Consider the following 57671-nt stretch of genomic DNA (forward strand, 5'->3'; position numbering starts at 1 on the left):
TAGTGCTGCTCGTTGGCCTTGTCGGGCAGCGGTGCCAGCTCGGCCTTGCGCATGGCATCCACGAAGGCCTGCGTCTGCTCTGCCGTGGCTGCGGCATCGCCGCTGCGCATTTCCTGAAGGCGTTCTTTCAGAAGCCGGCGAATGCCGTACCGCACCATCTGGTCGGGCACGATGCCTTGCTCGGCCCATCGAATGGCATTGGCGGTGCTTTTCGGCATGTGCGGCTCCTGGAATGCCGCGTCGGAATGTGCGGCCTGCTTCCTGTACGCAGGCCTGTGGCCGTTGGATTGCTGGCGTCGCGAAATTTCACTGCATCGCGCGCCCGGGTGCATGCGGTCAGGTCCGGGTGCCGGTGGCGCCGTCCAGCACCATGCGCACGCTGCGTGCCAGGTCCGCCAACCGATAGGGTTTTTTCAGGATCTCGAACTCCGTCGGCGCCACGTTGGCCAGGCTGCCCATGTCGCGGTCGAACCCCGTGGTGAGCAGGATGTGGATGCCCGCCACGGTCTTGCGCATCTCCCGCGCGAGTTCGTAGCCGTTCAATCCCCCGGGCATCACCACGTCGGTGAAGAGCAGATCCGGCAGCGCGTCCTGCGGCAACGCCCGCACCAGTTTCAGCGCGGCGTGGGCGCTGTGCGCCACGTGCACGGTGTAGCCCAGCCCCTCCAGCATGGCCTGGGCCAGTTCGGCCACCTCGACCCGGTCGTCCACCACGAGGATGGTTTCACTGCCTCCCCGGTTTTTCGGGGTCAGCGATTCGGCCAAGTCGGGATGGGGGCGGCCGTGCACGGCAGGGAAATACATGCGCACCGTGGTGCCCAGGCCCACTTCCGAATAGATGGTGACGGCGCCGCCCGACTGCTTGGCAAAGCCATACACCATCGACAGGCCCAGGCCCGTGCCCTTGCCTTCTTCCTTGGTGGTGAAGAAGGGGTCCATCACGCGCGATACCACTTCGGGCGGGATGCCGGCGCCGGTGTCCGTCACGGAGATGGTGGCGTAGTGACCGGACTGCAGTCCGGAGAAGGTGTCGCCATCCTGCGCATCCAGGTGGATGCCCTGGGTCTCCACGCGGATGCGGCCTCCGTTGGGCATGGCATCACGGGAGTTCAGCAACAGATTGAGCACAGCCACTTCGAGCTGCGTCGTGTCCAGCTCGCAGTTCGGCAGGTCTTCGCCGAGCACGTATTCCATCTCGATGGCTTCGCCCAGCGTGCGTTCGGCCAGCGTGGCCATGCCCCGGACGAGGCTGTTGAGATTGACCACCCGACCTTTGAGCTTTTGCTTGCGCGAGAAGGCCAGCAGCTGCTGGGTCAGCGTGGATGCCTTGGATACCGCACTGCGAATGCTGTCGATGGAGCGGTCGATGTCCTGCGGCCCCAGGCGGTTGTTGCGATTCTTGACCCGCATGACGTCCAGGTGCCCGGACATCACCTGGAGCAGGTTGTTGAAGTCGTGGGAGATGCCGCCGGTGAGCTGGCCCAGGGCCTCCATCTTCTGCGCCTGCGAGAGGGCTTCCTCCGCATCGCGCCGCCGGCTCACGTCCAGTTGCGAGGCGAAGAAATAGACCAGCTCGCGCCGGCTGTTGTAGACCGGTGAGATGAAGAGGGCATTCCAGAACGAGGAGCCGTCCTTGCGGTAGTTGAGCAGCTCCAGCGAAATTTCGCGCCGTTGCTCGATGGCTTCGCGGATGGCGGCAATGGTGTTGCGGTCGGTCGCCGGGCCCTGCAGGAATCGGCAGTTGTGCCCCATGATCTCCTGGACGGAGTAGCCCGTCATCGCCACGAAAGCCCGATTGCAGAACACGATGGGGTTGTCGGGCTGGCGGGGGTCGGTCACCAGCATGGGCATGCGGGTGGTTTCGATGGCCGCAAAGAAAATGTCGTCCTTGTGGTCGGACACTTCGCCGGGGGCGCCTTCGGCCACGTAGGCTTGCCACGGGCCGGGTACGGGGGGCTTTTCGCTGCTGCTCATGTTGCGGGAATGCTAATGCAATCGTCTTCGCAACGGCCGGCCAAATCTGCCCGGCCGGTGTAGGTGCACACGCCGCCATGGCCCTGATTGCCATGGCATGGCGTGCCCGGGCAGCGATCTCAAAGCCCGTACGTCAGCGCTTTCGCCTTGCCCCAGAACACCCGGTACATGAAGATGGTGTAGGCGACGATGGCCGGCAGGGTGATGCCCACGCCCACCGCCACCACCGCGAGCGATTCGGTCGCGCTCGCCGCCTGCCACACCGTGATGCGGTCGATGACGATGTAGGGATAGAGGCTGTACGCCAGCCCGAAGAACGCGAGGAGGAACACCGCGACGGTGGCGACGAACACGATCCAGCCGTAGCCCGCGTTCACGATGCGCGGGGTGTGCAGCACGTGGTGGATCGCGAACAGCGCCGCGGCGCAGGCCAGGGGAATGGGCAGCAGCACGAAGAGCTGAGGCAGCGCGAACCATTTCTCGAACACCGTGTGGCTGACCAAAGGCGTCGCCAGCGAAATGGCGCCCAAGGCCAGGGCCATGGGCCACAGCACCGCGCGGCCCCACGCCAGCGCCTTGCGCTGCAGGTCGCCCTCGGTCTTCATGAGCAGCCAGCCGGCACCCAGCATGCAGTAGGCCGCGGGCAGCGTGGCGGCAATGCCGGCGGCGAACAGCGTGGGCCACAGGCCGCCGGCGAAGCCGGTCACGTAGGCGCCCAGCATCCAGCCCTGCGCGAGCGTGGTTACCAGCGAGCCGGCGGCGAAGGTGCGGTTCCAGGCGGTCTTGTGGGCATCGCGCGCCTTCACCCGGAAGTCGAACGCCACGCCGCGCAGGATGAGGCCCAGCAGCATCACGGTGGCCGGCGCATAGAGCGCTGAAAGCACCACGCCGTGGGCCATCGGAAAGCACACCAGCAGCACGCCCACGCCCAGCACCAGCCAGGTTTCGTTGGCATCCCAGAAAGGTCCGATGCTGGAGACCATGGTGTCTTTTTCGGCATCGGTGGCGAAGGGCAGCAGCATGCCCACCCCCAGGTCGTAGCCGTCCAGCACCACGTACGCCAGCAGGGCCAGGCCCATGACCGCCATGAAGGCGAGGGGCAGAACATTGGCAAGGGTCATTTCCATGGCGGGCACCTCAAACGGCTTGCGGCGCCGGCGGGCGGACCGCCGGCGTGGGCATGGCCGCGTTTTCGGCCATGTACTTGATGACGGCGACATAGCTCACCAGCAGCGTGACATACACCGCCAGATAGGCGGCGAGCGACATCGCCACGGTGGAGGGTGGGTGCTGCGCCACCGTGTCGGCGGCACGCAGCAGGCCGTACACCAAGTAGGGCTGGCGTCCGATCTCGGTCACATACCAGCCGGCCAGCGTGGCCACCCAGCCCGAGAAGGTCATGGCCACCAGCGTGAACAGCAGGGCGCGCGGGAGCGACGCCACGGGCGAGGCCTCCTTGCGGCGGCGCCACAGCGCGAAGGCGCCCCACCATGCCACCGCCAGCATGAGCATGCCCATGCCGACCATCACCCGAAAGCTCCAGAACACGGGCGCGACGGGCGGATGCGCGCCTTGGAATTTGTCGAGGCCCTTGAGCTCGGCCTCGCTGTCATGCGCCAGGATCAGGCTGGCGGCCTTGGGGATCTGCACGGCGTAGTCGGTGCGGCCCTCTTTCTCGTTGGGCCAGCCGAACAGCGTGAGCGGCGCGCCCTTCTCGGTGTGCCAGATGCCTTCGATCGCGGCGATCTTGGCAGGCTGGTGCTGCAAGGTGTTGAGGCCATGCATGTCGCCCATCAGGATCTGCGCGGGAATGGCCACGGCCACCGCGACGAGGGCGGCGCGCAGCGCCAAGGGCGTGCCGAGCGTGGCTGTGCCGCGGATCAGCTGCCAGGCGCTCACGCCGGCCAGCAGGAAACCGGCGGTCAGCGTGGACGCCAGCAGCTTGTGGCCCAGGCGGTAGGGGAAAGAGGGGTTGAAGACGATGGCCAGCCAGTCCACCGCGTGGAACTTGCCGTCGATGATCTCGAAGCCCGCAGGGGTCTGCATCCAGGAGTTGAGGCTCAGGATCCAGAAGGCCGACAAGGTGGTGCCCCCGGCCACGAGCAGGGTGGCGATCAGGTGCACGCGGTCGCTCACGTGCTGGCGGCCGAACAGCATGATGCCCAGGAAAGTCGCCTCCAGGAAGAACGCGGTGAACACCTCGTAGCCCAGCAGTGGGCCTGCGATGTTGCCGGCCCGCTCCATGAAGCCGGGCCAGTTGGTGCCGAACTGAAAGCTCATGGTCACCCCCGACACCACGCCGAGGGCGAAGGTCAGCGCGAAGACCTTGGTCCAGAAGTAGTAGGCCTGCTCCCAGCCCTGCGCGGCCGGTGTGCCGGCGGCGGCCCGGTGGCGCAGCCGGAAGTACGCCAGGAACCAGCACAGCGCGATGTTGATGGTGGGAAACAGGATGTGAAAGCTGATGTTGGCCGCGAACTGGATCCGCGAGAGCATGAAGGTGTCCATGGCGATTTACCGGTCCTTTCCGCCCTGCTTGCCAGTGCCGCCCTTGCCGGTGAGCCGGTCCTTGAACTCCAGCACCCGCGTGACGGCGGTGCCCATGCCCATGAGCTGCATCGCGGTCTCCGGGGCGAGGCGCTGCACGTCATCGAACCAGGTCATCAGGCGGTCGATGAGGTCGTGCATGTCCTGCATGCGCTGCTGCGCATGGCGTTCGTCCTCGGACGTGGGCTCTTCCAGCAGGGCCATGCGCAGCATGGACAGCGTGGGCTCAATCTCGCGGCGCCGGCGCTCTTCAGCCAGGGTGCGGAAGATCTGCCACACGTCCTGTGGTGCTTCGAAGTACTCGCGCCGGTCCCCCGGCTGGTGGCGCAACTGGACGAGCCGCCAGGCCTGCAGTTCCTTCAGGCCCATGCTCACGTTCGAGCGAGAAAACTCCAGCGTCTCGGCGATTTCATCCGCATTGACGGGGCGGGGCGACAGGTAGAGCAGGGCGTAGATCTGCCCGACGGTGCGGTTGATGCCCCAGCGGCTGCCCATTTCGCCGAAGTGGGCCACGAATTGTCGATTCAGGGAGGGGAGCGGCTTGATCTGTGTCATGCCGCGATTGTGCCTCGGGTTTATTGAATTTTCAGGATTTACTGAAAATTCAATAAGTACATCAGGGCCGAATCATAGGCAGACAGCGCTGCAAAGCCGGGATGGGCCGTTCATCCCAGGGCGGTATCGAGCAGCATCATCACCACGAAACCCAGCATCAGTCCTCCCGTGGCGAAGGCCTCGTGCCCCTTGCGGTGGGATTCCGGAATGATCTCGTGGCTGATGACGTACAGCATGGCGCCTGCGGCCGCAGCAAGCCCCCAGGGAAGCAGGCTGGCCGACAGGCCGATCAGTGCCACGCCCATGACGGCCGCCACCGGCTCGATCAGGCCGGACACCACGCCCAGGCCTGCGGACATCCAGCGGCCGTAGCCCACGCCGCGCAGGGCCAGCGCCACCACCATGCCCTCGGGTACGTCCTGGATGGAGATGCCCGCGGCCAGCGCCTTGGCACCCACGCCGTCCGGGCCCGCGAAAGCGACCCCGATGGCCAGGCCCTCGGGCAGGTTGTGCAGGGTGATGGCGAGCACGAAGAGCCAGGCGCGCTTGATGGCGCGGGCCTGCGGGCCTTCCAGCCCTTTCACGAAATGCTCGTGCGGCACGGCGCGATCGATCAGCAGCAACAACAGGGCCCCGCCCAGTATGCCCGCGCCCACGATGCCGCCCGCTCCCCACGGCCCGGCGCCCTGGGACTTCGCCGCGGCCAAGGCGGGAATGACGAGGGAGAAAGCGCTGGCCGCGAGCATGACCCCGGCGCCGAAGCCGAGCATGGTGTCGTGCGTGCGTTGCGAGAACTTCTGCGACAGCAGCACGGGCAGCGTGCCCAGCGCCGTCGCTGCCGCGGCCATGAGCCCGCCCAGCAGGGCGCCGCGCATCTGGTCGTCCCCGCTGACCAGGCCACCCATGGCCTGTGCCGAGAGGATGGCCAGGCCCGTGGCCACGATGCCCAGCCCCAGCCATTGGCGCCAGGACAGGGTGTGATGCACGGGCACTTCGGCATGGCTTGCCGGATCATGGGAATGCAATGGCATGGCAAGGACTCCTGCAAGGATGGGCGGGGGTGCGTGGAGACCACGGCGGCATGACGCCGCGGCGGTGCCTTCGGGCGGCTACATGTACACGCTGCTCAGCCGCAGGCTGCCATTCACGCCGGCTGGGAAGAACCCGCCCTGGCTGGCCGCGTTGGGCGTGAGATAGACGATGTTGAGCACGTCGTCCGGAGAGCGGCTGTAGGCGATGCCGTTGGCGTCCAGCGGAACGATGTTCGATGCTCCGCTGGCGTCGGGCGCGATGCCCTGGTCCAGGTCCTTGGAGTTGTCCAGGGTGTCGCGCGCGTCGGAAATCTTGCCCGCCGCCGCCTGGGCATCGATGCCCTTCGAATACAGCACCGTGCGCACCAGTCCCGCGTGGTAGGCCTCTGCGGCCAGGATGCCGGCAGCGGCCTCCAGGTAGGTCTTGTTCTGGATCAGCGGCGCGGCGCCCTTGTAGGCCGTGACGCCCACGTCTTCGAAGATGAACGCGCCCAGCAGAAAGCTCAGATCGTCCTTGTAGGGATTGAAGGCTGTCCCGGCCGGGATCAGCCCCGAGGCCTGCGCTGCCTTGGAGAAGGCACCGTTCGGGTCGGTGCCGCCCACGTCGATCGACGGCATGGCGACGGCGGACGATCCCAGGGCGGCCCGCAGGAAGTTCACATGGGCCAGCTCGTCGGCGGCGATCTCCTTGGCGTAGGCCGCCACCACCGGGTCGGAGAAGGGCACCTTGGTGCCGCCGATCACGGTGCCGCGCGTGCCCGTGCCGGTGGTCTGCGCATCGGGCAGGCCGGCGCCGGTCGTGGCGTAGAGGTAGAACTGCGCCTCCAGGTACTCCAGGTTCAGCGCGAAATTGAGAATCTCCGGGTCGGTGGGCGCGTCGGCGCCGACGGCCGGGCCCGATCCGCCGCCGCACGCGGTGAGGATGGCGCCTCCCGCCATGCCGGCGGCAAAGCCCCCGGTCTTGCGAAAGAACATGCGACGCTCTTTGAGCTTGTCGGAGCGGCGTTGCAGGATTTCAAGGGGCGATGCAGGGATGTCGATCATGGTGGTTCCTGGTGGTGTGCGAAGCACGAAGGTCACATGTCGGTCCAGCGGCAGGGAGCCGTTGCCGGAGAGGCAGGAAAGCGGGGCCGGCCGATGCCCGGCACTGCATGCCATGGATCGCCTCCGCCGTGTTCCTGTGGTGGGGTACGGGGCTGGTGCTGCAACGGATTCAAGTTTCTTTGCCATGGCGGCCATGCGGTGGCACGGCATGGCGGGCGGCCCACTGGGGCTACCATCGCCCATGCGAAAAAACTTCACCCTCATTTCCCCCAACAAGCAGCGCGAGCGTGTTCTGGATGGCGTCAAGCATGAAATCCGCCAATACCTGCGCCGCGAACGCAAGCGTGAACTGCCCGCCGGATCGAACTACTGGGACTTCGATTGCCGCTTCGGCCTGACGAAGGAGTCTGCGGAAACCGTGCCGCTGGCCGACTTGATCGATCGCGTGGGCGCTGCGGCGGCGGACGGGGCGGATGCCTTCTATGTGGAGGTGCTGGCACACCCGGCCGTGAAGGCCGTGCACGAGCGGCGTGTCGCCCCGGACGACGAAGGGGGCGGCGAGGGCGCGCAGGGGTAGGCCGAAGCGGCGGAGAAGGTCCGCTGGCTGCCATTGGCAGTCATGGCAGTCAAAAGCCGCTCATGCCGGCGGATTGTTTGCCATTGTTGCTATAAATTAAGTAGCAAATATCTGAAATGAGCGCTCCCGGCCCTGGCTCTGCGGAAGGCGTCGCCCGCCTTCCGAAGGCCCGGGATCGGAGGCGATCCTCGCGCCGATGTGGCGGTTCGCAGCATTTTCTGACCGAGGCCATGCAGCAGGGCGCGTGCGTTGGCACCTTCCCCCTGTCTTCATCTTCCGCGCTCGCACGTCTTCATGGATAAGGTCAGTCACCGCGGATTCGCGGTTTCTTTCTGTCACCAATTAATAATAATTCTCATTAACATTTCATGGATGATCGATGAAATAGTTCATGAAATAACCGCTTGCTCTTTTGGCGCAGGATGGCAACGGGGCGGTAGGCGGGCGACCCGCCGGGCCAGGGGCAAGGCAGTCAGCCGCCCCGGACCATGGCGATTTATTCAGTTCACTGGGAGGTGCTGTACATGTCTTTGCATTCGTCCGGGCCATCGCTCGGAGAGGTGTTCGTGGCCAACCGGGCGCAGCTTTTGCGCGTGGCGCACAAAATCGTTCGCACGATGGATCTGGCGGACGACATCGTGCAGGACGCCTATCTGCGCATCGTCGGCGGTGCGAGCGAACGCAAGATCGACCAACCCATCGGCTACTGCTGCCAGGTGGTGCGCAATCTGGCGCTCGACCATTGCCGGCGGCAGGCCGTGGAGCGCAACTGCGTTGCCTCCGGCATGGATGTCGAAGCCCTGGAGGTGGCCGGGCCCGGGTCGCCCGACCGCCTGATGCGCGATCGGCAGCTCGTGGGCCTGATCGAAAAGGCGCTGGCGGACCTGCCCACGAGAACCCGCGTGGCATTCCAGCTGTACCGGCTCGACGGCATGACGCAGCGCGACATCGCCATCTCGTTGGGCTGCGCCCTGGGGCTGGTCAACCGGCTGATCGCCGAAGCCACCCAGGCCATTGCCGCCTTGCACCACCTGCTCACGGACGATTGAGCCGTTCGCCACGGCGCCATCGAACTCCGCACTTTCCGAAAAAGCGCTTTGCCCCGCGAGGCCTACTTGCGGTAAGGTGGCCGTCAGCCAGGGCCGGTGCATCCGCATCCGGTCGGTTGGTCCACCGATGCGCCGCGGCGCGAGCGAGTTTGAGGCATGACACAAGCCGACCCCCATTGGGCCGTGGCGTGGGATTGGGTGCAGCGCGAGTACGACCGCGAGAATTTCGACCCGGCAGCCCGCGAGGCGATGATGCACTGGCTGGCGGCCGACGAGGCGCACCGCAAGGCGTACGACAAGGCGGCGCGGCTCTGGCTGCTGGCCGGCCTGACGGCACCCATGGGCGACCTGGAGGAGAGCACCTCGGTGCAAGCCCTGCCCAAGGCGCAGGACTGATCCGCCTGCCTGGCTGCCGCCGTTGTGCGGCCATCGCCTCTCCACCGGCCAAGGACGTATCCATGCCAACCAGCGGCCTCGACCGCGACGACGGGACTTTCCCCGATGCGTGAACCGAATCGGTTCGTGGGCAAGCGCAACGATGCCGCGCTGATCGCCGGCTTGCGGGAGCCAGCCGGTACACCGGAGGGGGCCTGGAAAAGCGCCGGGCTGTTGCGCCCCACGCTGGATGCGCTCGCGGTGGCTTACCGGGTGGGTCAGAGCTTTCGCCACACCGATCCGGCGAGCATGCAGGCTGGGTCGGCAGAGTCGAGCGCGGCGTGCACACGCGGCGGGTTCGACGGCGGACACATCTTTCCGCGACCAAAGGAAAGCCCTTTTCTGGCGTCGTTCGTGTGCTGCCTGGCGCAGACCACCGCAGGAGGTGCGCATGCCGCTGCAGCGCTTGCCTGAGCCGTTGCCGGCGGGCATCCAGGGCTACCGCCTCGACTTCGATCTGGAAAGCGGGGGCGCCTTGCCCCTGGACGTTCTGAGCCCGGCAGAGCGGGTGCGCGCCGGCCGGTTCCTGCGGGCGGCGGATCGCCTGCGTTTCGCGGAAACCCGCGCGGCCACCCGGCGCTTGCTGGCCGACCGCCTGGGCTGCGGGCCCGCCGAGGTGCCGCTGGCGCAGGATGCCCATGGCAAGCCGTTCGTCGACCGGGGTGGCGAAGTGCCGATGTTCAACGTGTCGCATTCGGGGGGGCATGCCCTGATCGCCGTGGCGGACCCGGGCGCCGTCAGCGCCGTGGGCATCGACATCGAGCGATGCCGCGCAGGCCTGGACATCGATTCCCTGGCGCAGACCGTTCTGACCGATCGGGAGCGCGTCGCGGTGGCCCGGGCGACCGATCCGCAGCGCGCCCTGTACCAGTGCTGGGTGGGCAAGGAAGCGGTGCTCAAGGCCATCGGCGTGGGCATTGCCGAACACCTGCGTTGCGTGGGCATTCATCCCGACCGGGACGGCCGGTGGTCGGTTGAAAGCACCGTGCCGCAATGGTCCGGGCTGGAGGCCATGGCGCTCGCGGCACCGCCGGGCTATGTGGCGGCGCTGGCATGGCGCAGCAAGCTGCCGGCTCCCGTTTAGAAGGCCCAGGCCGGCCGTATCCGCCCGCCGGTCGCTGCCTTCAGGGCATGAACGGGCCGGTGCCCCATGGGAAGGGAATGGACGGGCAGCGCAGGCGGCCGGCACTGGTGCCTGTCTCGCCGTGGAGGGGCCCCGGTGCTGATGCCCGACGGATGGACGGGCACCTGCTGAGCGTCATCTCCCGCGGCAGCCGCGACGTCCACCGGGGCCGCCGCGTGGTGGCCAGACAGGCAGGTGGTGTGGCGTGCCCCAGGCGGGGCGGGGTGGGGTGGAGGGGCGGCGGGTCCGGCGAATCGATGGAGGTTTGCTCCTGATTTTGTAGCAACATGCCCTAGTGATATATGCGGCGGAGGCCGATTTGGTTTAAACCCTTCGCAGGCCACCCCCGCCCGCATACACTGATCCCCTCCGGTCTCCGGGACCCTTCAGGGAATCGCCATGCGCCCTTCCACGCTCCGTGTTCTGTCTTCCCTGTCGGCGGTGCTGGGGCTGGCGGTTCCGACGTTCGCGCGTGCGCAACCGCCCGCCGCCACGGTCTGGACCAATTCGATCGGCATGCCCTTCGTGCGCATTCCGGCTGGCCGCTTTCGCATGGGCAGCGACGAATCCCCCGAGGCGCTGGCAGCGTCCTACCCGCTCATGGAGCGTCAGCGCTTCACCCTGCTGGCGGACGAGGCGCCCGTGCACACCGTGCGCATCCGCCGCGCGTTCTACCTGGGCCAGACCGAGGTGACCGTGGGCCAGTTCCGCCGCTTCATCGAGGCATCGGGCTACCGCGCCGAATCCGAGGCCGACGGCACGGGCGGCTATGGCTACAACCCCGGCTACGACCCGGCCAGCACCGTGCGCGGCGACGCCTTCGAGGGGCGCGACCGGCGCTACTCCTGGCGCAACCCGGGCTTTGCGCAGGGCGATGACCATCCCGTGGTCAACATCACCTGGCACGACGCGCACGCGCTGGCGGCATGGCTCAGCAGCACCGAAGGCCACCGCTACCGCCTGCCGACCGAAGCCGAGTGGGAATACGCCTGCCGCGCCGGCACGCGCACCCGCTATCCGCACGGCGACGATCCTGAAGGCCTGGTGCGCCACGCCAACACGTTCGACCAGGACGCCGTGCCCTACTGGCCCCGCTGGCAGGCCCAGGCGCTCCAAGGCCACGACGGCCATGCCTTCACCGCGCCGGTGGCCAGCTACCCCGCCAACGCCTTCGGCCTGCACGACATGGTGGGCAATGCGTGGGAATGGGTTTCAGACTGGCACGGCGACACTGCCTATGCCGAGTCGGCGCGCGACGATCCGCAGGGCCCTGCGCAGGGCGACGTGCGCGTGCGCCGCGGCGGCTCCTGGCACACCTGGCCGCTGTATGCGCGCTGTTCGTACCGCAACTGGAACAGCCCGGACACGCGCTACACGCTGGTGGGTGTGCGGCTGCTGCGGGAGATCGACAGTGCGGCGGCGTTGCGAAAAAAGGCCGAGCCGCCCACTGCGCGCTGAGGGCCATGGCGGCCCCCCGGCCGTGCGCCGCTTGAATGGCGGTTCATCCGCAGCACGGCGACTGTCGGGCAGCGTGGCTTCACGCTGCCATGCCTTCAGTCCGCGGGTGCGGGCTCCTGCACGGATTGAAGAATCGCCAGCAGCGGATCGTTCGGATCGGGCCGATGGGTTTCCGGCCGCGCCGGGTCCCAATCCGGGTTGTTGCGGTTGAGCCATGCGCCGACCACGATGTCGCGCGCCAGCGCCCTGCGCTCCTCGGCCAAGGCTTCCAGGGCCTCCTGCGTGGGAGGAGACTCCGACGACGCATCGGGAGCGGGCTCGGATTCATACAGCTGCTGTTCCACGTTGGCCACGGCTTGCTCGAAATCGCGCAGCACATAGTGCGCCAACAGGGCCCGTTCGTCGAACGGGGGCGGTGGTGTGTCGCCAGCGGTTTCAAGGGGCGATGCGTCAGAGGTCACAGGGGTTTCAGCGAGGTATTCGGTGGTCATGGCAGGTCTTGCGAGATGAGGTGGCCGAGGCGGCGATCAGGTTCGTTGTGAGCAATCGACCGGCATCACCAGCTGGACTGGTATCGCTGGTATTGGTTTGACATGCGGTAAGGGTCGAAATGCGCCATGTCGTGCTTGAACACCGATGCCGCATGCGCGAGTGACTGGTAGGTGTGCGCCGCCGCATGGAACGGATAGGCCGCCTGGTTGAGCGCGGTTTGCACCCTGTGCTCGGCCCGATAGACGGCCGACTGCACCGCTTGGTCGATGCGATGCCCCATGTTCTGGATCTTGTGTTCCGCCCGGTGCAGCGCGTTGTCCATGCGGTGCAGGCCGGAGTGGACCGCGTATTCCGCACGGTTCACGGCCGACTGGATGGCCTGATCCGCCCGGTACATGGCGTGGTCCACCCGGTGGGCCGCGGATTGCACGGCGTGGTCCACGCGGTACGCCGCCGACTGGACCGCGTGGTCCACCCTCTGGGCGGCGGAGTGCGCGACCTGTCCCACCTTGTGCCGCGCCGCATTCACGCCATGGGCCACGGCCGCGCCTGCGAGCAGCGCGCCGCCCACGCCCACCATGGCCACCTGGGTCGCCTGGTGCAGGGCTGCGTTGCCATACCGCTTGGCCTGATGGGCCAGCCGGCGCGGATCGAACCGTTCCATCGTCGATGCCAGGGAGGACGCCGCCTGGCGCGCTCCTTGCGACATGCCATGGGCCGTTTCCCCGAAAAACGCACGGGCATGGCCTGCCGCCTGGGAATAGGCTGCCTGCGCGCGTTGCCGATGGTCGGCCTGTGCCAGGCGATGTTCCCCCGCCAGTTGCGGATAGCTGAAGCCCGGACGAGACGCGGCATGGGACTCGGCGCGGAATGCCGAATAGCCGTTCTTGAGCTTCTGCACGTCGTTCTGCATGCCCTGCGATGCCTGGTGCACGGCCCCGTGGGCGTGCATCGCTGCGTTGGAAAACGCCTGCATCATCGGCGAGCGGCCGCGTGGGGCCATGCCACCGCTCTGCGCCGGGTTCTCGCGGCCCTGTAGCCCGTTGAAACCGCTCGAGGACTTGCTTTTGCCGCTCGGCGTGCCGGGTGTGGCGGAAGGTGCCGGTTCGGCCGAAGCGCCTGCTGAACCCATGGCGGTCCGCAGCTTGTTGAAGCTGAATATCGATGTCATTTACCGTATCCCATGCAAAAAGAGGGGGCGACTGCAACCGGACGGCCGGCTTCGTGTCGTGGCTGAAGGGGATGGTGCCGCCTGGCTGGCCGCGTTGCCTGGCGAGGGCCGAACCGATCGGCGTGCAAGCGAAGGCCGTTCAGGTCCCGCGGACTTTTTGCGGCCGCGCCCCGCCACCCGCGGGAACACCGTTTGCCAGGGCATCGGCATGTCCACGCAAGATGACGAAGACCCCATCCAGCGTGCGCGCCGGCTTCGATCGGCCGCGGTGGCGCTGCGGCAATCCCTGCACCAGGCGGCCGAGCGCCTGCATCTCGCGCGCACGGCCCTGGCCGAGCAACGCCGCAGCCTGGATCCCGGCCGGACGGCCTACGCAGGCCGTCCGGCTCCCTGCCGAACCATCCCCCCCGAAGAGTCCGCAGACAGGGACTTCAGGGCGCCGTCCTGAGGGATCGCTCCGCGGCCTGGGCTGCCTGTTCGATGAGCGAGGCCACCGCGTGTGGTTGGCTCATCCATGACAGGTGGCTGGATTTCAAGGTGACGGTCGTGGCGCCGATGTGCTGCGCCAGTGCGTGTTGCACCCCGGGCGGCAGTGCCTTGTCGTTTTCTGTCACCAGATACCAGCTGGGCCGGGTTCGCCAGGGAGCCGCCGTGACCTTGTCGGAAAACGCGCGCACCGCGATCGGCTGTTGCGTGGCAGCAAGCCGCCGCGCCTGCGGCTCGGAAACATCGCCGGCCATCATGCGCCGGTAGGCCACGGGGTCGTCGAGCCAGACCAGCCCATCCTTGTCCGGTGCCATGCCCTGTATGGGCGCACCCAGGCGGCTCAGCATGCCGGCAGCGGATTCGCCGATGTCGGGCACCAGGGCGGACAGGTACACCAGACCTTTCACATGGGCCGCCTGGCCCACCTCGGTCACCACCACCCCGCCCCACGAATGGCCGACCAGAATCACGTCCTCGTTCTGTCGCTCCAGCACACGCCGCGTGGCGGCAGCATCGTCCGCCAACGAGGTCAACGGGTTCTGCACTGCCGTCACGTGGTAGCCCTGGCGCAGCAGGATGTCGATCACCGGCGACCAGCTGGACCCGTCGGCAAACGCACCGTGCACCAGCACGATGTGGCGTACAGCGGATGGGACTTGGTCTGCAACGGAAAACGGTGCCGCAAAACTTGCAGTAAAGGCCAGGGCCCAGGCATGCCAGCGCCAGGCGCGGAGGGTCTCGAACATGGAAATGCTCCTTTCAAGCGGCAGGAGGTCCAGGGTCAGGGAATGGATTTCGCGCCGGGTGCCCATTCCGCGGGACACGCTTGCGCACGCAACGCCGCCGTGAAGCCCTGCGCGCTGTGATCGACCAGCCGGTGCACAACGAACGGGTCTGCCGCCAGCAGACCGTCCAGCTCCTCGCGGCTGGCGCAGCGTGCCAGCACGAAGCCGCCAGTGCGGTCTTCCAGGGGGCCGGCCACCAGGATCCGGCCCTCGCGCATGTGCGAGACCAGCCAGTCGCGGTGCCCATCGAGATGGACGTTGACCTCTTCGATGGGTCGCACATAGGTCAAAGTGACAAGGTAGAGCATGTAATTTCCTGGGGAGTGTGAGAAGGGGAGCTTCAAAACGTGTGGGTGGCTTCAGAGCGGCGCGGCGGGGCGCACGGCCTGGGCCACTGCCGCGTGGGCGGCGTCCATCGACGCGTTGCGTGCATCCGAGCCCCGCGACAGGTTCTCGGCCCGAACGAATCGCACATCGGTGATGCCCATGAAGCCCAGCACGGCCTTCAGGTAGTCCTCCTGGAAGTCCATCGCTGTCGCCGGGCCGGCGGAATACGTGCCTCCGCGTGTGGAGGCCACCAGCACGCGCTTGCCCGTGGTCAGGCCCACGGGGCCTTTGTCGGTGTAGCGGAAGGTCCGCAGGGGTTGCACCACCCGGTCGATCCACGCCTTCAGTTGGCTCGCCACCGAAAAGTTGTACATCGGTGCGCCCACCACCAGGACCTCGCTGGCCAGCAGCTCTGCGACCAGCACCTCGGAGCGCGCATGCTCGGCGGCCACGTCTGCGCTGGGCGAGGGGCCGCCGAGGGGGCGGAATCCTGTGGCGATGGGGCCATCCAGGTGAGCAATTGGATCGGCCACGAGGTCGCGATAGACCACGTGGGCGCCTGGGTGCTCTCGCTGGAGTTCCGCCACGATAGAACGGGTCAGGGCCCGCGATGCGGAGGCGTCCGCCAGGATGCTGGAGTCGATGTGAAGGATCTGCATGGTGGTTTTTCCGTAGGCAAGTGAAGGATGGAAACGCGCCCTCGGGAGCGTGAGGGTCAGGGCTGAAGCATCCGAAAATCGGCGCACCATGTCCAAGACGGAATGTGCGAGAGTTAAGACCTGAAAGGACTCAACCATGCTCGACCTGCGCCAGCTTCGGTATTTCATTGCGGTGGCTGAAACCGAAAACATCGCTCGCGCTGCGGAGCGGTTGCACATCTCCCAGTCGCCACTGAGCCGGCAGATCAAGCAACTGGAAGACCAACTGGGGGTTCAGCTCTTCGAGCGCAGCAAGCAGCGGGTGCATCTCACGCAGGAAGGCCACGATCTTCTCGGCGAGGCCCGGGCGCTGATGGCCAATGCCCTGCGGGTGGAGGCCTTCGGTCGCCGCCTCGGATCGGGTGAAGTGGGGCGCCTGGCCATCGGGTATGTCGAAGGCGCATTGCATGCCAATGTGCTCGGTCCGGCGTTGCGGCGGCTGCGCCGGGCCAGTCCTTCGGTGGCGCTGTCATTACAAGGCCTCGGCACCACGGTGCAATTCGAACGGCTGCGGCAGCGCACGCTGGACCTGGGCTTTGCCTACCGCGCGCCGGACGAGGCCGCGGGCCTGCGCAGTGCCCTGGTGGTGGACGAGCCCTTGTTGATCGCCATGCACAAGGACGATCCCCTGCGCAAGGCCAAGGCGATCCAGCCCGCGCAACTCGACCAGCGGCCGTGGATTTCGGTCGTGCGCCAACCGGTGGACACCATTCGTCCCGCGTTGCTGGCCGCCTGCCAGCGCGCCGGCTTCACGCCGGATATCGTTTACGAAACCTCAGACCCTCTCTCGTCGCTGCACCTCGTCAGCGCGGGCCTGGGGCTGGCGGTGGTGCAAGCCAGTCTGGGGGCGGCGAATGCGTCCCCCGAAATCGTGTTCCGCGAATTGCCGTGGCTGGACTTGCGGGTCCGTGTGCACCTCGTGTGGCGTGCGCAAGAGCAGCGGCCGCTGGTGGCCCGGTTCCGTGGCGCCGTGCTCAAGCAGCGCGCCTTGGAATGACGGCTCAGCCACCGGCGGCCTGACACCGCTGCGCTGCACGGCAAAGCGCAGTTGCCAGCGCGCCTTTCCGCACGCGCGTCCATTGATTGCGAAAGGATGCGCGGCTGTGCGCACGCTCCCCCGGCGTGGCGTCTGACGCGGCGCGGCGCAGGCCCTCCATAGAGTGACCGCTCATCCATTCACCGTTTCCGAAGGAATGCCCCATGAGCGACGAAAAGCACGGCGAACCCAATCCCATCGTCAACGCACTGTCCAATACCATCGCCGCGATCCGTGCGGACGATGACCAGCTCGAACTGGCCAAGGCCCACGAGGCCCTGCACCCCAAGGCCATCGAGAAACTCAGCGTGCAGGAAGCCCGCAGCCAGCCCACCGTGGCGGATGCGGTGAAGCACCTGCTGATGCAGCAAGGCCGCGCCACCGACCCCACCGCCCTGGTGCCCGGCGTGCGCGCCACGCCGCTGTCCATCGACACCGACAGCGGCCCCCTGCCTGCCACCGTGTACACACCGGAAGACGCCACCGGCCAGGGCGCCGAATTGCCCGTGGTGCTGTTCTTCCACGGCGGTGGCTGGGTCATCGCCGACAAGGAGGTCTATGACGGAGGTGCCCGGGGCCTGGCCAAGCAGGCCCACGCCATCGTGGTGTCGGTGGACTACCGCCAGGCACCGGAGCACAAGTTCCCCGCCGCCTGGGACGACGCCCTGGCCAGCTACCGCTGGCTCACCCAATTTGCCTCCCGCATCGGGGGCGACGCCCGCCGCCTGGCGCTGGCCGGAGAGAGCGCCGGCGGCAATCTGGCCGTGGCCACGGCCATTGCGGCGAGGGACGCCGGCCTGCCGCTGCCCCGGCACGTGCTGAGCGTGTACCCCGTGGCGCAGACCAGCCTCAACACCGAGTCTTACCTCGAAAACGCCATCGCGAAGCCGTTGAACCGCGCGATGGTGAAGTGGTTCGTCGACCACCTGGTGCGCACGGAGGACGACCTGGCCGACCCCCGCCTGTCCCTCATCGACGCCGACCTGCGCGGATTGCCGCCCGTGACCATCATCAATGCCCGCCTGGACCCGCTGCGCAGCGACGGAGCGAAACTGGAAGACGCCCTGCAAAAGGCTGGCACCCCGGTGCAGCGCCGGGAATACGAAGGCGTGGCGCACGAGTTCTTCGGTGCCGCCGCGGTGCTGGAGAAGGCGCGGCTGGCGCAGGCCTACGCGGGGGATCGCCTGCGGGAGTCGCTTGCCGTTTGAGTGCCACGCGTGAACACGCCCGCGTCGTTCATGAGCGGGCGTGGGAGCGCTTCGGACAGGTGGCCCGGGGGAACCTGATGCGTCGCTCACCGCCTGCACGCCGAAACCGTCCTTCGCCGCATCGGTGGCCGGGCAGATGGGGTCTTGCGGGTCGCGGTGGTCAATGCCCATTCCCCAACGAGAAACAGGCGGGTCGCAGGGGAGGCTCCGCAGAAGCCCTCACCCCGGTGTGATCGAGGAGGGCGGATGCGCCATGGTGCCCGCACGGCCCGACCGGCAGCGGGGTCATTTCCAGCGCGCCCGGGCCGGCCAGCCTTGGATGCCTGACCCGGCATGAACAAAAGCAATCTCCGATCGTCTCGTTAGACAAGCGTTGGCCTTGCCGACTCCATCACTGTTTAACTGCATAAGGACGATCTCATGTCTACAAGCTGCTTCGACCGCGAAGACGAAACCTTCATCGTGCTGGTCAACCATGAAGAGCAATATTCCATCTGGCCCCATTGGAAAGCCGTCCCGGGCGGCTGGACCGCGGTGGAGGGTGTCAAGGGCGACAAAAAGACGGTGCTTGAGTATGTAGACCGGACCTGGACTGACATGCGTCCCAAGTCCTTGCGGGTATGGATGCAAGAGCAGGAGCGTGCTCGCTCGGATGCCGGCTCCCTCCGGCTGGAGACGTCTGATTCTGCTGCCGGTTGACCGGCATGGCTGCCCCCCTGAACCTGCTGTGCCTGCCCTGCGCCGGCGCCAGTGCCACGATGTATTTGCGCTGGCGCCGGCAACTTCCGCAGTGGATGCATCTGGTTCCCGTGGAGTTGCCTGGGCGCGGAGGTCGTTTGGGCGAGCCGGCCGTCGAGGACTTCGCACAGATGGTGGCGTTGGTTTGCCGCGAGCAGCGCAGTGCCATGCAAGGACGCTTCGTCCTGTTCGGGCACAGCATGGGCGCGCTCTTGGCCTTCGGCATGGCGCGCCATCTGCGTGCCACGGGGTGCGAACTGCCACTGGCCGTGGTCGCTTCTGGCAGTTCTGCGCCTTCACGCCGCGATCCGGAGCGCTTTGCGCGCAAGGGCGACGATGAGGCATTGATCGCCGATCTGCGCAAGCAGGGCGGCACACCCGAAGACGTCTTCGCCAGTCCGGAGCTCATGCGCATCACGCTGGACGTGCTCGGGGCCGATTACCGTGTCTGCGAGAGCTTTGCCTATGCGGCCGAGCCACCGCTGCCCATGCCGCTGCATGTCTTTGCGGGGCGTGAGGATGACATCGCGGCCGAGCGCATGGACGCCTGGTCCGCCGAGACGGCAACGGGCTTCTCGCTCGACTGGTTTGATGGCGGCCATTTCTTCATCAAGCAGCATGAAGCCAGGGTGCTGTCCGCACTGCAGCAACGCTTGGCATGGTCGGTGGCAGGAGAAAGCCATGCATCTCGAGCCCATGCCTGATGCGCTGCCGGCGGGCATCGAGATCTTTCGCCTGGATCTCGATCTGCAGGCCGACGCGCAACAGGCACTGCAGCACCTGACACCCGAGGAGCGCAGCCGCGCCCGGCGCTACGTGCGGCGGGCCGACCGGGTGCGCTTCGCGCAAACCCGCAACGCTGTGCGTTGCCTGTTGGGGCAGCGGCTGGGCTGCTGTCCTTCCGAAGTACCGCTGTCCATGGGGCCCCATGGCAAGCCTTTCGTGGATGAGGCGCCGCAGTGCGCACCGGTGTTCAACGTCTCGCATTCGGGAGACCACGCATTGATTGCTCTGGCTGATCCCTGCGGCGTCATGCACCTGGGTGTGGACATTGAGCAGCAGCGCAGCGATCTCGATGCGGATGTGATGCTGGACGTCGTGTGCACGGCTCAGGAGCGCGACAGCGTGCGCCGCGCCCCCGACGTGCTCTCGGCTTTTTACCAGCGCTGGGTGGGCAAGGAGGCCGTGCTCAAGGCCATCGGCATCGGTGTGGCCGAGCACCTGTGCTCCATCGACATCAGTCCCCAAGCGGATGGGCGGCTGGCGATTGCCAGCGAAGTCCCCGAGTGGAATGGTTTTCAAGCAATGGCGCTGCCAGCGCCGCCGGGCTACGCGGCAGCTCTTGCGTGGCGTACCAAGGAATCGATATGAACGAAACCCTTCAGCGCTTCGAGCGCAAGGCACCCGCCGGATCTCTTCTTCCTCTGCTCATGACGCCGGCCCACCGAGGCCGGGACCTGCTTGCCGCGCTGCAGTCGCTGCGCCGCGACATCGACGAGGCGCTGCTGACCACGGGCGGCGTGCTGTTGCGCGGTTTTTCCGTGCCCGATGTGGAGACCTTCCAGCGCTTTGCTTCCGCCTTCGGCCATCCGTTGCTGAAATACGAATTTGCCTCCACGCCACGCAGCGCGGTCGAGGCATCCAGCGGCGCGGGCGTCTACACCTCCACCGAGTACCCGGCCCACCAGAACATCCCCCTGCACAACGAGCAGGCCTATACGCGCGAGTGGCCCATGAAGATATGGTTTCACTGCGTCACCGCGTCGCCCGAGGGCGGAGAGACGCCGATTGCCGACAGCCGCGCGGTCTACCGGCGCATTCCGGCGCATATCCGAGATTTGTTCGAGCCCGGCATTCTCTATGTGCGCAATTTCGGCGAAATGGACGTGCCCTGGCAGAAGGTCTTCAACACCGAAAGTCGCGCCGAGGTCGAGGCTTTCTGCCGCCATGCGCGCATGGACTGGGAGTGGAAGGAAGACGACGGCCTGCGAACGCGCCAGCTTTGCCAGGCCATGGAAAGCCATCCCGTGACGGGCGAGATGGTGTGGTTCAACCAGGCGCACCTGTTCCACATCTCGGCGCGCGAGCCCGAAGAGCGCGAGGTGCTGGAAGAAATCTACGGCATCGAGAACCTGCCGCGCAACACCTTCTTTGCCGACGGATCGACGATCAGCGACGACATCTTTGCCGAGGTGCGCACCGCACTCGACGCCGAGACCGTCAGCTTCCCCTGGGAGCAGGGCGACGTACTGATGCTGGACAACATGCTCGTGGCCCATGCGCGTTCGCCCTTCAAGGGACCGCGCAAGGTCATCGTCGCCATGGCCGAGCCGCGCAGCAATCTGGATCGTTTCTGAGAACCCGGGAGGCAGCTGACATGCTGAGTGGACAAAGTGCAATCGCAGCAGAGGGGCAGGCGCCGGCCAGCCTGGTCGAGCATCTGAGGGGGCTGGCGCAACAGCGGCCCGATGACATCTGGCTCACCGTGGCCGCCATGCAGGACGGCCACCTGGTCGAGCGCCACTACAGCTATGGCGACTTCGAGCGCCGCGTGCGAGCGCTGGCCGCCCATTTGCAGCACCGTTGTCCTGCGGGCGCGCGTGCCTTGGTGATGATGGACAACGACGAGCACTATGCCGCCAGCATGCTCGCCTGCTTCTACGCCGGCGTCATTGCCGTGCCGGTCCCACCGCTGGAATCGTTGCGCGCGCAGCACCTGGAACGGCTCCTGGGCATCGTCGGCGATGCTGGCGCCGCCTGCGTGATCAGCACGGCCGAAGTGATTGAAGCCCTGCCCGGGGCCGATGCGCGCTTTGCCGGCATCGCTGCCATGGCCGCCGATCGCATCGACCCCGCCGATGCCCTCGCATGGGTCCCCCATGCACCCACCGGCGCCGACATCGCCTTCCTGCAATACACCTCGGGCTCGACCTCGGCGCCCAAGGGCGTGATGGTCAGCCACGGCAACCTGATCGCCAACGAGGCTGCCATACAGCAGCGCATGGAAATAGGCGCGGGCGATCGCTTTGTCTCATGGGCGCCGCTCTACCACGACATGGGCTTGATCGGCGGCCTGCTGCAGCCCCTGTACAGCGGACTGCCGCTGGTGCTGACTTCGCCGCGCCTCTTTCTTGAGAGCCCGGTGCGCTGGCTGGAGCTGATCTCGCGCCACCGCGCCACCATCAGCGGCGGCCCCGACTTCGCCTACCGGATGTGCCTGGAGCGCATCAAGCCATCGCAGCTGGCGCAACTGGACCTGTCGAGCTGGCGACTGGCCTACACGGGCGCCGAGCCCGTGCGCGCAGACACGGTCTCGGCCTTTGCGCAGCGCTTTGCCCCGTGCGGCCTGCGGCCCGACGCGGCCTATGCCTGCTACGGCCTGGCCGAAGCCACCCTGTTCATCACTGGCGGCGCACGGGGCGCGGGCGCTGCCGTCACGGCCTTCGATACCGACGCCCTGGGCCTGGGCCGGGCGGAGCCTGCCAGCAACGCTGCCGAGGGTCCCGGGGCTTCCCAGACCTCGCTGGTGGGCTGCGGCCCTGCCGTTCCGGGCCATGCTGTGGAAATTGTCGACCCCGACAGCCTGAAGGTTCTGGAATCCGGCCGCGTGGGCGAAATCTGGGCGCGCGGCCCCAGCATCAGCCAGGGCTACTGGGGCAAGCCGCAGGAGACGCAACAGGCCTTTGTCGAACATGCCGGCCAGCGCTGGCTGCGCACGGGCGACCTGGGCTTTGTGCACGGCGGCCAGGTCCATGTGGCAGGTCGCATCAAGGACCTGATCATCGTGCGCGGCCACAACCTCTATCCGCAGGACATAGAGCGTGTGGTCGAGGCCGAGGTGGAAGCCGTGCGCAAGGGACGCGTGGCGGCCTTTTCGGTTGATGGACCTGCGGGTGAGGGCATAGGTGTGGCGGCCGAGATTTCACGCGGCTTGCAAAAACTGGTGCCACGCCAGGCCCTGGTCGATGCACTGGCCGTAGCCGTGGCCACGGCCTTTGGCGAGGCGCCGGCCGTCGTGGTCCTGCTCGAACCCGGCGCCCTGCCCAGAACATCAAGCGGCAAGCTCCAACGCCAGGCCTGCAAGAAGGGTTGGGCGCAGCGCAGCCTGGACGCCTATGCGGTCTGGGAGCACGGGGCCTTCGTGGAGGCAGTGGATTCCGCGACCAATCCGAATGGCGATGCGGACGCTTCCGGAACGGCCTCCATCGCGCCGCGCGACGAAACCGAGACTGCTCTGGCAGCGATCTGGTGCGAGACCCTGCGCTGCGCCGAGCTGCCTGAGGGTGATCCCCATTTCTTCCTGCTGGGCGGCAACTCCCTTTCGGCCGCGCAACTGGCCGCATGCGTATCGGCGCATTGGGGTGTGGACTTCGCGCCCGGCCTGCTCTTTGACCGGCCCCGCTTCTCCGAATGCGCGGCTGCATTGCGTGAGCTGCATCAGGCGACGGCCCACGCCAATCGCACCACCACGTCAGGCCCACGCCCAGGCCCCGTGGCGCGCGACCGCGGCAAGGCGCAGCCCCTCTCCCATGCCCAGCAGCGGCAGTGGTTTCTCTGGCATCTGGATCCTGCGGGCACGGCTTACCACGTGGCGGTGGAACTGCGGTTGGGCGGCCTGCTGCATGCGCAACGGCTGCACGCGGCCCTGGAGCGCCTGGTGGCGCGCCATGACGCCTTGCGCACCGTGTTCCGGCCTGCGGCCGATGGCTCTGCCGAACAGCATGTGCTTGACGCGGGCGGCCTGGAATTCAACCTGCTGGACCTGGGCGCCGATCCACAGCGCGCTGGCGACGAGGCGCTCCGCCTGCGTGCCAGGCCCTTCGACCTGGGCCTTGGCCCGCTGTTGCGCGCGCTGCTGATGCGGCTTGGGCCGCATGACCACCGCCTCGTGCTAGTCATGCACCACATCGTGTCCGACGGCGTGTCCATGCAGAACCTGCTGGACGAACTCGCGCAGCAGTATCTCCATCTGGGAGATCCTGCGGCCGCCGCCGAGCCTGCGGCCCCTGCATTGCAGTACGCCGACTACGCGGCCTGGCATGCGGCCTGGCTGGATGGCGGGGTGCGAGAGCGGCAACTGGCCTACTGGCGCCGGCAACTGGGCAGCGATCATCCTGTGCTGGCCCTGCCCAGCGACCGGCCGCGCGCCGCAGTGGCCAGCTACTCGGCCGCCCAGCATGGCTTTGCGCTGCGTGCACCGCTGGTGGATGCGCTGCGCATGCGCGCCGCGGAGTCTGGCGCCAGCCTGTTCATGGTGCTGCTTGCAGGGTTCCAGGCTGTGCTGCACCGCTACACGGGCCAGCCGGTGCTGCGGTTGGGCGTGCCCGTGGCGGGCCGCCAGCATGCGGGCACACAGGGCTTGATCGGCTTTTTCGTCAACACCTTGGTGCTGCAAGCCGAGATCGACGGCCGTACCCCGCTGGCCCAGGTGCTCGCCGCAGCCCGGCGCGCCACGCTGGAGGCCCAGGCCCACCAGGACCTGCCTTTCGATCAACTGGTGGAAGACCTGCAGCCTCAGCGCAGTCTGTCGCACCCGCCGCTGTTCCAGCTGCTGTTCAACCATGTGCATGAGGATCTGCGCGGCTTCGAGCGCATGACGGGCTGCGCGACTGAGGCGGTCGCAGTGCCTGGAGGCGCCGCGCAGTTCGAGCTCTCTCTGGAAGTCCGCGAGCGTGCGGGCGGTGCCGTGCGAATCTGCATGGACTATGCGGCCGAGCTGTTTCTTCCCGCCACCATGGAGCGCCTGGGCCAGCACTATGTGCGCATGCTGGAGGCCTTGGCCTCTGGCCCGGAGGTTGCCGTGGGCGAGGTGGATTTGCTATCGGATGCAGAACGTGCCCAGCTCGTTTCCTGGCAAACGGGACAGGGTGGCCATGCCGTGCCCGAGCTGGTACACGCTCAGTTCGAGCAGCAGGTGCGCCGCGACCCACAGGCAACGGCCCTGGTCTTCGGGGACGGCGCCTGGAGCTATGGCGAACTCAATGCGCGCGCCAACCGATTGGCCCACCACCTGATTGCGCTCGGCGTGCGCCCCGAAGTCCAGGTCGGCATCGCAATGGAGCGCTCGCTGGAGATGGTCGTCGGCCTGCTGGCCATCATGAAGGCCGGTGGTGCCTATGTGCCCATGGACCCCGAGCACCCGGCCGAGCGCCTGCGCTATATGGCCGAGGACAGCGGTATCGGCGTGCTGTTGATCCAGTCGGGCCTGATGGTGCGGCTGCCGCGTGAGCTGCAGCCGCTGTGCCTGGCCGTGGATGCTCTCGACCTGTCCACTCAGCCAGCCCATGACCCCGCGGTCGCCATGCAGGGCGAGAACCTGATCTATGTCATCTACACCTCGGGCTCCACGGGGCGGCCCAAGGGCGCGGGGAACCGCCACCGTGCGCTGTGCAACCGCCTGGCCTGGGGCCAGCGACACCACCCGCTGGATGCGCAGGACACCGTACTGCAGAAGACGCCGTTCAGCTTCGACATCTCGTTCTGGGAGTTCTTCTGGCCGCTGTCCACGGGCGCTCGCCTGGCGCTGGCAGGGCCTGGGGAGCACCGCGATCCTGCGCGCATTGCGGCCCTGGTCGCATGCCACGCCGTCAGCTGCATTCACTTCGTGCCTTCCATGCTGCAGGCCTTTCTGTCCAGCGGCCATGCCCAGGCCTGCTCGGGGCTGCGGCACATCGTCTGCAGCGGAGAGGCGCTGCCGGCCGAACTGCGTGACCGTGCGCTGGCCATGCTGCCCGGCGCCCGCCTGCTCAACCTCTACGGGCCCACTGAAGCCGCCATCGAAGTCACCTACCACGATTGCAGCAAGCCCGGCCCTCAGGCAGTGCCCATCGGGCGGCCGCTGGACCATGTGCAGGTGCACGTTGTCGACGCCGGCTTCCACCCCGTGCCGCGTGGCGTGGCCGGCGAGTTGCTGCTGGGCGGTCTGGCGCTGGCGCGGGGCTACTGGGGCCGGCCCGCGCTCACGGCCGAGCGCTTCGTGGCCAGCCCCTCGGCCGAGGCCGGCGAGCGCGCCTACCGCACGGGCGACCTGGTGCGCTGGAACGAGCAGGGCGAGATCGAGTACCTGGGCCGCCTGGACCACCAGGTCAAGATCCGCGGCTTCCGTGTCGAGCTGGGCGAGATCGAGGCCGCCCTGCTGGCCGTCGAAGGTCTGCGCGAGGCGGTGGTGGTCGCGGCGCCGACCGAAGGTGGCAGTCGGCTTGTGGCTTATCTGACCGGCGAGGGCGCTGCGCTGCAGGACCCGGGCACGCTCAAGGCGCAGCTGGTACGCAGCCTGCCCGACTACATGGTGCCGGCCCTCTTCGTGCGTCTGGACACGTTGCCGCTCAACAGCAACGGCAAGGTGGACCGCAAGGCGCTGCCGGTGCCCACGTTTGCACATGGCGACGGCACGCGGCCGTTCGAGGCGCCCGAAGGTGGCGTGGCCAAAACCATTGCAGCCATCTGGCGCGAGCTGTTGCAACTCGAACGCGTAGGCGCCAACGAAAGCTTCTTCGACCTGGGCGGGCATTCGCTGCTGCTGATCCGCGCGCACCGGCTGATCGAGGATGCGTTGGGTAGCGGTCTCTCGGTGATCGACATGTTCCAGTACCCAACCGTGGCCACGCTGGCGCGTCGCATCGAAGCGCAACGTGGCGCCGGTGTCGGATCTGTGTCTGGCGCTGCGCAGGACCTGCAGGCCGACGAACGCGCCCAGCGCCGTCGCGCGGCGTTGCTGGGCCGCCGCGGCCTGACCGAGGAGGTGAATTGATGCGTGCTCAGGATGCGGGCTACAGTGGCGTGGAAGTCGCCATCATCGGCATGGGCGGGCGGTTTCCGGGTGCGGACGGTGTGGACGCGCTCTGGCGCAATATCCGCGAAGGCCGCGAATCCGTGACCGTTTTCAGCGATGAAGCGTTGCGGGCCCATGGCGCGGACCAGGCCTTGCTGGACGACCCGGCCTGCGTGAAGGCCGGTGTGGTTTTCGAGGGCATGGACTGGTTCGATGCCGGCTTCTTTGGCTACACGCCGCGCGAGGCTGGCCAGATCGATCCCCAGCAGCGAATCTTCCTCGAAAGCGCCTGGCAAGCACTGGAGAACGCGGGCTACGACGCCGAGCGGCTGGATGTGGCGGCCGGCGTGTTCGCGGGTGCGGGCGCCAATCTCTACCTCATGCGACATCTGCTGGGGCGTGCACAGTGGAGCGGCGGCATTGCCGAACTGATCGCCTTGCTCAACGGCAATGCGGCCGATGCGCTGTGCACGCGCGTGGCCTACAAGCTCAACCTTCGCGGCCCGGCAGTGACGGTGCAGACGGCCTGCTCTACCTCGCTGGTGGCCGTGCACATGGCCTGCCAGTCGCTGCTGGGCTTCGAGTGCGACATGGCCCTGGCCGGCGGTGTCTGGCTCAACTTGCTGCAAGGCGCGGGCTACCTGCACCAGGCGGGCGCCATCCTTTCCTCGGACGGCCATTGCCGTGCCTTCGACGTGCGCGCCGATGGCACCATGCTGGGCAGCGGTTCGGGCGTGGTCGTGCTCAAGCGGCTGGACGACGCGCTGCGCGACGGAGATACCGTCCATGCCGTGATCCGTGGCAGTGCCGTGAACAACGACGGCGCACGCAAGATCGGCTACAACGCGCCCAGCGTGGACGGCCAGGCCGAGGCCATACGCGCAGCCCAGGCCATGGCCGGGGTCGATGCGGCTTCCGTGGGCTACATCGAGGCCCATGGCACGGGCACGACGCTGGGCGATCCCATCGAGATCGCAGCCCTGACCCAAGCCTTTGGCGAGACAGGGCGCGCGCCTGGCCACTGTGCCCTGGGGTCGGTCAAGACCAATGTCGGCCATCTGGACGCAGCGGCCGGCGTGACCGGCCTGATCAAGGCCGTGATGGCGCTGCGCCACCGCACGCTGCCACCCAGTCTGAACTTCGCTACACCCAATCCGCGCGTGGACTTCGCCACCAGCCCTTTCCGCGTCCAGACCAAGGCGCAGGATTGGCCTGCCGGCCCGTTGCCCCGGCGTGCAGGCGTGAGCTCCTTCGGCATGGGCGGTACCAATGCGCATGTGGTGCTGGAGGAGGCCCCCGCAACGCTGCAAGCCTCTCCACCTGGGGCAATCGAACAGGCCCCTCAATTGCTGCTGCTATCGGCTCGAACACCCCAGGCGTTGCAGGCTTCGGTCAGTCAACTGGCCCGGCATCTGGAGCAGCACCCGGGGTTGGCCCTGGCCGATGTGGCGCACACGCTGCGTGTGGGCCGCAAGCGCCATGCGTATCGACTGGCCGTGCTGGCTCAGGACGTGCCCCAGGCCATCGAGGTACTGGGCCGTCCGGCGGCCCCGGTGCATTTCAAGGGCAGCGTGCTTTCGCCGCAGCCCGGCGTGGCTTTTCTGTTCCCGGGCCAGGGTGCACAGCATGCGGGCATGGCGCGCTGCCTGCACGCGCAGGAGCCCGTGTTCCGTGACATCGTGGACCGGTGCTGTGACACGGTGATGGGACAGACCGGCATGGACCTGCGGCCCTGGCTGCTGGCGCATGCGTCCGACGAGCAGGCAGCGCGGGCGCTGGCCCGGACCGAAGCCACGCAGCCCGCGCTGTTCATCGTCGAATACGCCATGGCGCGGTTGTGGATGTCCTGGGGCCTGCAGCCCGAGGCCATGCTGGGTCACAGCATTGGCGAATACGTGGCGGCCTGCATTGCGGGGGTTTTCACGCTCGGCGATGCGCTGGATCTGGTCGTTGCGCGCGGCCGCATCCTGCAGTCCACGCCGCCTGGCGCCATGCTGGCGGTCGGCCTGCCCGAGTCTGCCTTGCAGGACTGGCTGGGTCGAGGCTGCGATCTCGCCGCCGTCAATGCGGCCGATCTGTGCGTGCTCTCGGGTCGGCCCGAAGCCATTGCGGCAGCCGAGCAGGCACTGGCAGGCACAGGCGTGCTGCTGCGCAGGTTGCAGGTGTCACACGCCTTCCATTCTTCGCTGCTCGATCCCGCGCTTGACGCCTTCGCTCAGAAGCTGGCCCGGGTTGCGTTCAGCCGGCCCGCCATTCCCTTCGTCTCCAATCTCAGCGGCCGCTGGATCGGTGATGAAGAGGCCCAGGACCCGCGCTATTGGTTGCGACACCTGCGTGGCACGGTGCGCTTCGCCCAGGGGCTGGACACGCTGCTGGAAAAAAGCGACCGCATCCTGCTGGAAGTCGGCCCCGGCCAAAGTCTCACCAGCCTGGCCCGGCGCCATCCCCAGGCCGACGCACGTCCCGTGCTGGGCTCGCAGGCCGGAGTCAATCGCGAGGAACTCCAGTCCGACCAGCCAGCGCGCTGCCTGGCCCAGCTCTGGACAGCGGGCCTGGAAGCGGCCCAGGCGCCACTCCTGCGCAGCGCGCAGGGTGCGCGTCGCGTGCCTTTGCCTGGCTATCCGTTCGAGCGTGAATCGCACTGGGTTGCCGCCGCAGGACGAGGCCAGGAGACAACGGTGTCCCCGATGTCTTCCATGGCGGAGTCCCGACGCGATCCCCTCGACTGGCTGTATGCCCCGGTCTGGCAACGCGCCTTGCCTAACTTCCAAGCCGCGGTCGTACAGGCTGGTGGCTGCTTGCTGCTGCTGGCCGAGTCCGGATCGGCGCTGGCTGAGTCCTTGGCGCAAGTCTGGTCCGTCACCCAGTCCGCCCCGCTGGTGCGCATCGAGCCCGGCCTGCGCCACGAGCGTCTGGGCGCTGGGCACCATGCGCTGCGCATGGCCGAGCGTGGCGACTGGATGAGCGCGCTGGAGCAGATTGCGGCCGAGGTCGGCCCCGTGGCACGCATCTGCCACCTTTGGAGCCTGGGCCCGTTCGATGACGCACAGGCTGCCGAGCGCTGCCTGCTGGCCCCGCTGGCCCTGGCCCAGGCGTTGGACTCCCTTCCTGCGGTGCATGCAGCCGATGGGCTGCAGATGCTGCTGGTCACGGACGGGTTGGAGGACGTGACAGGCACCGAGGCCTTGCAGCCTGCCAAGGCCATGCTTCATGGCCCCTGCCTCGTGATTCCGCAGGAACTGCCGGGCATGGCCTGCCGCATCGTGGATGTGTTGCCTGCGCAGGAGTGTGCGGCTGATGAAGCCACTGCGCTGGCGCATCGCATTCTCGCGGAGTTCAACGAGCCCGCACAGGCCTGCGTGGCCTTGCGCGGCCCACACCGCTGGGCCAAGCGCTACGAGCGAATCGCGATGCAGACCTCCTCCACGCCCGCGCCACGCCTGCGCCGTGGCGGCTGCTATGTGATCACTGGTGGCCTGGGCGGCATGGGGCTTGCGTTGGCCCGGCACCTGGCGGAGCACTGGCAGGCCAGGCTGGTGTTGCTGGGCCGCTCGCCGCTGCCTGCGCGTAGCCAGTGGCAGGCGCTGGTGCAGGATGCGCAGACGGCACCCGCGCTGCGCGCCCGGCTGCAGCAATTGCTGGACATCGAAGGCCTGAGCGCGGAGCTTTGCCTGGTGGAAGCCGATGTGGGCGAAGAATCCCAATTGCGCGCCGCGTTCGCTCAGGTGCAGTGCGCGTTCGGCGAAATCCATGGCGTCATTCACGCGGCCGGTCTGGCTGGCGAAGGCATGCTTGCAGACAAGCTGGCACCCGCCGTGATGCAGGTGCTCGCACCCAAGCTCCAGGGAACGCGGGCCTTGCTGGCGGCCCTTGACGGGCAGCCGCTGGACTTCATGCTGCTGTGCTCTTCGCTGGCCGCCGTGGCGGGTGGCCTGGGCCGCATCGACTACGCGGCTGCGAATGCCTGTTTGGATGCCCTGGCCGTCGCGCATGGCCGCGGGGCCAGCTGGCCGCTGATTTCTGTGGGCTGGGACGGGTGGCGCGGTGTGGGCATGGCTGCGGAGACGTCCATGCCCGAGGGCGTAGGCATCGGGCCGCAGCAGGGCGTGCGCCTGTTCGAGCACATCCTGGCCAGCCCGGTGCGGTCCCATGTCTGCGTATCCACTACAGACCTCGAAGCGCGCCGCCATACCGACCTCGCCGCGTTGCTGGCTGAGGCACTGCCTGTGGCCTCGGCAGGGGCGGCCGAGTCGCCATGCGTCCAGGCGCGGCCCGGTGGTTTGGCCGACTTCGTAGCACCCGAGGGCGAGTTGGAGACCGGGCTGGCCGCGCTCTGGAGCGGGTTCCTTGGCGTGGCTCCTGTGGGCGCCGAGGACAACCTGTTCGAGCTCGGCGGCGACTCCCTCATGGCCATCCAACTGCTGGCGCGCGTGCGCCAGGCCTATGGCGTCGAAATCCATCCTGCGGCCTTGCTGCGCACGCCCACGGTGCGGCGGCTGGCCGAATTCGTTGAAACCCGGTTGATCGAGGAAATCCAGTTTCTGGACGCCGAAGCCGAGCCCAGTCCGACAACCGCCTCGCCGCTCTATTCGTAAGATTGCCATGACAGCACCGCAAGATATACAGTCCCTGCGCGCCCGGCTCAGCCCCGAGCAGCGCGCCCAACTCGATGCCCGCCTGCGCGGCGGTGGTCGCGCAGCGCCACGTGGTGGTCAGGACATTCCGCGCCGGGACCCGGCCACCCCCGCGCTGCTTTCCCATGCGCAACGCAGCCTTTGGTTGACCTGGCAGCTTGCGCCCGAGAGCCCGGCCTACAACCTGGCAGGCAGTCTGGAAATGGACGGCCCCCTCGACGCGTCGGCGCTGAGCGCAGCGCTGGGTGACCTGGTGGCGCGGCATGACATCCTGCGCACGCTGATCACGATCGGTGGCGACGGTCAGGCGCTGCAGGCCGTGCAGCCGCAGGCGGGTGTGCCGCTGCAACTTCCAGTGGTCGATCTGCGCGAGCAGGCCAGGATCGAAGACGCGTTGGCAGACGCGCTGGCCGACTTCGCGCAGACGCCCTTTGCCCTTGACCGGGAGGTGCCGCTGCGCGCCTGCCTGTACCGCCTGGGCGAACAGCACCATGTGCTGGCGCTGTCCCTGCACCACATTGCGGCGGATGGGTGGTCGTTGCGAATTCTCGTGGACGAGATTTTCCAGTGCTACGCCGCCAGGCTCGGCGCCCGGCCGCATGCGCTGGCGCCGCTGCCCATACAGTTCACCGACTACGCGGCCTGGGAACGCCAGCGCCTGGACGGCGGCGAGCGCGAACGACAACTGCGCTACTGGCGCGATCGCCTGGGCAGCGCGCATGAGCCGCTGGAACTGCCCCTGAGCCATGTACGCGGCGCGGTAACGGATGCGGCCGAGGGTCGCCACCGTTTCGTCTGGCCCATTGAATTGTCCGATGCGGTGCGTGCCATGGCGCGAGCGCGTGGTGCCTCGCTGTTCATGGTGATGACGGCCTTGCTCGACCTGTTGCTGTACCGCCTGAGCGGCCAGCGCCGCATCCGCGTGGGGACGCCCATCGCCAACCGGGGCAAGGCCGAGACCCATGGGCTGATCGGTTATCTGCTCAACCTCCAAGTGGTGCAGGTCGATGTCGCGCCACAGATGGGCTTTGGCGAGCTGCTGGAGCAGGTGCGGCATGCTGTGCTCGACGCTCAGCAACATGCCGACCTGCCGTTTGACATGTTGGTCGAGGCGCTTGCGCCGGAGCGCCAGCCGGGCGTGCATCCGTTGTTTCAGGTCAAGTGCACGCAACAGGACGCGATGGAGCGCGAGCGCAGCGTCGCCGGGTTGCACGTGCGCATGCAGGCCATGACCGCAGGCCATGCGCACTTCGATCTGAGCCTGGATTTCACAGATCGGGCCGAAGGCATCGAAAGCGTTTTCATCTACGACACGGGCCTGTTTGATGCGCAGCGGATTGCGGTCTTTGCGGAAGGCCTGACCCGTTGTGCGCAGCAGGTGGTGACGGCGCCCGACAGGGCATTGGCGGCCCTTGCGCTGACTGACCCGGCCGAGGGTCTGCAGACGGTTGCCGTGTCGCAGCCCGCAAGTCCGCAGGCCATAACGGTGCTTTCCCTTTGGGATGCCGCCGTGGCCAGCCAGGGCCAGGGCTTGGCGGTGCGTGCCGAATCGCGCACTGCATCGTTCGGGCACTTGGACAAGGCGGCAAACCAGCTTGCGGCGCGGCTGCGCACGCAAGGTCTGGGTCCGGAAACCCGCGTCGGGGTGCTGGCACCGCGCTCGCCGGAAATGGTGCTGGGTATGCTGGCCGTACTCAAGGCCGGCTGCGTCCATGTGCCGCTGGACCCCGAGCTGCCGGCCGACCGGCTGGCCTATCAGCTGCGCGACAGCGGCGCCCGCCTGGTGCTGGCCCTGCAGCCTCCTGCATGGCAACCGGGGGTCCCGGTATGGCCGCTGGCGCTTTCTGAACCCGCAGAACTCGAGGCCGATGCGCTGGAGACCGCGACCCTTCACCGGGACCAGGCCGCGTACCTCATCTACACCTCGGGCTCCACGGGCCAGCCCAAGGGGGTCGTGATCACGCACGGCGCGCTGGCCAACTATGTGCAGGGTGTGCTGGCCCGGCTGGACCTGCCGGTCGATGCGTCCAGCATGGCCATGGTGTCGACAGTGGCTGCAGACCTGGGGCATACGGTGCTTTTCGGCGCGCTGTGCTCTGGGCGTCTGCTGCACCTCATCTCCCCTGAGCGCGCTTTCGATCCAGACGCCTTTGCGGACTACATGCACACGCACCAGGTCGATGTGCTCAAGATCGTGCCTAGCCATTTGCAGGCCCTGCTGAGCGCGGCCCGGCCTGAGCAGGTCCTGCCACGCCATCGCCTGGTGCTGGGCGGTGAGGCCACGGGCTGGCCTTTGTGCACACAGATCGCCGCCCTGAGCCCCTTTACCAAAGTGCTCAACCACTACGGCCCGACGGAAACCACGGTCGGGGTGCTGACCCAGGAGGCCGCTGCGGCCGCCGGTGAGGCAGGCACGGTGCCGCTGGGCAGGCCGCTGCGCAACAGCTGCGCCCATGTGCTGGACGAATGGCTGAGCCCCGTGCCGCAGGGCCTTGCCGGCGAGCTGTACCTGGGGGGGGCAGGCTTGGCACGTGGCTACGAAGGCAGGCCTGGCCAGACCTGTGAGCGCTTCGTGGCGGACCCCTGGTGCGCGGGCCAGCGCCTGTATCGCACCGGGGACCGCGTGCGGCAACTCGAGGATGGCAGCATCGAATTCCTGGGTCGGAACGACGACCAGATCAAGCTGCACGGCTACCGCGTCGAGCTCAGTGAAGTGGCCCAGGCGTTGCGAAAGCTGCCCGGTGTCGCGAGTGCCGAAGCCATTGTGCGCGAGGCCGAAAACGGGCAGCAACGCTTGCTGGCCTACGCCGTCGCGCAGGAACGGCAGGTGATCGATGTGGCCGCGCTGCGCGAGTCCCTGTCGCGCACCCTGCCGCCCTACATGCTGCCAGCGGCCATCGTGGTGTTGCCGCGCCTGCCATTGACCATGAATGGCAAGGTCGATCGCCATGCCCTGCCGGAGCCAGAGACGGCCGAGTGCGGCGGCCATGAGGCGCCGGTGGGGCCGACCGAGCAAACGCTGGCAGCGGTCTGGTCGGAGGTGCTGGGGCGCGAGCCCGTCAGCCGCAGGGACAACTTCTTCGAGATCGGCGGAGACTCCATCCTGGCCCTCAAGGTGGTGGCCAAGGCGCGAAAGCACGGGCTCAAGCTGGTGCCCAAGCAATTGTTCGAGCAGGTCAGCCTGCAGCAATTGGCCGAGATGCTGCAGGCACCTCCAGTGGCAGGACAGTCCACGGTGGCCTGTCCGGTGCAGGACCAGGACCAAGCGATCCCTGTGCTGGCCCCGGAACTGCGCAACAAGCCGCTCGTGCCGTCGCACGCCCAACTGCGCCAGTGGTTCCTCTGGCAACTGGACCCTCACAGCAGTGCATACCATATCGCAGGCGCTCTGAAGCTGGCCGGTGAGCTGGACCTGGACGCCCTGCGCACGAGCTTCGATGAACTGGTGGCGCGCCACGAATCACTGCGCACGGTGTTCAGCGCAGACGAGCAGGGTCAGGTGTGGCAGCAGGTCCAGGCGCCTGCCGAGTTGCCTGGGGCCGCGATGCCATTGATTGATTTCTCGGCCCTGCCTGAGGACCAGCGTGATGCTGCCGTGCAGCGGCAGGCGCTCGACACCATCGCCACGCCTTTCAATCTGTCCCGTGGGCCGCTATTGCGGCTGGCGCTGATCCGCGCGGCACAGCACATGCATGTGCTGGTGGTGGTCATGCACCACATCGTCTCGGACGGCTGGTCCATGCAGATCATTGTCGAAGAGTTCGCGCAGCGTTACCGAGCGCGCCTTGCGGGGCAGCGCCTGACCCTGCCGGCGCTGCGCCTGCAGTATGCGGACTACGCGGCATGGCACAAGGGATGGCTGGAAGCCGGCGAAGGGCCGCGGCAGTTGGCGTACTGGAGGGATAGGCTGGGCAACGAGCACCCTGTCATGCAATTGCCCGCCAGCAGGCCACGCCGAGCCGATGGCCGCTACCGGGCAGCTCAGCACGCCATCACGCTGTCCGCAGACCGGGTGCGAGGCCTGCAGCGCAGAGCACAGGCCCAGGGCATGAGCCTGTTTATGGTGCTGCTTGCAGGATTTCAGGCGCTGCTTCACCGCTACACGGGCTTGCAGGACATCCGTGTGGGCGTGCCCACCGCCAATCGGCACAGGGCGGAGAGCCAGGGCATCGTGGGCTTTTTCGTCAATACGCAGGTGATGCGGGGACAGCTGCATGGCCAGTTGACGCTGTCCGAATTGCTGGCGCAGGCCCGGCATGCCGTGGCCCAGGCCCAGGAGCACCAGGACCTTCCCTTCGAACAGTTGGTGGAGGCGCTGCATCCGCAGCGCAGCCTGAGCGTCAGTCCCCTGTTCCAGGTGATGTTCAACCACCAGAGAAAAGGCCACCAGGTGCTGGAGCAGCTTCCCGGGCTGCGGTTTGAGGGCTATCTGGACATCGAAAGATCGACCATCTTCGAGTTCATGCTGGACACGGTCGAGTGGGAGGATGGCCGCCTCAGCGCGCAGTTCAGCTATGCGCAGGAGCTGTTCGATGCGCCGATGGTCGAACGCCTGGCGGGCAGCTTTGACCATATCTTGGCGGCGTTGGTGGAAACGCCTGGAGCGCGGCTGTCCGAGATCGGCATCCTCGGTGCCACCGAAATCCGTAAGCTCGATGCGTGGAGCCGGGCAGGTGAGCACGGCGCCGGCCCTGCCTCTCTCGTGAAGGTGATCGAGAACCAGGTAGAGCTGCAGCCGCAGGCGGTCGCCATCGAATGCGCGGGGCAAAGCCTCAGCTACGGCGAACTGAACTTTCGTGCCAACCGATTGGCCCATCTGTTGCTGGAAAGGGGCATCGGCCCTGAGCGTCGCGTGGCCGTGGCGCTGGAGCGCGGCGTCGATTCGGTGGTGGCTTTGCTGGCCATCCTCAAGGCGGGCGCCGCCTATGTGCCGCTGGACCTGGAGTACCCGGCCGACAGAATCGCCGTCATGCTCGAAGACAGCCGGGCCGATGCCTTCATCCATCACGCGGACGTGGGGGCTGCTCTGTCGGGCGTCTTCGACGGGCTGGTCGCCATCGACCTTCGCCGCGTGGCATGGGAGCATCTGCCGGGAGGCAATCCGACCGTTGCGCTGAATGCGGACGGCCTGCTGTACATCCTGTTCACATCCGGCTCCACCGGGCGGCCCAAGGGCATTGCGATGCGGCAAGGCGTTCTCTCGCAATTGGCCGCATGGCAGATCGACCGCATTCCGGGAGCCGCGCGCACGCTGATGTTTGCCTCGCCCTGCTTCGATGTGGGCTACCAGGAGGTCGTCGTGGCCCTGTGCTCAGGCGCTACCCTGGTCCAAACGGACGCCGCCCAGAGAAGGGATTTTTCCTTGCTGTTGGCCTTGATGGACGAGCGGGCGGTGGAGCGCGTGTACCTGCCCTATGCCGTGCTCCAACTGTTGGCCGAAGCGGCGCTGCGCCTGGACAGAAACCTGCCAGCGCTTCGGCAGATCATCACGGCCGGCGAGCAACTGAAACTGACCGAGGAACTGAGGGCCTGGCTTCAGCGGATGCCCCGGTGCCGGCTGGTCAACCAATACGGCCCCACGGAAACCCACGTGGTCAGCAGTTTCGATGTGGATGCCGGCGATGGCCGGACGCTGCCTCCCATAGGATCGCCCGCCTCGACGGCCATCCTGCGCGTGTTGGATACCGCGCTGCAGCCGGTGCCGCCGGGCGTGGTCGGCGAGCTGTACCTGGGCGGTGCACTCGCCAGAGGCTATGTGGGCCGACCTGCGCTCACGGCGCAGCGCTTTGTGGCGGACCCCCTGGGCCGCCATGCTGGCCGTCTGTACCGGACGGGGGACCTGGCGCGATGGGATGAGTACGGGCAACTCGAATACCTGGGGCGGGTCGATCACCAGGTGAAGATTCGAGGTTTTCGCGTGGAGGTCGGCGAGGTGGAGGTGGCCCTGCTGGAGCTGGAGCCGGTGCGAGAGGCTGTCGTTGTGGCCCAGGAACTGGCAGGCACCAGCCGGCTCGTGGCCTATGTCGTTGGGCAGCCTGGCGCTGCGGTAGACACTGGCGCGCTGCGTGAAAGCCTGCGGCTTTCCCTGCCCGACTACATGCTGCCTTCGGCCTTTGTCGAACTGCAGGCGTTACCCCTGAATGCCAATGGCAAGGTGGACAGGGTCAGGCTGCCCGATCCCGCTGGGGGATCGTCGCGTGCCCATGAAGAGCCGTCTGGCGATACAGAGCAAGGGCTGGCGCGGATCTGGCGCGAGGTGCTGTCGGTGGAGCGCGTGGGTCGCGGCGACAACTTCTTCGAACTGGGCGGCCATTCTCTGCTTGCGGCGCAGATGGTGGCGCGCGTTCAAAGCGCCATGCAGACCGGCCTTGCCGTCAAGGACGTGTTCGAAGCCCCTGAGCTGTCCGCCATGGCCGCTCGCATTGCCACCTCAGGCGATCAGCGCGCAAAGTTGCGCGAGATGGCCTCGTTTGTCGACAGTCTGGAGAACGTTTGATGGGCCTCGATCATGTGCGGTATGTCGCGGAAAGATTCGCAGGGCTCTCGGATGAAAAGCGCCGCCTCGTCTACCAGCAACTCAAGGCGCAGGGGCTGTCTATCGGCCAATTTCCCGTCCTGCCACGCGACGCGAAGGCCTCTGGCGAATGCGCAGCCTCGGCGGCCCAGGCGCGGCAGTGGTTTCTGTGGGAGCTTGATCCCCGCAGCACGGCCTACCACCTGGCGGGTGTGATGCGGCTGCGTGGTGAATTCGATGTCGAGGCGGCAAGAGCAGCGCTCTCCTGTGTGGTGCAGCGCCATGAATCGCTGCGCACGGTGTTCAGGATGGGAGAGCAGGGCCAACTCCAGCAGCTCATCCGCGAACATGCCGAAGTCGATTTCAGCTGTTTGGACTTAAGCGAGCCTGGCCAGGCAGACACGCAGCAAGCGGAAATGCAGCGCATCTGCAGCCAGCCGTTCGACCTGGCCCGGGGACCGCTGTTGCGGGCCGTGGTGCTTCGGCTTTCGCCCCAGGAGCATCTATTCGTGGTGGTCATGCACCACATCGTTGCCGATGGCTGGTCTTTGCAGATCGTGGTGAACGAGTTCGCGCAGCATTACCGAGCCGTGGTTCTGGGCGAGGCTGTGGCCCTGGCGCCGCTGGCGGTGCAGTATGCCGACCATGCGCTGTGGCAGAAAAGCTGGCTCGACGCGGGTGAGGCAGACAGACAACTGCTGTACTGGCGGCAGCAGTTGGGCGACGAGCACCCGGTTCTTGAGCTGCCGGCAGACCAGCAACGGCGCTGCGACGGGCGATACCAGGCAGCGCGCCATGGTCTGGCCCTGTCGGCCGACCTGGTGAAACGGCTGCGCTCGCTGGCCGACCGGCATGGCGCCAGCCTGTTCATGGTGCTACTGGCGGGATTCCAGGCATTGCTGCACCGGCATACCGGCGCAGAGGACATCCGCGTGGGGGTGCCCGTCGCCAACCGGCAGCGCGTGGAGACCGAAGGACTTGTCGGCTTCTTCGTCAATACCCAGGTGCTGCGCGCCAGGCTGCACGAGTCCATGCCATTCGGGCAACTGCTGGACCAAGTCCGCCAGGCGGCGCTGGAGGCCCAGGACCATCAGGACCTGCCTTTCGAGCGGCTGGTGGAAGCCCTGCAGCCCGAGCGAAGCCTGGGTAGCAGCCCGCTGTTCCAGGTCATGTTCAACCACCTGCGCGAGGACTACCGGGCACTGCAGCAACTGCCGGGCCTGGACGCCGAGCTCTGCGACGCTGCCGACAAGGCTGCGCAGTTCGAGTGGATGCTGGAGACCACGGAACGGCCCGACGGCAGCGTGCATGCAAGGTTCAGCTATGCGCGCGAGTTGTTCGAGCCCTCGCGCATCGCCCGGCTTGCGGACCAGTGGGTTCATATGCTGTCGGTGTTCGCAGACCGGCCGGACTGCTGCGTGGGGTCCGCCGATTTGCTGCCCGCAGAGGAAACGGCCCAGTTGCACGCGTTGGCCCGGACCACGCACAAGCAAACGCAAGGTCACTCTCCCTTGCACCGTCTTGTGGAGCGGCAGGCAATCATTCAGCCTGGCGCCGTTGCGTTGCGTTGCGAGGATCAGACCCTGACCTACGGCGAGCTCAATGCGAGAGCCAACGGAGTGGCCCACCGCCTGATGGCGCTGGGGGTGGTGCCGGAGACCCGGGTGGGCATTGCCATGCAGCGCTCGGTGGAGATGGTGGTGGGGCTGCTGGCCATCCTCAAGGCCGGTGGTGCCTATGTGCCGCTGGACCCGGATTACCCTGCCGATCGCCTGGCGCACATGGTCCAGGACAGCGGCATCGGTTTGGTGCTGACGCAGGGTGCGGTGCGTGAACGCATTCCTGGCACGGCCGGGCTGCAGGTGCTGGAGATCGACACGCTGGACCTGTCGGGCGAGCAGGACACCGATCCGCAGGTGCAGGTGAGCCCGGACGGGCTGGCCTATGTGATCTACACCTCCGGCTCCACAGGCCGCCCCAAGGGCGCCCAACTGAGCCACCGCAACGTGGCGCGGCTGCTGGATGCCACCGAGGCCTGGTTCGGCTTCGGGCCCGACGACGTGTGGACGCTGTTTCACTCCTACGCCTTCGACTTCTCGGTGTGGGAGATCTTTGGGGCGCTGTGCACGGGCGGGCGCCTGGTGGTGGTGCCGTACTGGGTCAGCCGATCGCCGCAGGACTTCCTGGCGTTGCTGCGAGCCGAGCGCGTCACAGTGCTTAATCAAACGCCCTCGGCCTTTGGGCAACTGGTGCATGCGGTGGAGCAGGACGGGCATGAAGGGCAGGGCGGCGCGGGCCTGTCGCTGCGCCATGTGGTCTTCGGCGGCGAGGCACTGGAGCCCGAGAGCCTGAGGCCCTGGTTTGAGCGCTTCGGCGATCAGAGCCCCAGGCTCATCAACATGTACGGCATCACCGAGACCACGGTGCATGTGACGTACCGGCCCATTACGCAGGCGGACCTGGAGGGCGGGCGCAGCCCTGTGGGCGTGGCGATTGCGGACCTGGGCCTGTACGTGCTCGATGGCAGCCTGAACCTGCTGGCGCAGGGCGTGGCCGGGGAGTTGTACGTGGCGGGTGAAGGCCTGGCGCGGGGCTACCTGAACCGGCAAGGCCTGAGCGCGGAGCGCTTCATCGCCAATCCGTTCACGAACACCGGCGAACGCCTGTACCGCACAGGCGATCTGGTGCGCTGGACGGCACAGGGCGAACTCGAATACCTGGGCCGAGCCGATCAGCAGGTCAAGATCCGGGGCTTCCGTATCGAGCTGGGCGAGGTGCAGTCGCAGCTGCTGGCCCAGCCCGAGGTGCGAGAGGCCGTGGTGCTGGCCAGGCAAGGAGCGGGCGGGGCCAGGCTGGTGGCGTATGTTTCGCTGAACGATGCGGTCGAGGAAGGGGTGCTGAAGGAGCGGTTGGGTCAGGTGCTGCCGGACTATATGGTGCCGTCCGCCCTCGTGGTGCTCGATGCCCTGCCGCTAACGGTCAACGGCAAGGTGGACCGCAAGGCGCTGCCGGAGCCGGAGATGGCCGGGGTGCAGCAATACGAGGCACCGCAAGGCGAGCTGGAGGAGATGCTGGCGCGCATCTGGGCCGAGGTGCTGGGCGTGGAGCGCGTGGGCCGCCGGGACGGCTTCTTCGAACTGGGCGGGCATTCGCTGCTGGCCCTGGGCCTGCTGGAGCGCGTGCGCGCCCAGGGCCTGCGCGTGCAGGTGCGCATGCTGTTCCAGCACCCGAGGCTGGCGGAGTTTGCACAGGCGTTGCAGCGGGAGCAGGGGCAGGCGCAGGAGCCGGGTACCGGCGAGATCGACGTGCCACCCAATCTGATCCCCGAAGGCTGCACGGCGATCACGCCGCAGATGCTGACCCTGGTGGAACTCGATGCCCAGGAGATCGCACGCATCGCAGCCGTGGTGCCCGGGGGCGCGGCCAACATCCAGGACATCTACCCGCTGGCGCCGCTGCAGGAGGGCATGCTGTTCCACCACATGCTGGACACGCAGCACGATGCCTACGTGACCTCGCACGAACTGCTGTTCGACAGCCGCGAGCGACTGGAGCACTTTGCGGCCAGCTTCAACGCCGTGATCGCGCGGCACGACATTCTGCGCACGGCCGTGCTGTGGGAAGGCCTGCGCGAGCCGGTGCAGGTGGTGTGGCGGCGGGCGGCGCTGCAACTGCGGTGGCTGCAGGATGCCAGCGCGCTGCCGGCCTTGCACCGCATCGACGTGCGCCAGGCGCCCATGATCGATGCCTTTGCCGTGGCCGAAGGCCAGCGCTGGAGGCTGCAGCTGTACACCCACCACATGGTGGACGACAACACCACGCTGAAGCTGGCGGTCAGGGAGATCGGCTTGGTGCAGCAGGGCCTGCAGGCGCAGTTGCCCGAGCCGGTGGCGTTCAGGCGCTTTGTGGCGCAGGCGCGGCTGGGCCGCAGCAGGGCTGCACATGAGGCGTTCTTCCGGCAGATGCTGGGCGACGTGCAGGAGCCGACGGCGCCCTACGGGCTGTTGGATGTGCGCGGGGATGGATCGGGCGTGCAGGAGGCGCGGTTGGCGCTGGATGCGGGCCTTGCGCGGCGCATCCGCGAGCAGGCGCGCAGCCACGGGGTGAGTGCGGCGGCATTGTTCCACCTGGCTTGGGCGCTGGTGGTGGGCAGGACCACGGGGCGTGACGATGTGGTGTTCGGCACGGTGCTGTTCGGGCGCATGCAGGGCGAGAGGGATGCGGGCCGTGCGCTGGGGATGTTCATCAACACCTTGCCGATCCGAATCGGGCTGGGTGGGCAGGCGGTGGCTCAGGCGTTGCGGCAGACGCATGTTGCGCTGACGGGGCTGCTGGAGCACGAGCATGCGAGCCTGTCGCTGGCGCAGCGCTGCAGCGGGCTGGAGGCGGGGGTGCCGCTGTTCACCGCCTTGCTCAACTACCGCCACGGGGCCGGGCAGTCCGATGATGTGCAGGCCGAAAGACTTCAGTGGGAAGGGGTCGAGATGGTGGGTGGGGCGGAGCGCACCAACTATCCCTTCGGCCTGTTCGTGAATGATCTGGGCACGGATTTTTCGTTGGTCGTCCAGGTGGCATCGGGCGTTGATGCGTCCACCGTCGGTGGCTATGTGAGCGAGGCCATTCAAGGCGTGGTCCAGGCCTTGGGATCGCCGTTGCCTGTGCGGCTGTCGGAGATCGGTGTGATGCAGGGCCAGGAGCGTGCGCGCTTGCTGGACTGGAGCGTGGATGCCCATGGCCACCCGTGGACGGCTCCCGTCCACCGCCTGTTCGAGCAAAGGGCACGCGAATGCCCCGAGGCGCCGGCCCTGTCGTTCGGGGAGCGGACGCTGAGTTATGGAGAGCTCAACGCGAGAGCCAACCGAGTGGCCCATCGCCTGATGGCGTTGGGGGTGAGGCCGGAGACCCGGGTGGGCATTGCCATGCAGCGCTCGGTGGAGATGGTGGTGGGGCTGCTGGCCATCCTCAAGGCCGGTGGTGCCTATGTGCCGCTGGACCCGGATTACCCTGCCGATCGCCTGGCGCACATGGTCCAGGACAGCGGCATCGGTTTGGTGCTGGTGCAGTCCGCGCTGCGCGCGAGCCTGCCTGGCCTGCAGGCGTTGCAGGTGGTGGAACTGGATCAGTCTGATCTGCCGGGCCTGGATGCCGGACCTTCGCACGATCCCGCGGTAGAGCTGCATGGCGAGAACCTGGCCTATGTCATCTTTACCTCGGGTTCGACGGGGCGACCCAAGGGCGCAGCCAACCGGCACGGTGCGCTGCACAATCGGCTGGTCTGGATGCAGCAGGCCTATGCGCTGACTGCCGCGGATGCCGTGCTGCAGAAGACACCGTTCAGTTTCGACGTATCGGTCTGGGAGTTCTTCTGGCCGCTGATGACCGGCGCCAGGCTGGTGATGGCCGACCCGGGCGATCACCGCGATCCCGCCCGACTGGTTTCGCTGATCCAGCAGCATGGCATCACGACGCTTCACTTCGTGCCCTCGATGCTCCAGGCTTTTCTCGGGTATGAGGGCATCGAGGCCTGTACAAGCCTGACCCGCATCGTATGCAGCGGCGAAGCGCTGCATGCCGATGCACAGGCTCAGGTCCACAGGCGGCTGCCGGGCGCAGCCCTCCACAACCTTTACGGGCCGACCGAGGCGGCCATCGATGTGACGCACTGGACGTGCCGCAACGACGGGCGGGCCAGCGTGCCCATCGGTCGCCCCATCAGTGGCATCCGTACTTATGTGCTGGACGCACAGCTGAATCTGACGGTGCCGGGTGTGCCGGGCGAGCTGTATTTGGGCGGCCTGGGCCTGGCCCGTGGCTACCAGCACCGCGCCGGGCTGAGCGCGGACCGCTTTGTCGCGGACCCGCTGGACGATGCTGGCGGCAGGTTGTACCGCACGGGGGATCTGGTCCGCTGGAGCGCAGACGGGCAAATAGAGTATCTGGGCCGCATCGATCATCAGGTGAAGATCCGGGGCCTGCGCATCGAGTTGGGCGAGGTGGAGTCGCAACTGCTGGCGCAGCCGCAGGTGCGCGAAGCCGTGGTCATGGCAAGGCAGGGCGCCGGGGGCGCGCGCCTGGTGGCCTATGTGACGCCTGCGCCAGCCGGCCCGGACGCCGCCCTCGACACCGATGTGCTGCGTGCCCAACTGGGGCAGGTCCTGCCCGACTACATGGTGCCCAGTACCGTCGTGGTGCTGGACGACTTGCCTTTGAATGCCAATGGCAAGGTGGACAGAAAGGCGCTGCCCGAGCCGCAGGCGCCGGCAGGCAGCGCATACGAGGCTCCCTTGCCGGGTGTCGAGGCGTTGATGGCGGAAGTTTGGTCCCAGGTGCTGAAGGTGGACTCCATGGGCCGGCATGACAATTTCTTCGCGCTGGGCGGTGACTCCATCCTCAGCCTGCAGATCGTCACGCGGATGCAACAGCGCGGTTGGCACATCACGCCCCGGCAGCTGTTCGAATGCCAGACCATTGCTGCGCTGGGCGCTGTGGCCAAGGAGACCGATGCAAGCGCATCGCAGGGCCGCGCGCCAAGGCGCCGCTCGGACCTGAGCGACTACCCGGAGGCAGACCCGGCCTGGTTCCCGCTGCTCGACAGGGACAACATCGAGGATGTCTATCCCCTGGCCCCCACGCAGGCCGGCATGCTGCTGCATGCGATGGAGGCGCCGGGTTCGGGCTTGTACGTCAACCAGTTGAACCTGGAGGTCGGCAATCTGAATGCGGCCCGTCTGGCGCGGGCCTGGCAGGTCATGGTCGATCGCCATGAGATGCTGCGCACCGGATTCCTGTGGCACAGCGCCATGGCGCGGCCCCTGCAGGTTGTGCTGCGCAGTGTGCAAGCGCAGGTGTTGCTGCTTGACTGGTCCGGCGTGGAAGCCGGTGAGACCGAGCGCCGTGTGTCGTCGCTGGCGCAAGAGCTGCTCACGCGCGACATCGACTGGTTGCGCCCGCCGCTGTCACAGGTCACCGTGATCGACCTGGGCGCCGACCATCCAGGCCATCGACATCGCCTGATCTGGACCCACCACCATGTGCTTTCGGATGGCTGGTCCGATTCGCGCCTGATGGGCGAATGGCTGCGCGCGTACGCTGACGAGCCTCTGCCGGCCAGGCCCGCGCCCTATGGCGATTACATAGACTGGCTGCAGGCCCAGGACATGCAGCAGGCCGAGCAGTTCTGGCGGGGCGAGCTTGCAGCGTGCGACGGTCCCAGCCTGCTGGCGCAAGCCACGGCAAACAGCCATCCCGGCCAGGGCTTCGGCAAGCTGTATACCCACCTGGGCCGCCAAGAGACCGGCGTACTCCAGGCGTTTGCACAGCGCGAGCGCGTCACGCTCAACACACTGGTGCAGGCCGCCTGGGCCTTGCTGCTGCAGCAGCACACGGGCAAGGAGCGCGTGCTGTTCGGCTCCACGGTGGCCGGCCGTCCGGCGCAACTCCAGGGCGTGGAAGAGATGATGGGACTGTTCATCAATACCATTCCGGTTCCCGTCGCAGCCCCGGGCGGGCAAAGTGTGGGTGACTATCTGCGCGAGGTGCAGCAGACCAACATGCGCGTGCGCGAGTACGAGCATGTGTCACTTGCCGATATCCAGCGCTGGAGCGGATCGGGCGGTAGGCCGTTGTTCGACAGCATCATCGTTTTCGAAAACCTGCCCATGGACGAGACGCTGCGCAGCCTAGAACGCTTCGGCCTGCAGTTCGGCCCCATGCAGGGTGGCGGTCTGACCGGGTATGCCATGGACCTGCAGGTCGTCGTGGGCGAGTACCTGGACATTGAGTACTGCTACGACCGCCGCGAGTTCGACGAGGACCAAGTGGCGGCGCTGCGCTCGCAAATGGAGCATGTGATGCAGCGCATGGCCTGCGATGCGGCTTGCGCATTGGGCGAACTGGGTTGGCTGGACGATGCGGCGCGTGACGGCCTAGTGGCCCTGGGCGGCAATGATTCACCGCCGCTGAGCGCCAGCCATGGGGCCGTTCACCACCTCATCGAACAGCAGGCCGCCCGGCGCGGCGATGCCATCGCCTTGTTGATGGGTGACGAGGAGCTGAGCTACGCCCAGCTCAATGCCAGGGCCAACCGGCTGGCGCATTGCCTGCGCGGCCTGGGAGTGGGGCCCGACGTGCTGGTGGGGGTTGCGCTACAGCGTTCGCTGGACAGCATCATCAGCCTGCTGGCCGTACTCAAGGCCGGCGGCGCCTATCTTCCCATCGACCCCGGTTATCCGGCCGACCGACTGAAGTACATGGTCGAGGACAGCGGCATCGCCCTGCTGCTGGCTCACCGTGCCGTGGCGGCCCGATGGCCGGCTTGCGAGGGTGTCGAGGTGCTGGAGCTGGAGAGCATTGATCTGCCCGGTGGCGAGGAAAGTGCATGCAACCCGCAGGTGGCGCTGGGGGCCGACCATCTGGCCTACGTCATCTATACCTCGGGATCGACGGGGCGTCCCAAAGGGGTGGCCGTGGCCCATGGGCCCCTGGCCATGCATTGCCTCGCGACGGCGGAAATCTATGGCATCGGGCCCCAGTCGCGTGAGCTGCATTTCATGTCTTTTTCTTTCGATGGGGCGCATGAGCGCTGGCTTGCACCCTTGTGCGTGGGAGCCGGGCTGGCTTTGCGCGAAGAGGAACTTTGGACTGCGGAGCAGGCCTACGAAGCCCTGCGCCGCTATGGGGCGACGAATGCCGCGTTCCCTCCTGCCTACCTTGGACAGATCGCCGACTGGGCGCACCAGCGTGAAGATGTTCCGCCCGTGGAGTTATATGTCTTTGGCGGCGAGGCCATGCCCAAGGCCGCCTATGAAAAGGTAAGGAGCAGCCTGCGGCCGCGCTTGCTCATCAACGGTTATGGTCCCACGGAGACCGTGGTGACGCCGCTGATCTGGAAGACCACGGCCGATCGCAGCTTCGATTGTGCTTATGCGCCCATCGGCCGACCCGTGGGCGAGCGCAGCGCCTATGTGCTGGACGCCGGCCTGCAGTTAGTCCCCCGCGGTATGGTGGGCGAGTTGTACATCGGCGGCTACGGCCTAGCGCGAGGCTACCTGGGGCGCAGTGCGCTGACGGCAGAGCGCTTCGTAGCCAGTCCCTTTGAAAAAGACGGCGGGCGTCTGTATCGCACCGGAGACCTGGTACGTTGGATGGAGGACGGCAATATCGAATACATCGGACGCGTGGACCACCAGATCAAGGTCCGCGGCTTTCGCATCGAACTGGGTGAGGTTGAAGCCCGCGTGCGTGAGGTTGAAGGGGTGGTCGACGCCGCCGTGGTCGCCCACCAAGGCGCTGCGGGCGTGCAACTGATCGCCTATGCCGTGCCTCGGGATGGCTTGTCCGCGGAGGAACTGGTGGCGCGCATACAGCAGCAACTGCCCCAGCGGTTGCCGGAATACATGCTGCCCTCGCGCGTGCTAGGTCTGCCGGCCCTCCCCCGGCTCATCAGCGGCAAGCTGGACCGCGCTGCGCTGCCGCCCCCCGCTGCCGAGGTGCGAAGCACATTCCAAGCACCCGCCAGCCATGCGCAGGTCGAGATGGCCAGGATCTGGCAACAGGTGCTGGGCGTGAAGCAGGTGGGCATCCATGACAACTTCTTCGAACTCGGCGGCGATTCCATCATGAGCCTGCAGGTTATCTCGCGCGTGAAGAATGCCAAGCTCGGATTCAATCTGCGCCTGCGCGATCTGATGCGCCACCAGACCATCGAGGCCCTGGTGGCCGCCTGTGCCGCGCAGCCCGGTTCCGTGCGGCCGGCGGCGGCCGCGGTCGCCGCCCATGGCGAGATCCCGTTGGGCCCCATACAGCAATGGTTCTTCTGCGAGGACATTCCATCGCGCCACCATTTCAACCAATCGGTGCTGCTGCGTGCGACACGACCACTGCAAAGCCGCAACCTGGAAGAAGCCGTTCGCCTGTTGCAAGCCCGGCATGATGCTTTTCGCATCCGCTTTCGGCGTAACGGGGCTGGTGTGTGGATGCAGGCCTATGCGCCGGACAGCGGCTCCACCGTGCTCTGCACGCTGGAGGACGTGGCCGTTGACGACATCTCCCGCACTTGTGAAACCGTGCAGTGCAGCTTGGATCTGGAGCACGGGCCTTTGTGGCGCGTGGCACATCTGCGCGTTGAAGATGGCAGCGAGCGGCTGTTGATCGTCGTCCACCATCTCATTGTGGATGGCGTTTCCTGGCGTGTGCTTCTGGAGGACTTGCAGAGCCTGTACCAGCAGCTTGGCGACGGTGCTCTGCCGAAAGGTTTGGCCGAATCTGCACCCTACAAGGCCTGGACTCAGCACCTGCACGACCCTGCCACGCTGCAGCAGCGCATGGCCGAACTTCCCTACTGGCTGGGCCAACTCGGCGCCGCCGGGGATTTGCCACGCGATGATGACTGCGTCAGGGCCGTCATCAAGGACAGGGCCACCGTGTCCCTGCAACTGGACGAGGCGCAGACCCATGCGCTGCTGCGCCAGGCGCCTGCAGCGCTGGGCGTGTCCACGGAGGACCTGCTGCTGGCGGCCCTGGTGCGTGCCGTCGCCCAGTGGACGGGGCAGGATGCCCTGCTGCTTACCCTTGAAGGCCATGGCCGCGAGGCCGACGATGCGGGGATCGACCTGAGCCGGACCGTAGGGTGGTTCACCAGCGCCTATCCCGTGCGCCTGACCGGTGGTCGACTGGCTGCGCTGCAAACTCTGGAGAGGGTCCGGACCGGCCTGCAGGGCGTGCCGGGCAAGGGCATCGGCTTTGGGGCCTTGCGCTATCTGCATCCCGACGAGAAGGTGCGGGGCGCGCTGAGCACCGTCGAGCCCCGGATCACCTTCAACTATCTGGGACAGTTCGACCAGACCTTCGATGGCGAAGCCAGCTTCATGCCTGCCGGCGAATCTCCCGGTGCCGAACGCCATCCCGAGGCGCCGCTGGCGAACTGGCTGGAAATCATTGGTCGCACGTACGGCGCAAGGCTATCCATGGGATGGAACTACAGTGCCGCCATGTTCGAGCGAAAGACCATGGAGCAACTGGTGCAGGCCTATCACGCGGAGCTGGTGGCATTGCTGGCGCAGGCAGTGGCAGATCCGCAAGAGTGCGTGGTAGCTGAAGCCGGAAGCGTGTGACAGGCGGGGCGGCGCAGGCACCGCCTGCGCCAGTTCCGCAATGAAGAAAGAGCGCCGTGGCGCTCTTTCTTATTAAAGGAGCGGGCTCGTAGCTGCTCCTCGATGTCCATCCACTTACCAACGGTAGGTGGCTGTGGCAATCGCCTTGCGGGGCTCGCCATAGAAGCAGCCCGTGGTGCAGCTGCCGACATAGGTTTTGTCGAAGAGATTGGTGACGTTCAGGGCCAGGCGCCAGGGCCCCGTGGTGTAGCTGACCATCGCGTCGAACAGCGTGAAGGATGGCACATCGAAGGTGCCCACATTGGGCTTGGTCTCGCCCTGGTAGCGCATGCCTGCGCCCACCTTGAGGTTGGGCATTCCAAAGCGGCCGAAGTTGTAGTCACCCCAGAGGGAGAGCTGGTGGTAAGGGATGCCTGGTGACCGCATGCCGACCTGGGACGGCTGCAAAGGGCTGGCCTGCGTGGTGCGCGCATCGGTGTAGGCATAGGCTGCGATCAGGTTAGCGTTGCGGCCCACGCGTGTCCGGGCTTCCAGTTCGAAGCCCCTGGAGCGCACCTCACCAATCTGGGCCGAATACGTGGGGTCCACGGGATCGGCTACCGAAACGTTCTGCCGGGTCAACTGGTACAGGGCCGCGGAAATCAGCGTGCTCGAACCCGGAGGCTGGTAGCGGGTGCCGATTTCGTACTGCGTGCCCTTCGATGGGTCGAAGCGTGATCCCAGGCGGTCCCGGCCCGAGGTGGGCTCGAAGGACTGGCTGAAACTGAAGAAAGGCGCCAGGCCGTTGTCCGCCAGGTAGACCAAGCCGGCGCGGCCCGTGAACGCCTTGTTCTTCTCGTTGTCGACGGCTTTTTCTCCCGTGAACAGGTTGCTCTGGTTGTCACTGGCATGGTCGTAGCGACCGCCGATCAGGGCCACCCATTTGTCGGCGATCTTCATCTGGTCCTGCGCATAGACGCCCAATTGCCGGGTGTCGGCGTTATAGGACCACCAGTTGTCACGGGTTGGCTCACCCAGGGCGCTGCCATATACCGGGTTGTAGTAGTCGATGCTGCCCGCCGTCCTGTCGTATCGCTCGGACTGATTCTTGGGCCGGGTGTAGTCGAACCCGACCAGCACCGTGTGCTCGACATTGCCGTGCTTGGCCTGGTATTGCAGCGAGGTGTCGGCGACCAGCGAGGAGGAGCGCTCCCAGCGCAGCGTACCGCCGCGGAAAGCTGAAGTGCGCTGGTCTGCCGCAAGCCCGGAAACCCAGACCTGCGGGAAGTCGCTGTTGGAATGGAAGTAGCGCAGGCTGTTGCGCAGCTTGAGGTTGTCGTTGAACGCATGTTCGAACAGGTAACCGATCGAATAGCGTTCCATATCGAACTTGCTGTAGCCGGGCTCTCCGGTAAAGCGGTTGCGCGGGATCTTGCCGTAGATGGTGGGGAAGATGGTGCCCTGCGCGGGCAGCCAGTAAACGTAGTTGGTCTTGTCCTTTTGGTAGTCGGCCAGCAGCGTCAGCGATGTCGATGCGTTGGGTTGCCACTTCAGTGCCGGGGCAATGAAGGTCCGGTCATCGCGCACATAGTCGACGAAGGTGTTGCTGTCGCGTTGGAGAAAAGTCATCCGATAGGACCATTCACCATCCTTGTCCAGCGGTCCGCCGAAGTCCCCGGAGATCTGCTTGCGGCCGAAACTTCCCAACTCGAGGTTGAGTTCATGCAGCGGGGTCGACGTGGGCTGCTTGCTGACCATGTTGATGATCCCGCCGGGACCGGCAGACCCGTACAGGACCGAGGCTGCGCCCTTGAGCACCTCAATGCGTTCAAGGCCGTAGATTTCCTGCTTGCCGTTGAAGGCATTGACCGTGTACTTCGTGCCATCGCGGTAGACACTGCCCGTGCCGGCCTGCGCCTGAAAGCCGCGGATATAGATGGTGTCCTGGACCCGCGACAGGCCTTCGAAGCGGCTGACGCCAGCCACGTAACCGAGCGCATCCTGGATACTTTGAGACTTCAGCGTGTCGATCTCCTCGGCGCCGACCACCGAGATGGACTGCGGAGTCTCGATAAGGGGCGTGTCGGTCTTGGTGCCCGTCGCACTGCGGCTAGCGACGTAGCCCTGCACGGGGCCGGTGGCGGATTCGTGGAATGCGTCGTCCCGCACCAGCACGGTGGGAAGTGTTGAATCCTGGGCCGACGGGGGCGGACTGCGACGGATGGAAAAACCCCCACTTGCCATGTGCACAGCCTCCAGAGGGGTGCCCGAAAGCATCTGGTGCAGCGCCTGATCCAGCGGCAGTCGGGCGGCGACGGCGCGGGACTGCAGTCCGCTCACCAACTCGCCTGCGGCGAAGATGGGCAAGCCTGTCTGGCGCGAGAACTCGTTGAGTGCGCCCGCCAGGGGCTGTGCGGGCACATTGATGTCAAACACCTGTGCCGTCGCCTGTATCGGTGCCTGGGCGCTGGCGAAGGGGCTGTGGAGCGCCAGGGTGGACCCGAAGGCCGTGGCAAGGGCTGTACTGAGCAGAGGGTGGCGAGGCAGAGAACGCATGGTTGGGAGGTCCGAGTGCATTGAATGAGAGCTATTCCTAAAGAGGCGCGGGCTCCCGTTCTCTATCGGTTGCCACATGCCGCACTGCGAAGACGTATGGGCCTGGAAAATGGAGACAGGCTGCCCCCATTTTTTTTGGAAACTGCAGGATGGTCTCGGAGAAGCCGTTCAGAGCGCTTGTAACTGCACCTTGCCATCGGCCTGCATCCGCACCTTCAGCGGCAGGATCGAGGGCAGCACGGCCAGCAGGCCGGCGGAATCCTTGGCACGAAAACGCCCGGTGAGGCGCAGCGCCGCCACACGAGCGTCGGCCGCCTCGATGGGTTGTATGCGATAGGCGTTGACCGTGGCCAGGGCTTCGGCCAACGGGGTGTCTTCGAAGACCAGCCAGCCCTCTCGCCACGCCGACAACGTCGTGGCATCGGCCTGGCGGACAGCCCCGGGCTGGCCATTGCGGATGTCCAGGATCTGCCCGGGCAGCATGTCGAGCACCGGTGCGGTTGCGGCAGCCGAATCCTGTGCATCCTTGCCCATCACCCGCACCCTCACGTGGCCATGCTCGACGCCCACGGTGACTTGGCCGCCGCGGTCGCGCACGTGGAACACCGTGCCTATGACCTCGATGCGGGCCTCACGTGTCACTACCTCAAAGGGCCGTCCGGGATCGGGGGCCACGTCGAAACGCACCTCGCCCTCCGACATGGACACGCTGCGGCGCTGGCGGTACAGGGTGACGGCGATGGCGCTTCGGGGCGCGAGCTCGACGCGGCTGGCTTCGCGAGAAACCTCGCCGTCGGCCAGTGTGACCTTGAGAAGCTGGGAGCTGCGAGTGGTGTAGGACGCCGTGTGCACGGGCTGCTGCCAGTACCAATAGGTTCCGCGGCCTGCCAGTACACCAGTGCACAGCAGTCCTGCAATGGATCGCAGCAGCTTGCGGCGCTGCCGCAAGCCCGCAGAGCGGTCGGCGTTGCCAGCCAGCATCGCTGACTCCTGGAATTGCTCACGCAGCCCGTTGGACATGCCGCCCAGCATCGTCCAGCGCAGATGCGCCTCGTGCGCGGCGGCGTCGTGCCGGGCCGATTTCTCGCGCCATTCGCCAAGGATCAGGCGGGCCTGGTCGGCGATCGGGACGGGCGCAATTTCGCTTTGAACGATCAGCGTCAGCGCATGCTCGACCATGCGCTCGCTAGGTGCATTCGCCATGGGAAAGGGTGTCAGAAGGCATCGTCGCTCAGTGTACTGTTGTCGAAATCCATGGCACTGGCCATGCTTTGATCCTCCAACAGTTCCAAACGCAGCTGGGCGAGCACACGCGAGCAATCGAGTGTGGCACGCACCATGTGCTTGGCGACAGCCATTTCCGTGATGTTGAGTTGCTCGGCGATTTCAGCGCGCGTGTAGCCGTGGGCGCGGAACAGAATGAAAACTTCTCGCCGGCGCGGCGGCAGGCCTTCCAGCACTCCGACAACACGGTTCAGGATCTGACTTTGGGCTGCAAGGTACTCGCTCGACGGTGCACTGTGCTGCAGCACCATTTGCTGGCGCGTCCATTCCTGAGCGGTCTTGCGCTTTCGCGCATCGTCGATGCACAGATTGCGGGCCACGCGAAAGAGCAGGGCGCGCGGGGATTCGATGCCTGCATTCGGCGGCGTTTTGGCCTGTCTGCCACTGCGCAGGCCCATGGCGTGGACATAGACCCGCTCGAAGCTCGATTGCGCAATGTCGGCTGCATAGTGCGGATCCCTGAGATCGCGCGTGAGCTGGCGGCGCAGATCGCCATAGTGAACCACGAGTTCCTGGATCAGGTCACGCATCCGGATACCTGCCTTTCTGCAAGGACGATGGGTTGGAACCCCTGGGTCCGTGCAGAGAAGGGCCTATCGGATTCTGCAGCTCCGGGCGAGCCGGAGGCATGCAGCAACGGATATGGAATTCAGCGGCGCAGGCGATTCAAATGCAAATGGTTTGCATTCAAATTATGGCATGGGAGATTCCTGCGCCCATCATGCCCCATCTGATCTTTCAGTCCTGCAGCGCCAGTTGTTCTTTGCGCGCAACATCCGGGCGTTCTGCTTGTGCAGCCAGCAGGGCTTCACCGATCTCTCCGGTGCGCACCGAGGTGACCGACAAAAGGGTGTCACTGAGCCCGTGGGAGCCTTCGCAGGCGCCCTGCAGGAAGATGGCTGGGCGAAAGTCCGGCGTGGTCTTGAGCTGGTAGTCACGGCTGACGGAAAAATCTCCCAGGTACGGTGCCAGCGGGTCCAGCAACGTCTTATGGTGATCGCGCGCATAACCGGTGGCCAGCACCACCACGTCATAGCGTGACGCATGGTGGATGCCGCTGTTGAGGTCCCGCAGCCCGAGATGGATGCCATCGCTGGCGGCCCGTACGTCCTGCACCTCATTGCGGCGCAGGAAGCGGTGGCGCGTATCGCCTGTGACCTTCTGTTCGTAGAACACTTTGAAGATGTTCTCGATCAGTTCCAGATCGGGGCAGGCATAGTTGGTGTGCCAGAACTCGCGCAGCAAGGCGCCGCGTTCGTCATGGGGGCGGCTGTAGACATGGTCCACGAAGTCGGCATTGAAGATTTCGTTGACGAAGGGGCTGTCGTCCGACGGACGGATGGAGCGGGCCCGCATGACGAGGTCGATCTCGGCGGTGGCGTAGCGGCCATGCAGATCCATGAAGATCTCGGCGGCGCTCTGTCCGGCGCCAACGACAGCGATGCGCAGTGGTTTGGGATGCTCGGCAATGCTGCGCAGGTAGGCGCTGGAGTGAAAGACGCGAGGGTTCCCGCGCAAGTGCTTGAACTGCTCGGGAATGCTGGGCGTGCCACCAATGCTCATGACCAGGTTCTGGCCCAGTCGCTCGTGCACATTGCCGGCCGCATCGCGTGAGCGTACGCGGAGCAGTTCGACCCTGCCGTCGCGCTTTTCGGGCAGCACTTCGATGACTTCCTGGCCGTAGACGCAGCGGTCCTCGAACTTGGAGGCTGCCCAGCCCAGGTAATCGTTGAACTCGTGGCGGCTGGGGAAGAAGGTCTTGAGGTTGATGAAGTCCTGCAACCGGCCCTTCTCATGAAGGTAGTTGATGAAGGTGAAGCGGCTGGTGGGATTGCGCAACGTGGCCAGATCCTTGAGAAAGGAGACCTGCATGTGGGCCTGCTCCAGCAGCATGTCCCTGTGCCAGGCAAAGCGCGGCTGCTTTTCGATGAAGAGAGGATGCATAGCATGCGTGGCGGATTCGCGCTCCTTGAGGGCGATGGCCAGTGCAATGTTGGAGGGGCCGAAGCCGATGCCGATCAGCGGGTGGATTTGCATGGAAAGTCCTTTCATTGGGTCGATGCGTCCGGCGCGGCTGCGTCAGACTGCGGTATCCATAAGGCGTCTGCGAAAAAGCGTTCCCTGAGCAGGACTCCCAGCACGGCACGTTTGTGCGGAAAGTCGAATTCCTTGAGCAGCGCATAGCCGCAGCGCGGCAGGTTCTTTCGCATCTTCAAGTTGTCGGAGCGTGGCTCGACGACGATGCGCTGCGTGCGGCAGTCGTCGAGGAACAGGTAGTGCGAAAGCGACGGCAGCCAAGCCGTGAGATAAGGCTGACCGCGAAACTCGGCCTCGCCCACCAGTGCATGCCAGCCGCGGTCGTGGTCGCCGGCGTCATAGAACGGCGCGATGCGGTCTTCCTTGGCCCAGTAGGCCTCGAAGTAGCCGAAGGGCTGGCCGTCGAAGCAGCCGATGAGGCCTACCGCATGCGGGTCACCGGCAATGCGCTGCAGATATGCGCGGTGATGGCCGAGGTCGCCGCTTTCCTCCCAGAAATGGGCTACCGTGGGATCGTTCATCCAGCGGTGGAAGGTGGGAAGGTCGGCATCGGGATCCACGGTGCGCAGGCTCAAGGTTCGGCCCAGCCAGGGAATGAAGCGCCGGTATACCGTGTTCTGGGGATGGGCTGGCCGCACCGGATGTCGCCGCTCTCCGGTCATCGTGTAATGCAGTGCATACGGTGGCCGAGGTTGCGGCAGCCATAGCCGTTGCTGCTGCCAAAGCACCGACCTGGCGACCCGGGGAGGGCGGCTGGGGCTCAAATCCACGATGCCATCACGCAGACCCGGTGCCAACTGTGGCATGGACAGCCTGAATTCGATGGCCTCGGGATGGAGTTGGAAGGCCGCCTCCAGAGCTGCCAGCGACTCGGTGGCGTTCGGAGCGGCAGAGCATGACCCCATCCATTGCAGGCACGGGGGGTGGGTTGTCGGGTTCAGTTTCCAGAGGCTTGGTGCGTGCCCATCCTTGAAATCCAGGCGCAGCTTATCGTCCTCGCATTGCACGATGGCCGTTTTTCCATCGGCATAGGCGATGTGCCGTTGGCTGGTCTGGCGCATTGGAGCTAGGGATGGAATGGATGGAGCTTCGACTGGATGCACATGGACTCTTTCAGGTGGAGTACTCCGATCGGGGTGAAACTGCTGCCTCATAAAGGACGAGACGCGCAAGGCTGCGAAACGTTCATGTCGCCGGCTGCTCCATGCGGCGGACTGGATGGTTACCGAAAGGCCTGTGCGAGCGCCTGGCACAGGTCATGCCGCAGCGTGTCGGCCTCTTCAGTGATGCACCCCAGACGCGCGAAATCGTGGACCATGCCGTTATAGATATGAAGGCTCACACCGACGCCCGCGGCCTCTAGTCGCTCGGCATAGAGCTTGCCTTCATCCATCAGCGGGTCGTACTCGGCAAGGACCAGGTGCACTGGTGCCAACCGGTCCAGGTCTTCGGCCTCAAGCGGCGCGAAGCGCCAGTCCCGTCTGTCCGTATCGCTGCGCAGGTATTGGCCGAACATCCAGTCCAAGGTTTCGCGTTCCAGCAGGTAGCCGGACGCCAGGCGTTCATGGGAAGCGCTGTCTTGCCGGGCGGCCGTACAGGGGTAGAGCAGCATTTGGAGTATGGGCTGTGGGCGCTGTGCATTCCGCTCGGCAATGCACAGTGCGGTCGCCAGCGTGCCGCCCACGCTGTCGCCTCCGATGGTCAGCTTCCGGGCGTCGAGTCCATGTTCGGGGCCATGAACTCTCAACCATGCCAAGGCGTCCTGGGCATCAAAAAAGGCCGTGGGAAAGCGGTGCTCTGGAGCAAGTCGGTAATCGACCGCTATCACGTTGCACGGGGTGCCATGCGCTAGATCGCGGCAAAGGCTGTCGTGGGAACCGAGGCCGCCCAGCACATAGCCACCGCCATGGAAGAACAACAGTGTTGGCGCTGGGGAGTCGGCCGCGCATCCGCGGTACAGCCTGGCAGGAAGCTTCGAGCCGTCTCGGGTCTGCAGCTCGAGCATCTCGATCGGCAGTTCATTGCCGGGTTGATCCAGTGCGAGCGTGGAGCGGTCATAGGCTGCGCGCGCTTGTTCCGCCGTCATCTGGTGCATTTTTGGCCGTCCGGAGGATGGCTCATTGGCCAGTTCGAGGAATGCTTCGAGATCGGGATGCAGGGGCATGGTGTCCTTGGTCAAGCAGGCAAAGCCGAGGGCATTGCTTTCAGCCCTGATGACGCATCAGGCCTGGATTTGTTCAAGGTTCAAGGAGTTCTCGGTGCGGAGGGGGCAGCTTGCAGATGGCCAAAAAGGGGCCGTTATGAGTGGTGGTGCGACCGCAACTCCTGTGCCGCACAACGCCTGCCTGGCCTTGCCGTTCCATGAGCGGCAGATCGTGCGTCCGCAACGGCGTGCCGCCGTTCCTGCGGGGGCGGCTGAACATTCTTCGATCTCGAACGTCTTGCAAAGATAGGTCGCTGTGCGCTGCCTAGCGCTTGGCCAGCCAGCCGTCAGTGGTTACCTGTGCACAGTCGAGAACCGGTCCGTCGGAGGCTGGAGTCGCCAATCGATGCGTCCGTGAGGCGCCAAGGAAAACCGTATGGAAAACTCAACCAGCCGGACAGCGGAGATTACCCGCCTGCTCAAGCCATTCCTGCCATGGATCGCCTTGTCGGCGATCGCGGGCATTCTCGCGGGTGCTGCGACGGTTGCATTGCTGGCAACCATCAACCAAGTCCTCAATCGCCCAGGAGGGATGGCGGGCGGGCTGTTGCTGACATTCATTGCCTTGTGCGCCACTGCGCTGGCGGGCCGTGCCGCCTCTGATATCTCCACCAACCTGGTGGGGCAGCGCTTGGTGGCTCAAGTGCGCAAGAGCTTGGCACAGAAGATCCTGGCCGCACCGATCGATGCGCTGGAGCGCTATCGCACCCACCGCCTCATGCCTGTCCTCACGCAGGACGTGGACATGATCAGCGACGTCGCCTTCGCGCTGGCCTCTACCGTGATCTCCATGGCCATCGCACTGGGCTGCCTGATTTATTTGGCCGTGCTGTCCTTGCCGCTGTTTGGCA

The 57671-nt window shown here is 66.4% G+C and carries 36 protein-coding genes (2 of these 36 only partly in view); 18 read left to right on the top strand and 18 right to left on the bottom strand.

The features are described from left to right. From AVTE2539_RS02875 to AVTE2539_RS02905, 7 genes are all read right to left on the bottom strand, one after another. On the bottom strand, positions 1 to 218 hold the 5' end (the start) of the coding sequence (locus AVTE2539_RS02875) for an SAM-dependent methyltransferase (protein ID WP_284408285.1). The gene continues 826 nt to the left of window position 1, outside the view; the window shows 218 of its 1044 coding nt (coding positions 1-218); it begins with the start codon at positions 216 to 218; its stop codon lies beyond the left edge, outside the window. A gap of 118 nt (positions 219 to 336) precedes the next feature. Continuing rightward, the gene (locus tag AVTE2539_RS02880; RefSeq protein WP_272564805.1) at positions 337 to 1974 is read right to left on the bottom strand and encodes a histidine kinase famiy protein; all 1638 of its coding nucleotides are present in this window, start codon (positions 1972 to 1974) and stop codon (positions 337 to 339) included. Positions 1975 to 2093: 119 nt separating this feature from the next. Further along, positions 2094 to 3095, bottom strand: a complete 1002-nt coding sequence (locus tag AVTE2539_RS02885) for a cytochrome d ubiquinol oxidase subunit II (protein ID WP_502868884.1) — start codon at positions 3093 to 3095, stop codon at positions 2094 to 2096. A gap of 16 nt (positions 3096 to 3111) precedes the next feature. After that, complete coding sequence (locus tag AVTE2539_RS02890) at positions 3112 to 4479, bottom strand: cytochrome ubiquinol oxidase subunit I (protein ID WP_284408287.1); 1368 nt, start codon at positions 4477 to 4479, stop codon at positions 3112 to 3114. Positions 4480 to 4485: 6 nt separating this feature from the next. Next, entirely contained in the window at positions 4486 to 5073 is a 588-nt protein-coding gene (locus AVTE2539_RS02895) for a GbsR/MarR family transcriptional regulator (protein ID WP_272564801.1), read from the bottom strand. Between the two features lie 110 nt (positions 5074 to 5183). Further along, positions 5184 to 6104: a ZIP family metal transporter gene (locus AVTE2539_RS02900; RefSeq protein ID WP_284408288.1), complete on the bottom strand. Its 921-nt coding sequence runs from the start codon at positions 6102 to 6104 to the stop codon at positions 5184 to 5186. A gap of 78 nt (positions 6105 to 6182) precedes the next feature. Continuing rightward, complete coding sequence (locus tag AVTE2539_RS02905; RefSeq protein WP_272564799.1) at positions 6183 to 7148, bottom strand: ferritin-like domain-containing protein; 966 nt, start codon at positions 7146 to 7148, stop codon at positions 6183 to 6185. A gap of 241 nt (positions 7149 to 7389) precedes the next feature. Here AVTE2539_RS02905 and AVTE2539_RS02910 point away from each other — a divergent pair, with 241 nt between their 5' ends. From AVTE2539_RS02910 to AVTE2539_RS02935, 6 genes are all read left to right on the top strand, one after another. Beyond that, positions 7390 to 7725: a DUF6172 family protein gene (locus tag AVTE2539_RS02910; RefSeq protein WP_284408289.1), complete on the top strand. Its 336-nt coding sequence runs from the start codon at positions 7390 to 7392 to the stop codon at positions 7723 to 7725. Positions 7726 to 8249: 524 nt separating this feature from the next. Then, complete coding sequence (locus AVTE2539_RS02915; protein WP_272548815.1) at positions 8250 to 8774, top strand: sigma-70 family RNA polymerase sigma factor; 525 nt, start codon at positions 8250 to 8252, stop codon at positions 8772 to 8774. Positions 8775 to 8930: 156 nt separating this feature from the next. Next, positions 8931 to 9170 carry a DUF4880 domain-containing protein gene (locus AVTE2539_RS02920; RefSeq protein WP_284407638.1) on the top strand — a complete coding sequence of 80 codons (240 nt, stop codon included), beginning with the start codon at positions 8931 to 8933 and terminating at the stop codon, positions 9168 to 9170. 126 nt (positions 9171 to 9296) lie between these two features. Next, positions 9297 to 9623, top strand: a complete 327-nt coding sequence (locus tag AVTE2539_RS02925) for a hypothetical protein (protein WP_284408290.1) — start codon at positions 9297 to 9299, stop codon at positions 9621 to 9623. Beyond that, positions 9601 to 10293, top strand: coding sequence for a 4'-phosphopantetheinyl transferase family protein (locus AVTE2539_RS02930; RefSeq protein WP_284408291.1), 693 nt, complete (start codon positions 9601 to 9603; stop codon positions 10291 to 10293). The genes AVTE2539_RS02925 and AVTE2539_RS02930 overlap by 23 nt, the downstream gene beginning before the upstream one ends. A 438-nt stretch (positions 10294 to 10731) precedes the next feature. Further along, a complete protein-coding gene (locus tag AVTE2539_RS02935; RefSeq protein ID WP_284408292.1) occupies positions 10732 to 11790 on the top strand; it encodes a formylglycine-generating enzyme family protein in 1059 nt (352 codons plus the stop codon). A 95-nt stretch (positions 11791 to 11885) separates the two neighbouring features. Here the strand turns inward: AVTE2539_RS02935 and AVTE2539_RS02940 are convergent, their stop codons facing one another. Then, positions 11886 to 12281 (bottom strand): hypothetical protein, encoded by a 396-nt coding sequence (locus AVTE2539_RS02940; protein WP_284408293.1) that lies wholly within the window; start codon positions 12279 to 12281, stop codon positions 11886 to 11888. A gap of 65 nt (positions 12282 to 12346) precedes the next feature. Then, positions 12347 to 13453 (bottom strand): hypothetical protein, encoded by a 1107-nt coding sequence (locus AVTE2539_RS02945; RefSeq protein ID WP_284408294.1) that lies wholly within the window; start codon positions 13451 to 13453, stop codon positions 12347 to 12349. 208 nt (positions 13454 to 13661) lie between these two features. On the opposite strand from AVTE2539_RS02945, the gene AVTE2539_RS02950 reads away from it, so the two are divergent. Further along, positions 13662 to 13901, top strand: a complete 240-nt coding sequence (locus AVTE2539_RS02950) for a hypothetical protein (protein ID WP_284408295.1) — start codon at positions 13662 to 13664, stop codon at positions 13899 to 13901. On the opposite strand, the gene AVTE2539_RS02955 is transcribed toward AVTE2539_RS02950, so the two are convergent. The 3 genes from AVTE2539_RS02955 to AVTE2539_RS02965 are packed head-to-tail and all read right to left on the bottom strand — an operon-like array spanning position 13885 to position 15710. Beyond that, positions 13885 to 14685: an alpha/beta fold hydrolase gene (locus AVTE2539_RS02955; protein WP_284408296.1), complete on the bottom strand. Its 801-nt coding sequence runs from the start codon at positions 14683 to 14685 to the stop codon at positions 13885 to 13887. The two genes, AVTE2539_RS02950 and AVTE2539_RS02955, sit on opposite strands and share 17 nt — an antisense overlap. A 35-nt stretch (positions 14686 to 14720) precedes the next feature. Beyond that, positions 14721 to 15032 (bottom strand): YciI family protein, encoded by a 312-nt coding sequence (locus tag AVTE2539_RS02960; RefSeq protein WP_284408297.1) that lies wholly within the window; start codon positions 15030 to 15032, stop codon positions 14721 to 14723. Between the two features lie 51 nt (positions 15033 to 15083). Continuing rightward, positions 15084 to 15710 (bottom strand): FMN-dependent NADH-azoreductase, encoded by a 627-nt coding sequence (locus tag AVTE2539_RS02965; protein ID WP_284408298.1) that lies wholly within the window; start codon positions 15708 to 15710, stop codon positions 15084 to 15086. Between the two features lie 136 nt (positions 15711 to 15846). Here AVTE2539_RS02965 and AVTE2539_RS02970 point away from each other — a divergent pair, with 136 nt between their 5' ends. From AVTE2539_RS02970 to AVTE2539_RS03015, 10 genes are all read left to right on the top strand, one after another. After that, entirely contained in the window at positions 15847 to 16746 is a 900-nt protein-coding gene (locus AVTE2539_RS02970; protein ID WP_284408299.1) for a LysR substrate-binding domain-containing protein, read from the top strand. A 203-nt stretch (positions 16747 to 16949) separates the two neighbouring features. Next, a complete protein-coding gene (locus tag AVTE2539_RS02975) occupies positions 16950 to 17993 on the top strand; it encodes an alpha/beta hydrolase (protein WP_284408300.1) in 1044 nt (347 codons plus the stop codon). Between the two features lie 420 nt (positions 17994 to 18413). Further along, the gene (locus AVTE2539_RS02980) at positions 18414 to 18692 is read left to right on the top strand and encodes an MbtH family protein (RefSeq protein ID WP_272564786.1); all 279 of its coding nucleotides are present in this window, start codon (positions 18414 to 18416) and stop codon (positions 18690 to 18692) included. A 5-nt stretch (positions 18693 to 18697) separates the two neighbouring features. Continuing rightward, positions 18698 to 19435: a thioesterase II family protein gene (locus tag AVTE2539_RS02985; RefSeq protein ID WP_284408301.1), complete on the top strand. Its 738-nt coding sequence runs from the start codon at positions 18698 to 18700 to the stop codon at positions 19433 to 19435. Further along, complete coding sequence (locus AVTE2539_RS02990) at positions 19413 to 20102, top strand: 4'-phosphopantetheinyl transferase family protein (RefSeq protein ID WP_284408302.1); 690 nt, start codon at positions 19413 to 19415, stop codon at positions 20100 to 20102. The genes AVTE2539_RS02985 and AVTE2539_RS02990 overlap by 23 nt, the downstream gene beginning before the upstream one ends. Next, complete coding sequence (locus AVTE2539_RS02995; RefSeq protein ID WP_284408303.1) at positions 20099 to 21088, top strand: TauD/TfdA family dioxygenase; 990 nt, start codon at positions 20099 to 20101, stop codon at positions 21086 to 21088. The genes AVTE2539_RS02990 and AVTE2539_RS02995 overlap by 4 nt, the downstream gene beginning before the upstream one ends. A 20-nt stretch (positions 21089 to 21108) precedes the next feature. Next, positions 21109 to 26481 carry a non-ribosomal peptide synthetase gene (locus tag AVTE2539_RS03000; RefSeq protein WP_284408304.1) on the top strand — a complete coding sequence of 1791 codons (5373 nt, stop codon included), beginning with the start codon at positions 21109 to 21111 and terminating at the stop codon, positions 26479 to 26481. After that, positions 26481 to 31097, top strand: a complete 4617-nt coding sequence (locus tag AVTE2539_RS03005; RefSeq protein ID WP_284408305.1) for a type I polyketide synthase — start codon at positions 26481 to 26483, stop codon at positions 31095 to 31097. Before AVTE2539_RS03000 ends, AVTE2539_RS03005 begins: the two co-directional genes overlap by 1 nt. Positions 31098 to 31104: 7 nt before the next feature. Continuing rightward, positions 31105 to 37632, top strand: coding sequence for a non-ribosomal peptide synthetase (locus AVTE2539_RS03010; protein ID WP_284408306.1), 6528 nt, complete (start codon positions 31105 to 31107; stop codon positions 37630 to 37632). After that, on the top strand, positions 37632 to 48761 hold the full coding sequence (locus AVTE2539_RS03015; protein ID WP_284408307.1) for a non-ribosomal peptide synthetase: 11130 nt from the start codon (positions 37632 to 37634) through the stop codon (positions 48759 to 48761). Before AVTE2539_RS03010 ends, AVTE2539_RS03015 begins: the two co-directional genes overlap by 1 nt. A gap of 114 nt (positions 48762 to 48875) precedes the next feature. On the opposite strand, the gene AVTE2539_RS03020 is transcribed toward AVTE2539_RS03015, so the two are convergent. The 6 genes from AVTE2539_RS03020 to AVTE2539_RS03045 all read right to left on the bottom strand — a co-directional run bounded on the left by AVTE2539_RS03020 (position 48876) and on the right by AVTE2539_RS03045 (position 56781). After that, positions 48876 to 51296, bottom strand: a complete 2421-nt coding sequence (locus AVTE2539_RS03020; RefSeq protein WP_284408308.1) for a TonB-dependent siderophore receptor — start codon at positions 51294 to 51296, stop codon at positions 48876 to 48878. A gap of 168 nt (positions 51297 to 51464) precedes the next feature. Continuing rightward, positions 51465 to 52499, bottom strand: a complete 1035-nt coding sequence (locus AVTE2539_RS03025; protein ID WP_284408309.1) for a FecR family protein — start codon at positions 52497 to 52499, stop codon at positions 51465 to 51467. 11 nt (positions 52500 to 52510) lie between these two features. After that, a complete protein-coding gene (locus tag AVTE2539_RS03030) occupies positions 52511 to 53110 on the bottom strand; it encodes an RNA polymerase sigma factor (RefSeq protein ID WP_284408310.1) in 600 nt (199 codons plus the stop codon). Between the two features lie 208 nt (positions 53111 to 53318). Further along, positions 53319 to 54617, bottom strand: a complete 1299-nt coding sequence (locus AVTE2539_RS03035; RefSeq protein ID WP_284408311.1) for a lysine N(6)-hydroxylase/L-ornithine N(5)-oxygenase family protein — start codon at positions 54615 to 54617, stop codon at positions 53319 to 53321. A gap of 11 nt (positions 54618 to 54628) precedes the next feature. Then, positions 54629 to 55678, bottom strand: coding sequence for a GNAT family N-acetyltransferase (locus AVTE2539_RS03040; RefSeq protein WP_284402373.1), 1050 nt, complete (start codon positions 55676 to 55678; stop codon positions 54629 to 54631). Positions 55679 to 55839: 161 nt separating this feature from the next. Next, the gene (locus AVTE2539_RS03045; protein ID WP_284408312.1) at positions 55840 to 56781 is read right to left on the bottom strand and encodes an alpha/beta hydrolase; all 942 of its coding nucleotides are present in this window, start codon (positions 56779 to 56781) and stop codon (positions 55840 to 55842) included. A 415-nt stretch (positions 56782 to 57196) separates the two neighbouring features. Between AVTE2539_RS03045 and AVTE2539_RS03050 the strand changes: the two genes are divergently transcribed. Beyond that, on the top strand, positions 57197 to 57671 hold the 5' portion of the coding sequence (locus AVTE2539_RS03050; protein WP_284402370.1) for a cyclic peptide export ABC transporter. 1250 nt of this gene lie beyond the right edge of the window; 475 of the gene's 1725 nt are visible here — the first part of the coding sequence; its start codon is at positions 57197 to 57199; its stop codon lies beyond the right edge, outside the window.

It is taken from the genome of Acidovorax sp. SUPP2539 (assembly GCF_030158975.1).
Lineage (GTDB): Bacteria > Pseudomonadota > Gammaproteobacteria > Burkholderiales > Burkholderiaceae_C > Paracidovorax.

What these genes read in the sequence shown, in the direction of transcription:
- AVTE2539_RS03040 (WP_284402373.1), bottom strand. Translation starts at nt 55,678, where the DNA reads ATGCGCCAGACCAGCCAACGGCACATCGCCTATGCCGATGGAAAAACG.
- AVTE2539_RS02945 (WP_284408294.1), bottom strand. Translation starts at nt 13,453, where the DNA reads ATGACATCGATATTCAGCTTCAACAAGCTGCGGACCGCCATGGGTTCA.
- AVTE2539_RS02955 (WP_284408296.1), bottom strand. Translation starts at nt 14,685, where the DNA reads ATGTTCGAGACCCTCCGCGCCTGGCGCTGGCATGCCTGGGCCCTGGCC.
- AVTE2539_RS02940 (WP_284408293.1), bottom strand. Translation starts at nt 12,281, where the DNA reads ATGACCACCGAATACCTCGCTGAAACCCCTGTGACCTCTGACGCATCG.
- AVTE2539_RS02950 (WP_284408295.1), top strand. Translation starts at nt 13,662, where the DNA reads ATGTCCACGCAAGATGACGAAGACCCCATCCAGCGTGCGCGCCGGCTT.
- AVTE2539_RS02915 (WP_272548815.1), top strand. Translation starts at nt 8,250, where the DNA reads ATGTCTTTGCATTCGTCCGGGCCATCGCTCGGAGAGGTGTTCGTGGCC.
- AVTE2539_RS02965 (WP_284408298.1), bottom strand. Translation starts at nt 15,710, where the DNA reads ATGCAGATCCTTCACATCGACTCCAGCATCCTGGCGGACGCCTCCGCA.
- AVTE2539_RS03045 (WP_284408312.1), bottom strand. Translation starts at nt 56,781, where the DNA reads ATGCCCCTGCATCCCGATCTCGAAGCATTCCTCGAACTGGCCAATGAG.
- AVTE2539_RS03030 (WP_284408310.1), bottom strand. Translation starts at nt 53,110, where the DNA reads ATGCGTGACCTGATCCAGGAACTCGTGGTTCACTATGGCGATCTGCGC.
- AVTE2539_RS03010 (WP_284408306.1), top strand. Translation starts at nt 31,105, where the DNA reads ATGACAGCACCGCAAGATATACAGTCCCTGCGCGCCCGGCTCAGCCCC.
- AVTE2539_RS03035 (WP_284408311.1), bottom strand. Translation starts at nt 54,617, where the DNA reads ATGCAAATCCACCCGCTGATCGGCATCGGCTTCGGCCCCTCCAACATT.
- AVTE2539_RS03000 (WP_284408304.1), top strand. Translation starts at nt 21,109, where the DNA reads ATGCTGAGTGGACAAAGTGCAATCGCAGCAGAGGGGCAGGCGCCGGCC.
- AVTE2539_RS02970 (WP_284408299.1), top strand. Translation starts at nt 15,847, where the DNA reads ATGCTCGACCTGCGCCAGCTTCGGTATTTCATTGCGGTGGCTGAAACC.
- AVTE2539_RS02885 (WP_502868884.1), bottom strand. Translation starts at nt 3,095, where the DNA reads ATGACCCTTGCCAATGTTCTGCCCCTCGCCTTCATGGCGGTCATGGGC.
- AVTE2539_RS02905 (WP_272564799.1), bottom strand. Translation starts at nt 7,148, where the DNA reads ATGATCGACATCCCTGCATCGCCCCTTGAAATCCTGCAACGCCGCTCC.
- AVTE2539_RS02960 (WP_284408297.1), bottom strand. Translation starts at nt 15,032, where the DNA reads ATGCTCTACCTTGTCACTTTGACCTATGTGCGACCCATCGAAGAGGTC.
- AVTE2539_RS03015 (WP_284408307.1), top strand. Translation starts at nt 37,632, where the DNA reads ATGGGCCTCGATCATGTGCGGTATGTCGCGGAAAGATTCGCAGGGCTC.
- AVTE2539_RS02985 (WP_284408301.1), top strand. Translation starts at nt 18,698, where the DNA reads ATGGCTGCCCCCCTGAACCTGCTGTGCCTGCCCTGCGCCGGCGCCAGT.
- AVTE2539_RS02980 (WP_272564786.1), top strand. Translation starts at nt 18,414, where the DNA reads ATGTCTACAAGCTGCTTCGACCGCGAAGACGAAACCTTCATCGTGCTG.
- AVTE2539_RS02900 (WP_284408288.1), bottom strand. Translation starts at nt 6,104, where the DNA reads ATGCCATTGCATTCCCATGATCCGGCAAGCCATGCCGAAGTGCCCGTG.
- AVTE2539_RS02890 (WP_284408287.1), bottom strand. Translation starts at nt 4,479, where the DNA reads ATGGACACCTTCATGCTCTCGCGGATCCAGTTCGCGGCCAACATCAGC.
- AVTE2539_RS02935 (WP_284408292.1), top strand. Translation starts at nt 10,732, where the DNA reads ATGCGCCCTTCCACGCTCCGTGTTCTGTCTTCCCTGTCGGCGGTGCTG.
- AVTE2539_RS02895 (WP_272564801.1), bottom strand. Translation starts at nt 5,073, where the DNA reads ATGACACAGATCAAGCCGCTCCCCTCCCTGAATCGACAATTCGTGGCC.
- AVTE2539_RS02995 (WP_284408303.1), top strand. Translation starts at nt 20,099, where the DNA reads ATGAACGAAACCCTTCAGCGCTTCGAGCGCAAGGCACCCGCCGGATCT.
- AVTE2539_RS02920 (WP_284407638.1), top strand. Translation starts at nt 8,931, where the DNA reads ATGACACAAGCCGACCCCCATTGGGCCGTGGCGTGGGATTGGGTGCAG.
- AVTE2539_RS03005 (WP_284408305.1), top strand. Translation starts at nt 26,481, where the DNA reads ATGCGTGCTCAGGATGCGGGCTACAGTGGCGTGGAAGTCGCCATCATC.
- AVTE2539_RS02880 (WP_272564805.1), bottom strand. Translation starts at nt 1,974, where the DNA reads ATGAGCAGCAGCGAAAAGCCCCCCGTACCCGGCCCGTGGCAAGCCTAC.
- AVTE2539_RS02910 (WP_284408289.1), top strand. Translation starts at nt 7,390, where the DNA reads ATGCGAAAAAACTTCACCCTCATTTCCCCCAACAAGCAGCGCGAGCGT.
- AVTE2539_RS02930 (WP_284408291.1), top strand. Translation starts at nt 9,601, where the DNA reads ATGCCGCTGCAGCGCTTGCCTGAGCCGTTGCCGGCGGGCATCCAGGGC.
- AVTE2539_RS03020 (WP_284408308.1), bottom strand. Translation starts at nt 51,296, where the DNA reads ATGCGTTCTCTGCCTCGCCACCCTCTGCTCAGTACAGCCCTTGCCACG.
- AVTE2539_RS03025 (WP_284408309.1), bottom strand. Translation starts at nt 52,499, where the DNA reads ATGGCGAATGCACCTAGCGAGCGCATGGTCGAGCATGCGCTGACGCTG.
- AVTE2539_RS02975 (WP_284408300.1), top strand. Translation starts at nt 16,950, where the DNA reads ATGAGCGACGAAAAGCACGGCGAACCCAATCCCATCGTCAACGCACTG.
- AVTE2539_RS02990 (WP_284408302.1), top strand. Translation starts at nt 19,413, where the DNA reads ATGCATCTCGAGCCCATGCCTGATGCGCTGCCGGCGGGCATCGAGATC.